Genomic DNA, 41,370 nt, shown 5'->3' with positions numbered 1-41,370 from the left:
TTTGGTTTGACGGCCATTTTCATTATATCGAGAGGAGTTTTTAATTCCATCTCCATTACCACTCTAAAAGTATATTTTCACACGTGCAGAGCACGTGGTTTTAAAAGAATTAATAAAAAGAACGATTTCCCATTAGGAATTCGTTCTTCTATCTTTATACTCACTCCTGCTACGTAACTACTTCATAGCATTCAGAGAGTACATCCCACACAGAGTGCTTATTTTGTTAACTAACCTATACTCTAAACTGCTTCACCAAATCATTTAACTCAATTGCTAGTTTGGCAAGCTCTTCGGAACTCGATGCAACTTCTTCCATTGAACTGCTTGTTTGCTGAGCCGAGGCAGAGGTTTGTTCGACACCTGCTGCAGACTCTTCCGAAATAGCCGCAATCTCTTCAATGGACGAATTCATTTCCTGACTTGTGGATTTCATTAGCGTTAGATGATCACTAACGACACTAATTGCCGAAGCCATTTCTTTAACAGAATCATTAATTTTTCTAAACTTCTCTCCTGTTGTTTTCAGCTGATTCGTTCCTTTTTCGACTTCTGAATATCCCGTTTGTAGTGAGTCTACCACGCCAGATGTATCCCCTTGGATTCTACTAACAATTTGTGTGATATCCGTTACAGATTTGGACACCTCTTCCGCAAGTTTTTTCACTTCTTCTGCAACAACTGCAAACCCACGTCCGTGTTCGCCAGCACGTGCTGCTTCAATTGCTGCATTAAGGGCCAATAAGTTCGTTTGTTCAGCTACATCTTTTATGACTGTAACTAATTTAGAAATTTCATTGGATTGAACATCCAACTGCTGTACCTTCACAACGGAATCTTTAACGATACGATCAATATTTGACATTTGCTCAACAGATTGTCGCATCAATTTGGCACCGTCTTCGGTCAATTGTAATACTTCATTTGAAGACTGATAAATTCGTTCGCCATTGTCATTTGCTTCTTCTACTTTTTCCACATACATCCCCATTGATGTCGAAAGATCACCAGACAGACTTGCTTGCGATTCGGTACCAGATGCAATTTCCTCCATTGTTTTAGAGATTTGCTCTGTTCCTACTTTTACTTCATTTGCGGATTGTGTCATTTCCTCACTGTGGGACGAAATCAACTGGGAGGCGTTTGAGATATTTTGAATCATATTTTTTAAATTAGTATGTAAGTCATTGAGCCCATTGGCTAATTGTCCCGTTTCATCTTTTGACTTAATGTCCAGTTCATCAACTGTTAAATTCCCATTAGCGATATGGGTCATTTGTTCCGTTACTTTTTTAATCGGATTCGTCACATTATTAGCAAATAGCCAAATCACTACAATACCAATCAGTAACGTTATCCCCATAACGATGAAATTTAATGACAGAATTTCACCAGCAGGTTTATTAAAATCTACCATATAGGTACCTGATACCACTACCCAACCCCATTCAGGGAATTCTTTAGAGTAGGAAATTTTTTCTCCGAATTTATTTGGGTTATCAATAAACGGAGCGATAAAATCGGTATATCCTCCCCCATTGATACCTCTTTCAATATATTCTTGGACGTAATATGTACCATTTTCATCCTTTTTATCCCAAAGGTTCTGCCCCTCTTTAGAAGGGTGAGCAACAAAAGTTCCTTCGCGATCAGTAATAAACATATAACCATTTTCACCTAAATCAATATTTTTGTTAATTGGTCTTTTTTTGTCTTCTCCCATTTCTCCTAATATCGCTATTTTTACTTTTTCCTGCGCATCCTCAAGGGAAAGTTTGCCTTCTTCTACTTGCTGATTGAGTACATCCATCATTTCAATGGTTTGTTCCACACTATTTTTTAAATTTGTTTGACCCAGTTCATCTAAACTACTACTACTCTTTTCATAACTAAACACACCTAAAACAATCAATGGAATCGTCAATAATAAAATGGAGACAGTCAGTAACTTCCGTTTAATCGTTCCAGTTAAAAATGCAAGCAAATTGAATTTCATTCTTATTATCCTCCCCGAAAATTAATAAAAAAGCATTCACTAATCTATAAGCACTAAATAATATAACAGATGTAGGTCTTTAGACTAGAAGTTATAGTATAAACTTATTAGTCTTACTTTTCTATACTATCTACGAACTTTAGTATATATTTCGTCAAAATTAGCAATAAGAGGAAAAACTTTTTTCATTAAATTCAAATCAAGCTCAACGGATAATAACTAGTTTTCTAAGTAATAAAAAAACGAATTCCCCATCAGGAATTCGTTCTTCTTACTTTATACTAATTCCAACCACGCCACCGCTTCACAGTGCGTCGTTTGCGGGAACATGTCTACGGGTTGGATTTCTTTTGTTTTGTAGCCGCCATCCTCGAGTACCCGTAAGTCCCGCGCTAAGGTCGCTGGATTACAGGAGACGTAAACTACTCGCTTTGGTTTTTGCTCAATAATGGTATTGAGCAATGCCTCATCGCAGCCTTTTCGTGGTGGATCGACGACTAGTACATCCGCTTTTTTACCTTCAGCATACCAACGTGGAATTACTTCCTCTGCTGGGCCGGCTTCAAAATACGTATTTGTAAAGCCGTTTAATTCGGCGTTACGTTTAGCATCTTCAATGGCTTGTTCTACGATTTCTACTCCTAGCACTTGTTTTGCTTTCTCCGCTAAAAATAACGAAATCGTCCCAATCCCACAATAAGCATCAATAACCGTTTCATCCCCGGATAATTGGGCATAATCTAACGCTTGCTTATATAGCACTTCTGTTTGTACAGGATTTACTTGGTAGAAGGAACGAGCTGAAATTTCAAAGCGGACATTACCAATTGTATCCTCAATAAAATCTTTTCCCCAAAGGGTAATCGTTTCATTTCCTAAAATCACATTCGTTTTTTCGATATTAACGTTTTGTACAATCGATGTCACATTTGGGACAAGCTTGCGGATCAATGCAATTGCTGCGTCTTTTTGTGGGAACTTATGTTTATTCGTCACTAACACGACCATTACTTCCCCTGTTGCTCGCCCTTTTCGAATAACGACGTGGCGAAGCATGCCTCGATGGGACTCTTCGTTGTATGGTTGTAAACCGATGTCCATTAGTTCCTTTTTCAAGTTCGCCATGATTTGATCTGCTTCTTCTACTTGAATAATACAACGTTCCATGTCGACAATATCGTGGGTTTTTGATTTATAAAATCCCGCAATCGGACCCGTTTCCGTTTGAGTAAATGGAATTTGGGATTTATTACGATAATTCCACGGATCTTGCATCCCTTTCACTGGCAATACTGGCGCATCGATTTTGCCAATCCGTTTCATAACGTTACGTACCATGTTTTCTTTCCATTTCAGCTGCCCTTCATAAGATAAATGTTGCAGCTGGCAACCACCACATTTTCCAAAATAAATACATGGGGCTTTCACTCGATCTGGAGATTCTTCTTTTATATCTACGATTTTTGCAAAGCCGTAATTTTTTAAAGTTTTTAATACATGTACTTCAACCGTTTCTTGTGGAAGGGCGCCTTGAATAAACAACGGATAACCGTCGATTTTCGCCACACCATTTCCATCATGGGTTAAATCTTCTACTAAAACGATTTTTCGATCATTTTTCTTTACTGGTGCTACCATGTTCCGTCCTCCATTCAATTCTTCTATTGTAAAACAAGTGGAGGGTAAAAATCTCTACTTTTGCACGAAATTTATCTCATTTTAAAAAAAGAGCTACTTTAACAGCAGCCCTTCCTCATTTTACTTCTTCATCCTTTACGATTTTATCCATCGGTGCTAATAGAAATGCCAGCACAATTGACACAATAGTTATTATAAAGGGGGCGACAAAAATCATGAACTCGTTCATTTTGTATCACTCCTATGCATGATCGTTACTCTTGCCAGTAACATAGTCTTTATTGAATAAAAATAAACGGAACAATAAATATAGGGATGGAAGCAATAAACATAAACCAAGTATAAAGGCAATGACTAAAGCAATCGCCATCTCTTTATTTGTAAATCCAGCGTGTATTGTTAAATATGGATATAACAAATACGGATAATGGGAACCACCATAGGCAAAAAAGGCAAAGGCAAATTGAAGTATTAATAAAATTACTGCCGTACCATATGACCTCTTTTTCCAAATAAACCAAACCGTAACTAAAAATAATAATCCCGAAAGTGCAAATAAAGGCCATATAGCGACGATGTTCTCATAATGTTCTACATTATGACCGCGTAACTCTACGATAATCCCGAAGGCTGTAATAATTAATGGGACAGACCAGATTAGGGCATATTTTCTCATTAAGTTACTTGCTTCTAAATCCTTAGCTTTCCATGCATACCAAGTTAAAAAGACCGCAGATATATAAAGAACTGCTGAAATACTTAATAACACAATGCTCCAAGAAAGGGGGCTTGTATATAGCGCCCAATAATCTAATACAGGCTGTCCGTTTACCATCTCAACGAAGCCACCTTCCGAAATGGTAAAAACGACTGAAAGGGATGCAGGAATTAACAACCCCGCTAGCCCATAGGCAAAGGCATACCCTTTATGGCCTGCTGAACCATAAGATTCAAAGGCATAATAGGAACCCCGGATGGCTAACAACAATAATGAAATGCTCACTGGCACAAGTAAAATCGTTCCATAATAAAAAGCTGTTTGGGGAAAAAATCCAACGATACCTACGAAAAAGAATACAAGAAATACGTTCGTCACTTCCCAAACCGGTGATAAATAGCGCTTAATAATCTCCGTTAGAATATGGGATCGATCGGTTAATAAACTATAGGCATTAAAAAATCCTGCTCCAAAATCAATGGATGCCACAATGACATAACCAAATAGAAATATCCATAATACAGAAATTCCTAACACTTCAAGATTCATCGCACTTCACCACCCTTTTCCGATTCCCTGTCTTCAATTTCCTTTTCAATAGGATTGGAACGAAACATTCTTGATAAGACGACGATACTACCTATCCCTAGCACAATATATAAAATACAAAATAGAAGGAGCATCAAATCTACATTTCCACTTGTCGTTGCCCCTTGCTCTGTCCGCATTATCCCTCGCAATATCCACGGTTGCCTTCCGACTTCTGCTAACCACCAACCCGCTTCAATGGCAATGACCGATAACGGGCCTCCCGCTACGACTACCCATCGATACCATTTGCTTGCGATAAACGACCAGCCACGCCATTTCCCGACTAAATAAATAAAGGAAACAAGAACCATGAACATCCCGATAAACACCATTAAATTAAATAAATAATGGATATAAAGGGGAGGTCTTTCATCTTCCGGAAATTCATTTAACCCAATTACTTCAGCCATCGGATTACTAAAGGCTAATATACTTAACCCATAAGGAATGGTAATTTCATACTTTACCTCTCCATCATTCATAATCCCGAATAGGATAAGATCGGCCCCTTCCTCCGTCTCAAAATGCCATTCGGCAGCTGCTAACTTTTCTGGCTGATACTCAGCCAAATATTTTCCTGAAAAGTCCCCAATAATGGCCGATGCAATCGAAAAAATAAGACCACATTTCATTACAAGATAAAGTGCTTTTTTATGATAAATATGATCTGAACCCTTTAATAAACGGAAGGCTGCGATGGATGCCAATATAAACGCTGCAGTCATAAAGGCTGTAACGAGGACGTGGGTTACTTTTGTTGGCATTGCAGGGTTAAACATGGCGATTAACGGTTGAATATTGACTAACTTTCCGTTTACTACATCGAACCCTTGAGGCGCGTTCATAAATGAATTGACGATTGTGATAAATACCGCTGACATCGATGCTCCGATGGCAACAGGTATGAGCAACAGCATATGCTTCTTTTGACTATCAAAACGATCCCAAGTATATAAATAAATACCTAAGAAAATTGCTTCAAAGAAAAAGGCAAAGGTTTCCATAAATAAAGGTAACGAAATGACTTGTCCTGCTAGCTCCATAAAGTTTGGCCATAATAGAGAAAGCTGTAAACCAATTGCCGTCCCTGTAACAACCCCAACGGCTACCGTAATGACAAATCCTCTAGCCCAGCGTCTTGCCAGTAAAATGTAATGTTCATCATTATTTCGATAACCGACCCATTGGGCAATCATAATCATCAACGGAACGCCGACGCCGATTGTTGCATAAATAATATGAAAAGATAAGGTTGTTTCAGTTAGTACTCGACTCCAAAACACCGCTGACTCGTTAATCAAAAATAAGTCCTCCCTAACTAAATAATCGACCTAAAATCGATAGCAACATAATTGCTGCTACTCCAAAACTTAAGTAAATTAGCCATTTTTCTTGTTTTTTATACATTTGTCTCTCCCCTTACAGCCATTATGCCCATTTTTGTAGAAGTTGAACGGTGTTAATTAGAACTGGTAGTATCCTTTCAAACATTTTTTCAAAATAAAAAACCTGTATAAACGTTAGTTTACCCTAACATTTATACAGGTCATTCCTGCTAATTACACTCGGTCCAATTCACGAATATCCTCGATTGGAACGAATACTTCAATATGGCGTTTTAAGTTAGTAAAAGTAACGGGTGCATCCCCACCATACTCACCATCTAAGTTAATATGAATCGTTTCATTTTCATCCACGTTGGAAACTTTCACTACACTTGCCTTTCGGTAAATCACATTCGGATCATTTAAGTGTTCCCCGCGGAGTGCTAAAGATGCCACTTTTATAAAATCCGCAATGCTACATTTCTTCAGGATCATCATAGTGAATAATCCATCGTTAATACTTGCATCTGGTGCTATTTTTTCAAACCCACCAACAGAGTTTGTTAATCCACATAAAAACATCATGGCATCTCCTTCGAAAACTTCCCCATCAAATTCGATGCGCATATTCGTCGCTTTTATGGAAGGAATCATTTCAATTCCTTTTAAATAATAAGCAAGTTGACCGAGAAGTGTTTTCATTTTACTCGGTACTTCGTATGTTAATTCCGTTATACGCCCACCTGCAGCAATATTAATGAAATAACGGTCATCATTTATTAACCCGACATCGACTGGTATTGTATCGCCTTTTATAATGATATCGATGGCCTCGTCGATTTTACGCGGAACTCGAATGGCCCTTGCAAAATCATTCGTCGTTCCCATTGGTACTACACCTAACTTCGGTCGATTTTCATAAGGACTCATCCCTGCTACTACTTCATTTAGTGTACCATCACCACCAGCAGCAATGATAATATCAAAACCTCTTTCTACAGCTTGTGCGGCTGCTTGTTTCGCATCTCCTTCACAAGTTGTTGCGTGGCATGATGTTTCGTACCCGGCAATTTCAAGCTTCTCTAAAACTTCAGGTAAGTTTCTTTTAAAAAGCTCTCTACCTGATGTGGGGTTGTAAATGATTCTTGCTCTTTTCATTTTATCTTCCATCCTATACTTCGTAATATGTATAAAACTTTTCAACAAAAGGGAAAGTCCTAAGTAAGAAGAACTTTCAAAGGACCTTTCCGTTAAAACTTTATTTTTGTATAGCTTTTGATAGTACTTTTTTCATATCTTCATAAACCCATTGTGCACATTGAGGATCATGAACAAATTTGTCCTGCATAGAAGTATACATTTCTTTTTGCTTTTGTTCAAATGTTGGGTCTCCTTTTTCTGGTAATTGTGCCCGCATTTCTGTCACTAATTGTTGTAATTCTGGTGCACGAGGCCCCCATTTCCCAATCACTTCACCTTGTTCATTTAACAATAAATAGATTGGAATAGCCCTTCCGCCATTTGTTAAATAGCGATCGATTAAATCGGTATCCGCATCTCGGAAAGCGCAGCGAATTTCTAAATCCGCTTCTTCAGCTATTTTACGAATAACCGCATTATTTAGCATCGCATCGCCACACCAATCTTCCGTAATGGCTAAAATATGAGGTTTTTCCTCTTTTAATAATGGGAAAAGTTCATCATTCGGATTTACATTGAAATTTTCGTATACTGCAAAACTTTTCTCTTTTAATATAGGCGTCGTCATTTGTTCCATATACTGGGCCATTGGGATGGATTCTTCAAAATATTGTTGTTCTGTTTTCATTATTTACTCCCCCTTTTTCTTTTATTTTGCATAAAATGTGGGCAAATTACAATTTTTAGGATTGGACGAAGAAACCCCTACAAACCAACTTTCATTGGAATGATAGGGGCAAATACTAATTAGCGTTTATTAATTTCTTCAAGAAGAATTTTGTTTACCATTGGTGGGTTCGCTTGTCCTTTAGAAGCTTTCATAATTTGACCTACTAAGAAGCCAATTGCACGGTCTTTACCGTTTTTAAAGTCTTCGATAGATTGCGGGTTCGCATCTAACACTTCTGTTACTAAGCCAAGTAATACAGCTGGGTCAGAAATTTGAACTAACCCTTTTTCTTTCACAATCTTCTCAGCATCTCCACCGTTTTTCACTAATTCACTGAAAACTTTTTTCGCAATTTTAGATGAAATTGTACCATTTGCAATTAATTTCACCATACTTGCTAAATTCTCTGGTGTTAATGCCGTTTGACTAATTTCAATTTGTTCTGCGTTTAAGTAAGCTGACACATCACCCATTAACCAGTTCGCAGAAAGCTTCGCATCCGCGCCGGCAACGACCATTTCATCAAAGAAATCTGAAATCTCTTTGTTCACAACTAGTACACTTGCATCGTAATCGTTTAACCCAAGCTCTTCAACATAACGTTTTTTACGAGCATCTGGAAGTTCAGGAATCGATTGACGAACGCGTTCTAACCATTCATCGTCAATTTTTAAATCAACTAAATCCGGCTCTGGGAAGTAACGGTAATCATCTGTACCTTCCTTCACACGCATTAAAATTGTTTTACCAGTTTTTTCATCGAAACGACGAGTCTCTTGCTTAATTTCGCCACCAGACATTAACACTTCTGCTTGGCGTTTTTCCTCATATTCAAGACCTTTTCGAACAAAGTTGAAAGAGTTTAAGTTTTTAAGCTCTGTTTTTGTACCGAATTCTTCTTGACCGTATGGACGAAGGGAAATATTCGCATCACAACGTAAAGAACCTTCTTCCATACGCACATCGGAAACACCAGTGTATTGAATAATTGATTTTAACTTTTCAAGATAAGCATAAGCTTCAGCTGGCGTACGAATATCTGGCTCTGATACGATTTCCACAAGTGGCGTACCTTGACGGTTAAAGTCAACTAATGAATAACCATCACCGTGGGTTAATTTACCCGCATCTTCTTCCATATGAAGACGGGTAATACCAATTTTTTTCGTATACCCTGGTTGACCGTCTGTACCTTCGATTTCAATTTCAATCCAACCATCATAGCCGATTGGTTTATCAAATTGAGAAATTTGGTAAGCCTTCGGATTGTCTGGGTAGAAATAGTTTTTACGGTCAAATTTTGTTTCTTGGTTAATTTTCATATTTAAAGCTAAGGCAGCCTTCATCGCAAAATCAACAACGTTTTTGTTTAACACAGGTAATACACCTGGATATCCAAGGTCGATTACTGTCGTGTTTGTATTTGGTTCAGCACCGAAATGGTTTGGTGCTGGAGAGAAAATTTTCGATTCTGTTTTTAATTCTACGTGTACTTCTAACCCGATAACTGTTTCAAAGTTCATATTTATTTACCCTCCCAAATTTGAGGAGTTTGTTTATGAAATTCTGTCGCTTGTTCGTAAGCGTAAGCCGTGCGATAGATTGTTTCCTCATCGAAATGTTTTCCGATAATTTGTAAACCTAATGGTAAGCCATTTTCAAATCCACATGGAATAGAAATAGCAGGAACACCAGCTAAATTAATCGGAATGGTTAAAATATCATTGGCATACATCGTTAATGGATCGTTGATGTTTTGACCGACTTTGAAAGCAGGTGTCGGTGCTGTTGGTCCAACAATCACATCATAGTTTTCAAATACTTTATCGTAATCTTCTTTAATAAGCGTACGAACTTGTTGAGCTTTTTTATAGTAAGCATCGTAAGTTCCAGCACTTAAAGAGTACGTTCCAAGCATAATACGGCGTTTTACTTCATCACCAAAACCTTGGCTTCGTGTTTCTTTATAAAGTTCCATTAAGTTTTTCACGCCTTCTGCACGGAAACCATAACGGATACCGTCAAAACGGGAAAGGTTAGATGAAGCTTCTGATGATGAAAGGATATAATAAGCTGCTAAAGCATATTTAGAATGAGGAAGGGATACTTCTTCTACAGTAGCACCTAACCCTTTTAAAACGTCAAGAGCTGCTAATACGGAATTTCTAACTTCTTCGTTTACCCCTTCACCTAAATATTCCTTTGGTACCGCAATACGTAAACCTTTAATGTCGCCATCTAATTTCGATACGTAGTTTGGTATAGGTACATCTGCTGAAGTTGAGTCGTTAGGGTCTACCCCTGCAATTGCTTCAAGAAGTAGAGCATTGTCATAAACGTTACGTGTAATTGGTCCGATTTGGTCTAATGATGACGCGAAGGCCACTAAACCAAAACGAGATACACGACCATAAGTAGGCTTCATACCTACTACGCCACAATATGCAGCTGGTTGGCGGATTGATCCACCAGTATCTGAACCTAGAGAAAATGGCACTTCACCTGCTGCAACGGAAGCTGCAGATGCGCCAGAAGATCCCCCTGGTACATGCTCAAGATTCCATGGGTTTTTCGTTGTTTTATAAGCGGAGTTTTCATTAGATGAACCCATCGCGAATTCATCCATATTCAATTTCCCCACGGTTACCATACCTGCTTCACGTAGTTTTTTAACTACTGTTGCATCATAAATTGGCATAAAACCTTCTAAAATTTTAGAAGCACAAGTTGTTTCTAAACCTTCTGTTACGATGTTATCTTTAACACCGATTGGTAAGCCGAATAATGGTCCCCGTTGTTCAAATGGAACTTTGTCCAACTCTAAGCTTTGCTCCATTGCTTTTTCCTTATTTAAAGCTAAGAAAGCTTGTACATCGTCATCTAGTTTTTCGATGCGAGCAAATGCTTCGTTCGTTAAATCAGCGATTTTCATCTCGCCGTTATGTAAACCTTCTTGTAATTCTTTCGATGAACGTTCAAATAACGTCATGAAGTTCCCTCCTTTTTATCGCGGTTTAGTCTTCTAAAATTGGTGGTACTTTTACTTGACCATCCACTTGCTCTTTTACGTTTAACATCATTACATCACGATCTAAACCTTTTTGGGCAACGTCTTCACGCATAACGTTAACGATCGGTAGAACGTGGGATGTTGGTTTGACATTCGTTGTATCTAATTCGCTCAATGTTTGGGCAAAATCAGTAATTTTTTCTAATTGGTTTGCAAATTTCTCTGCTTCTTCATCAGTAATCGCTAGTCGCGCTAAATGGGCAACGTGTTTTACTTCTTCTTTTGATAATTTCGCCATTTCATTACACCTCCGTTATTCTAAAGCGTGGCAATAATCAATAATAATACCATTTTTCTCATAAAAAATCACAAAATAGGACAAAAACCTGAAAGTTCTTGCACATCAATGGTCATCTACTACAAGGCCTTCATTACTTCCTATATAATCAACTATATTATCGCCTTAAACCGCGCCAATTCAAACCTATTAATAAAAATATCATAAATTAAAGGCAAATTTAATCATTTCCTAATAGATTGAGCTATTCCTTTCATACTTCAACATAAAAAAGTAGCATTAGAATGTTCTAATACTACTTTCCTAAGAAGTGATTAGTCCATATTAATAATCATAAATATGAACAAACGGCTCTTTATCACTACGTTCTTTTATTAAAAGGGCTTCCGGTCCGTTTATCGAAGTAATGCTAACTTCTATATCCACATCTTTAGGCAATTGTTGAACAATAATTCCCGATAAATATTGGGTAAATCCGATGATCTCCGTCGTACCATAAAATTGGATTGGAACCTCAATGGACAACTTTGTGAGCGTGTTATTTTGATAGAATCCTCTACCTATAACACTTGTATAATTGGAGAAATATTCATCTACTTCATGTTTAAAGTTTTGGAAGCTTTCATTAACTTCACGATATACCGCTTCTGGTGAAGACATTGGGAATGTTACGTATGCCTCATTCACATCTTGCCATTCTCCTAAATCCGATTGCCCCTTTTCTGAAACGTTATATGCAAAATAGGATCCAGGTATGATTGCATTATTTGCTTGCTGTTTAAACAAACCAATTACAATTGGAACATCCTTCAGTTCAGGACGTTGACGTAAACGGGAAATGACTTCTTTTGCGATTTCTTTCCCTTTTTGCTCGATTTCAGCATCTGGAATTTTTTCTTCAAAAGTGTCCCCGTACTGTTCTTTTTGGTAGTAGTAGATGGAATTTAAAGCAAGTCCAATCGAAATACCACCAAGTTTTACTTTATTATCATCTGTTTTAACTAGATAATTTTGTTCGACGATATGGGCAAGATAAATGGGTGCTTCTTTCGCCCTTGTTTCAGGGTCCATTTTTTCGCCGCTTTTATTAACATCAGCTGGATTTAACCCTCTTAGTTCTTCTGGTTCATCGGGATTTTGGTTACTACGAGCAAGCCAGTTACTAATTGTATCGCTATCTAAGTACTGACCTTCTTGGAAGAAGTAATTTTCTGTATCAAATACATTTTGTGAAAGGCGCATTAGTCCTTCTTCTACTTCTTTAATGTCGTACTTCGTATTAATATTAGACACGACTAATCCACGGCTAGCACTTTCCTTATACGGAACTAGCGTTTTATAATAATTATCATTTAATTGCATACTTGGGATGATTGTCGTTTCAACTTCTGCTTCAGTTTCATCTGTATCTTGTAACACTTCTGTATCTTCTTTGAATGAAGGTACACAACCTGTTAGCATTGCAACAACGACCATCGCCGGAATCCAGCGAAATCGGTTCATCGTTTGAAACTCCTTTACTGTTGTAATTGTTCAATTAGGCGGTTTTCGTCCCAAACTTCGATGCCTAGTTCATTTGCTTTAGTTAATTTTGAACCTGCATCTTCGCCGGCAATAACAAGGTCTGTCTTCTTACTTACACTACCTGTTACCGTTCCACCCAACTCTTCTATTTTCGCCTTTGCTTCATTGCGTGTCAATTGCGATAATTTTCCAGTTAAAACAATCGTTTTCCCTGCGAATGGATTGTTACCCATTTCCACTTGTACCTTTTTACCTTTATACAGCATGTTGACACCGGCTTCTTTCAGTCTCGTGATCAACGCTTTCACTTCATCACTGTCAAAATACGTAACGATGGAGTCAGCCATCTTACCACCGATTTCATAAATCGCCGTAATTTCTTCTTCCTTCGCTGCCATCAGGGCATCCATCGATTCGAACGTTTCTGCTAATAATTTGGCCGCTTTTTCACCAACATGGCGAATTCCTAGTCCAAACAGCAATCTTTCCATCGAATTTTCCTTTGAACGTTCAATTGCTTCTACTAAATTTTTCGCTGATTTTTCGCCCATTCGTTCCAGTTTTACAAGCTGCTCTGCTTCTAAGTGATAAAGGTCACTTACATCACGAATATAATTTTCACGAAGAAGTTGTTCTACTACCTTTTCTCCTAAACCGTCAATATTCATCGCGTTTCTTGAAACGAAATGTTTAATACCTTCAGCAATTTGAGCAGGACATGTTGGATTGACACAACGTAAAGCTACTTCACCTTCAATGCGGACAAGCTCGCTTCCACAAGCAATACAATTAGTTGGCATTTCAAAAGGAACAGAGTTTTCTGGACGCTGTTCTAAAATGACACCAACAACTTCCGGAATAATATCTCCTGCTTTATGAATGATCACGGTATCGCCAATACGAATATCCTTTTCGCGAATTAAATCTTCATTATGAAGGGATGCTCTTCCAACAGTTGTTCCTGCAACTTGAACCGGAGTTAAAATAGCGGTTGGTGTAATGACCCCTGTTCGACCTACCGTTAGTTCGATATCTAGTAAAGTTGTCATTACTTCTTCTGCAGGGAATTTATAAGCAATGGCCCAACGTGGACTTTTTGCTGTATAGCCTAATTCATCTTGATGAGCATAGCGATTTACTTTTACGACAATCCCATCAATTTCATACGGAAGATGAGGGCGATTTTCAGTCCACTTATTAATGAACGCAAGAACGTCGTCAATTGTTTCACAAAATTCCCGCTCTTTATTGGAAGGGAATCCTAATGTCTCTAAATAATCAAGCATTTCTGCATGGGAATCAATTCCATAAGCTTCCCCATCTCCACCAATGGCATAGATGAATGTGGAAAGGTTACGACTTGCCGCAATTTTCGGGTCAAGCTGACGAAGGGAACCAGCTGCCGCATTACGCGGGTTAGCAAAAAGTTCTTCCCCTTTATCGGCACGAGCTTTATTTAATGCTTCAAAGGATTTTTTCGGCATATATGCTTCTCCGCGCACTTCAATTGTTACAGGTTCGTTTAAACGAAGGGGGATGGCATGGATCGTTTTTAAATTGGCCGTTATATCCTCTCCAACAGTACCGTCCCCTCGGGTTGCCCCTTGAACAAATACGCCATTCTCATAGCGTAATGAAATAGCTAATCCATCAATTTTCAATTCACAAACATAGGAAAAATCGTTCCCAATCGATTGGCGAATTTTACGGTCAAAATCCCTTAAATCTTCTTCACCAAAAGCATTGGATAAGCTTAACATCGGATAATTATGAGTTACTTTCTTAAATCCTTGTAACGGAACACCGCCAACACGTTGAGTCGGCGAATCTGGATAAATTAAAGAAGGATTCTCTTTTTCCAATGCAATTAATTCATTTAAAAGCTGATCATACACCGCATCAGACACAAGGGGCTTGTCTAAAACATAGTAGGCATGACCGTACTTATGAAGAAGTTGATTTAACTCGGCAACTCGTTTTTCAATATCGTTCATTTTATTCCTCCATCTTTTCATCCATTACGAAGATAGTTCCCTTTTACCCTTTCGTAATCGGAGCAAATTTAGCAAGTAATCGTTTGATTCCTATACTTGGGAAGGCGATATCTAATTCCATGCCGTCCCCCTCACCTTTCACACTAACAACCGTTCCAGTCCCCCATTTACCGTGGACAGCTTTATCTCCAGCTTTCCATTGGAGTTGGTCACCGCCAGTCGATTGAAGGTTCGCAATTTGTGGCTTCGTTTGGACATTCCCTATCGTTCTTCGTCTTTGACTTTGAGCCCGTTGGCTACGTCCGGTACTAAATGGTAATTCATCCGCATCTATACGATGGCCGGATTTTGAAATTTGTTCGATAATGTCTTCCGAAATTTCTTGTAAGAAGCGGGAAGGCATATTGTAGCTTGAACGGCCAAATAGAGTACGAGAACCAGCACAAGTTAAATATAAACGTTGCTCCGCCCGCGTAATCCCAACATAAGCAAGTCTCCGTTCTTCTTCCATCTCCGCTGGATCGTCTAAAGAACGGGAATGGGGGAAGACATTTTCTTCCATACCGATAATAAATACAATCGGGAACTCTAATCCCTTTGCAGCATGCATCGTCATTAAGATAATACTTCCCTTTGATGTATCCTCTTTATCTAGAGCATCGATATCTGCTACTAGCGCTAAATCTGTTAAAAAGGCAATTAAAGATTTATCGTCACTACGCTCTTCGAAAGCCTTCGTAACAGATAAAAATTCTTCTATATTTTCTAAACGGCTTTCTGATTCAATCGTTTTTTCATTTTCAAGCATTGCCCGATAACCGGATTTTTCGATCACTTGTTCAACAAGCTCCGTAACGGATAAATACTCTTGCATTTTCGTAAATCCTTCGATTAACTCTCGGAATTTATCAACCGCACCTGCTGCCCTCGGAGTTAAGCCCATGAACAAAACTTCCTTCATCGCATCAAAAATGGAACGGTCTTGTTGAATAGCATATGTAGCCATTTTTTCGAACGATGTGGCCCCAATATTTCTTTTTGGCTCATTAATGATCCGAGCAAGGGATAAGTCATCATCATTGTTGGCAATTAATCTTAAATAGGCTAATAAATCTTTAATTTCTTTTCGATCATAGAATTTTGTTCCACCGACGATTTGGTAAGTCATATTCGATTTAACGAGCACTTCCTCCATCACACGGGACTGGGCATTCGTACGGTAAAGAATCGCAAAGTCATCTAATGAACGGTTTTCTTTTTCCATTAGCTTTTGGATTGTTTGCACAACAAATTGAGCTTCATCTTGTTCATTATAAGCTTTATAAAGAACTATTTTCTCTCCTTCTAAATTGTCCGTACGAAGTTTTTTCGGATATCGACTTTCATTATGTTCAATGACATCATTGGCTGCTTGTAAAATCCGTTTTGTTGAACGGTAATTTTGCTCTAATAAAATAACCTTTGCATTAGGGTAATCCTTTTCAAAGGATAAAATATTGCCGATATCAGCTCCACGCCATCTATAAATGGACTGATCTGAATCACCACCGACACAAATATTTTTAAATTTTTGTGCAAGTAATTGAACAAGTTTATATTGGGAATGGTTCGTATCTTGATACTCATCCACATGAATATATTGGAATTTATTTTGGTAGAAATCCAACACATCTGGAACACGTTCAAACAACGTAATCGTTGTCATAATTAAATCATCAAAATCTAAAGACTGATTACGTCGAAGTCTTTTTTCGTACCCCTCGTACACTTGTGCAACGACTTTCTCATAAGGATTGTTCGGGTTGCTATTTGCTTTATATTGATCTGCAGTAATACATTCGTTTTTAGCTGCACTGATAGCATTTAAAATAGCGCGAGGTTCAAAACGTTTGGAATCAATATTTAATTCCTTTAATACATTTTTTACAACAGACAATTGATCCGCAGAATCTAAAATGGAAAAGTTTTTTGAAATGCCTATTCGATCGATATTGCGTCTTAAAATGCGCACACACATGGAGTGGAAAGTAGAAACCCACATACTTTCCGTCGTACCGTTACCAAGTAAATTATCAATACGTTCGCGCATTTCCCGTGCTGCTTTATTTGTAAAGGTAATCGCTAAAATTTTCGAAGGATAAACTTCCTTTTCCACTACTAAGTAAGCAATTCGACGGGTTAAAACACGCGTTTTCCCAGAACCAGCTCCTGCCATAATTAGTAACGGTCCTTCTGTCGTTTTCACAGCTTCTGCTTGCTGTGGATTCATTCCGTTCAGTAAATTTTTCGTTATTTGTTCCATGATGCACCGCCCTTTATACAAACATTTGTTCTCAATTATACTATAACGAATTTATTCTCGCACTTGGTTTATTCATCTACAACGCCTTTTACAGCTTCTACTGTTTTTAACGCCTGTTTTAAATCGTCATATATAATATTGCCTACTACGACTGTGTCGGCAATTTGTGCCATTTCAGCTGCTTGTTCTACAGTTGTAATACCTCCACCGTAAAACAGTTTCGTGTCATTTAATACTTCCTTTACAGAAGATACGATTTCTTTATCTCCATAAGTTCCACTATATTCGATATAAAAAATCGGTAATTTAAAATAGTTTTCGGCAAGACGAGCATAGGCAATGACATCGTCCTTCGTTAAATCCGTATTGGCATTTGTTACTTGCGCTACTTTGCAATCAGGATTTAAAACGCAATATCCTTCCGCAACTAATTCGTCCCAAACCATGACGTCTCCATACTCTTTAATCGCTTCATGATGTAGGTCTTTCACCCATTTTGTCTCACGGCTATTTAAAACAGAAGGGATGAAGTAATAATCAAAACCAGCTAAAACGGATTCAACATTTGAAATTTCCAATGCAACAGGTACTGAAAAACGTCGTACTCGTAGTAAAATATCAATTACATTATCGATTGTGACACCATCTGTACCACCAACTAAAATGACATCCGTACCCGATTCACATATTTTTTCTAACGATTCATCTGAAATTTCCTTTGCTGGATCCACTTTAAACACATGTCGCCAATTTTTATAATCCATTCTTCCATTCCCACCTATCAAATTTGAAAAATCAATTGTTTTATATACGCTTACAAGTATAACGTAAACTTACATAAAGCGAAAATTACATTCTCTTTACTCAATAGAAAAAGCTGTCTAGGAAGTCTTCTTACTTTTGACTAACTAAACAGCCTAAATTTCACTTTTAAGCTTATCATTATTTAGATGCTTGGAACGGTTTCTCATCTGGATAAAGACGACCTAACATTTCATCATAAGTATCATTTCCATAATCAAAACAACGTCGAACACGAGAAATTGTTGCAGTAGATGCACCTGTTTCTTTTTTAATTGATTCATACGTTTTCTTTAAACGTAATAAATGGGCTACTTCAAACCGTTGGGCTAATGATTGAATTTCACTAATGGTACATAAATCATCGAAAAATTTATAGCATTCTTCAAGATCTTTTAATTCCAATACAGCTTTAAATAATTGGTCCGTTTGATGCCCACGAATTTTATCGATCTGCATATTCATTCATCCTTTCTATTGCTACGAGTATGTTACAGATGTTGCAATGCCTGGATCTGTTGGAACAAGATGAATCCACGTTTGTCCAGGAACTAATTTCACTTCACTACCATCTTCTTCTACTGCTTTCAGTACACCATCCTTGTTTTCCCAACGGACTTCCCTCATCATTCCATGTTGGAACACATAAGCCTTACCACCAGAATTGATATCAATTGCACGGCGTCCTTTATTATCAATAATGGAATGTTTCATTTCAAAAATTAAAACATTGGAAAGTTTCAACGGCTCATTTGTTAAATAATCTGTTGTCACAGCGTCTCCCGATTGCCGTGTATAACGATTACTTTTTTCATCATAAGTATAAAGGCTATTAAACGAATTGTCGCTACTATAAGTAACCGACACGGAATTTGCTTTCTCTCCTATTTTAACACTTTCATCTTCTTTATAAAAAGAATACGATACTTTTTTCTGATAAAGAAGTGAAGCGCTCACTTTATCTGCTGCAGCCTGTATATTTTCACCTGGCATATAGGAGTTATGGGGTGCAACTCGATCCTTCGACCGTTTAAACAACGTCCCATCATACGCCATTCCATTAACATTATCAACGACTCCATTTTCAAGTAATGTTCGCGCTTCTGGACTATAGCCGTGGGCAATATAAAATGCATCTAATCCGGCTGCAATTTCAACAAAATAATCCCTTGCACTGCGAATCGGTCCAATATTATTAGGTAGCTCAGATTGATACAAGGCTAGTAATCTTGTAATATCTCCTTCTGCTAACATTTCATAAATGACATCAGCAGAGGCAATACCCGATTGAGGCCTTGCTTTTGGATGATTGTTAATCGTCACAACGACCGGTCGCATTGACACTTCTTCTTGTACTTTTTCACCAGTAAACGGTGTAACAAAGGATTGTTCTACGTTTTCTGATACAGGTATCGTTTCTTTTTCTTCTTCGATAGATTCTACTGATTCATTCTTTTCATCTTTCTTACCGCATCCAACTAATAGAATTGAAATAATTAATAAAAAGCACAGTCTTCTCCATCGAAACAAAAATTTTTCTCCCCCTTTAACGCATCACAGCGGGCAACATCACTTTCTTTTTCATGACATCATATATACCTCGTGGAGTGATACGAATATATGGTAAATGTGTAGCTTGTAAAAATAGTAATGTATAGACTGCATCACTATGACGATAGCCTCTTTCTTGTAAAGCGGATTTTAAAGCTAACTCATATTGAATTAATTCTTCTACATCACCGTCAAAGAGAGTTCCATTTAAGGCAAGGGGAATCGAAACGATAACTTCTTTATTTTCAACTAGCACCATTCCACCTTTTAATCTCTTTAATTCATTAAATGCTACTTTCATATCTTCTATGCTTTTTCCTATTAAAATAATTTCACCTGTATTTGAGTAGGAGGATGCAAACCCTTTTATACCAGTATCAAATCCTTTAATCATTGTGTTAACACGCCATTTTCCTTGACGGTCTACTAACATTAAATAACTTTCATCTTTTCCAAGGGGGAGTTCCTTTTTAGTAAATTGTAAACTAATAGAATATGGTTTAGTAATGACATCGTTAACCATTTCAATTCCAATCGGCATTGAAAATTGGAAATCGTCATCGGTTAAATCAAAGGATAGATTTAATGGTCCTAATCCATCCCATTGAATTTCTGAAAGGGAATTTACTTTTTGATGATTTTTCTTTAACCAAACACCTTTTGATAATACAGACTCTGGGTTTGGACTAAATGGATCGGTTAAAATATTTAATGTAGCAAAACGTCCTGTTGCCACAAGACCATGAAGATGGGTCATATTATAATATCGTGCAATGTTATAAGAAGCCATATTATAAGCATCTATTGGGGATACCCCTTCTTCAAGGGCGATCCGTATACATTTATCCATTACGCCATCAATATGGAAACTCGGTGTAGAACCATCTGTTGTCATCATTAAATGGTCAAAAACATTCAATTTTTTCTCCATAATCCCTTTAAGTAATTGGGGTAAGTCTGGTCGAATCGAAGAATGTCTTAAAGTAACATCTAATCCATGAAGAATTCTTCGTTCTACTTCTTCAACTGTCATCGCTTCATGGTCACCATCTGCACCAAATAACTTCATGCGAGCGATTGTTTTCTCAGAGGCACCAGGAAAATGCCCCTCAACTTTTTTCCCTTTATTTTTTGCTACTTGAATCCAATGCAGCATTAAATCATCACCGCGCACTAATCGGGGCCATCCTGTTAATTCTCCACCGAGAATAACATCATCTCGTTCAAGCCATTCTAATACAGATTTATTCGTAAATAATTCATCTTCATTGTCGAGTTCCGTTTGGGAATCAAATCGAACCCACCAATAGAAAGAAAAAGGTAACTTTTTCAGCTGGTTCAACAATGAAAACGCTTTCTGATTTGGGAGTGAAAAAACAAAGTTCATATTATCTGCGATAAAAGTTGTTGTTCCACTTTGTGCAGAAAAATTTGCAAAGGAGTGTGGATTATATAATTGGAATGGATGTACATGGGGTTCAATATAACCCGGAACAACCACTTTCCCTTCTAAATCCATTACCTCTGTATTATCCAAATTAGAAGGCATTTCCTTACCTACATAAACAATACGATCAGCTAAAATCCAAATATTTCCTACTAACCATTGTTTGAATACACTATGTAAATAACGTGCATTTTTTAAAACGATTGTTGGCGCTTTGTTTCCGTCAATGACAGCTACTTGTTTTCTTATTTCATCTATTTTCCATGTAGACTTTGGCATTTGTAACACTCCCTTCTATTTCTTATAATATTTATTTTGTTTATTCGCTATTTATACGCACATACTAACTTTGCTCAAAAATTGTTCAAATATTTATTTGAGTTGCAAGGAATTTAATGGTTTTATCGTATCACAGCACTTTTTTATATTAAAGTGTTTTATTTGGAATTATATTCTAATAAAAGGAGTGGAACTTTACATGGAAGAAAACATTTCTGAAAGAAGTGGATTTGTCCGTTTAGCCCTTGGTACAGGTTTAACAGCTTGCGGTATCGCCCACCTGGCAAAAGAATCTGGAAATCGTGGTTTAGGGGCACTGTTCGTTGCTGCTGGTGCTATGAAAGTGGCAGAAGGGATTTTTCTATATTGTCCCACAAAGGCATTCATTAATTCAAACGTAAAAAATGCCGTTTCAACGACTTTTGATGAATATTTAGATGGCGATAGCATTATGCAGCAATTTAATCAATCCTATGAGAGCCGATGGGGTACAGGTAACTCCTCTAATAGTACATCCCAATCATCAAGTTCTGGTTCTTCCACAATGCAAAATTTTGCAAATGCTGCTTCACAAGTAGCTCAAACCGTCTCGAATGTTGCTCCAAGCGGAACAATGGCCAATACAGCATCTCAAGTAGCAAAAACAGTGGCGGATACGGTGTCGGGAAATCAATCTAATCAAAACAATAATCAAAGTAATAATCAAAACAGTAATCAATCTGGTTCAAACAATTCTACAAAAAGTAAAAAGTCAGCAATTAACCCTAGTTAAAATTCATTTTTCTTAAAAAAGAATGGCAAGAAGTCGAAGAGATTCGATTCTTGCCATTGTTCATTATTGGAATGTTCTCCAACCGATATCTTTACGGTAGAAAAATTTCCCCCACTGTTGTTCGTTAATACTTGCATACACTTTTTCTTGTGCTTCTTTTAAAGTATTTGCCTTTGCAGCAACGAGTAGGACACGGCCACCATTACCTACAAAGTGACTATCCACTAATTTCGTCCCTGCATGGTAAATATCAAACTTCTCAGTCAAATCAGCTAAATCCGGAAGAGGATTGCCCTTCTCCACATCTCCTGGATAGCCTTCTGCAGCAATTACAACACCTAACATCGCATCATCTGACCATTGTAAATCAAAATATTGTTCTTCCATTAATGCCTTCATAAATAATCCAAAATCTGAAGTCATTCGTGGAAGTACAACTTGTGTTTCGGGATCACCAAATCGAGCATTAAATTCAATCACTTTTGGTCCTTCGTTTGTTAATATTAATCCTGCATATAAAATACCCGTAAAGGAAACACCCTCTTCCTCCATCGCCTTTACAGTTGCTTCTACAATTTCAATATAGGCACGTCTCACATACTCTTGCGGAATTTGAGGGACTGGGGAATACGCACCCATTCCTCCTGTATTTGGTCCTTTATCACCGTCGTAAGCTCGTTTATGATCTTGGGCAATAACCATTGGATAAATTTGTCCTTTATGAACAAATGACATGAAGGAAAACTCTTCTCCGTCCAAAAATTCTTCAATCACAACCCGTGAAGAAGAATCGCCGAAACGTTGGTTCCCAATCATATCGTAAATGGCATCGCATGCTTCTTGTTCTGTCATTGCGACGATTACACCTTTACCAGCTGCTAATCCGTCCGCTTTGACAACTATTGGTGCACCTTGTTGTTTAACATATTCAACAGCCTTTTCTGCATCCGTAAACGTTTCATAAGCTGCCGTTGGAATGTTGTACTTTTTCATTAATGTCTTCGCATAAGACTTACTACCTTCTATTTGAGCAGCCGCCTTCGTAGGGCCAAAAATCGTTAACCCACGTAATTGGAAAAAGTCGACAATACCTGCTGCCAATGGCTGTTCGGGACCAACAAAGGTAAGGTCAACCGCATTGTCCTTTGCAAATTGGGCAAGACCAGCAAAATCCATTGCATCAATCGGTACTACTTCCGCATCTTGTCTCATTCCGTCATTCCCTGGCGCAACAAACACTCTATTGACTGAAGGGGAATGATTAAATTTTTTCACTATAGCATGTTCACGCCCGCCACTACCGACCACAAGAATATTCATGTGAGATAGCCTCCTTATTTACTCGATGTCCAATGTATCCTCCAAAGGAAACGCTCGCCTCATGACGAGCGTTTTGCCATTTCATACTGTATTCATAATTAATGTTTAAAATGACGAATACCTGTAAATACCATCGCGATACCATACTCATTCGCTTTATCGATTGAATCTTGGTCTTTGATGGAGCCGCCTGGTTGAATAATCGCTGTAATACCAGCTGCCGCTGCTGCCTCTACTGTATCACTCATTGGGAAGAAAGCATCTGAAGCTAATGCAGCTCCCTTCGCTTTATTACCAGCTTGTTCTAATGCAATTTTAGCAGAACCAACACGATTCATTTGCCCCGCTCCAACACCTAAAGTCATTTGTGCGTCCGTTACAACGATCGCATTCGATTTCACGTGTTTTACAACGGACCAACCAAGTTTTAATGCTTCCCATTCTTGTTCCGTCGGTTTGCGATCAGTTACAACTTGGATATTTGCATCATTTAATCCATAGGCATCATCTTCTTGAACTAATAAGCCACCTTCTACGGAAACTACTTTAAATGGATCTTGCTTCTCTTGAGCGAAGTTGATTGCCATTAAACGGATGTTTTTCTTTTTCGTTAAAATTTCTAATGCCTTTTCCGTAAATGAAGGAGCAATAATGATTTCTAAGAAAATACCGCTTAGTTTTTCAGCGGTTGCTTCATCTACTTCGCGATTTAAAGCAATAATTCCTCCAAAAATTGAAGTTGGATCTGCCTCGTACGCTTTATCAAAGGCTTCTTCAATTGTTGTACCTGTTCCTACACCACATGGATTCATATGCTTAACGGCTACCGCTGCTGGAATATCGAATTCCTTCACGATTTGAAGCGCTGCATTTCCATCTTGAATGTTGTTATAAGATAATTCTTTTCCATGTAATTGAGTAGCATATGCTAATGAGAAATCAGATCCTAGACGTTTTTGGTAAAATGCCGCTTTTTGATGTGGGTTTTCTCCATAACGTAACGTTTGTTTTAATTCATAAGTAATGGTTAAGTTTTCTGGGAATAATTCTTCCGTTAAGTAGTTCGATATGTAAGAATCGTAGGCCGCTGTATGACGGAATACTTTTGCAGCTAGTTCACGGCGTGTTTCAATCGTTGTCGACCCTTGATTTTTTAATTGTTCCAGAACTTTCGGATAATCATTGGAATCGACAATAACCGTTACATATTGATGGTTTTTTGCAGCAGAACGTAACATTGTTGGACCGCCGATATCGATATTTTCAATCGCATCATCCCATGTTACATCGGCCTTTGAAATTGTCTCAACGAAGGGATAAAGATTAACGCAAACAATTTCAATTGGTTCAATCCCATGTTCATTCATTTGGGCTTGGTGGGAAGGATCGTCAAACTTTCCTAAAAGTCCACCATGAATCATTGGGTTTAATGTTTTTACACGACCATCTAGAATTTCTGGGAACTTTGTAACTTCATCAACTGCTGTTACAGGAACACCATTTTCTTGTAACATTTTTTTCGTACCGCCTGTTGATAAAATTTCATAATCTAATGCTACTAATTCCTTTGCAAACTCTAAAATACCATCTTTATTAGAAACACTTATAAGTGCACGTTTCGTCACGAAAAAGACCTCCAATTTTTATAACAAATATGTAAAATAATCGGGAATCCAACAAGGTGGTACCCTCTTATTCAAAATTAATTTTCAAATAGCTTTTTTAAAGTGCTCGTATATAGCTCATGTTCCAGCTCATGGATTCGTTTTTCTGTTGCTTCTCGATCTCCTTCAACTACTTCTACGGCAGCTTGACTAAGAATCGGGCCTGTATCCATTCCTTCATCAACAAAGTGAACCGTTACACCGGTAATTTTGACGCCATGCTCCATTGCCTGTCCAATGGCATCTTTACCTGGAAAGGATGGTAATAAAGACGGGTGAATATTGACAATCCTTTTTGGAAAGGCAGCTAGTAATGTTTGGCCAATTATACGCATATAACCCGCAAGGACAATCCATTCTACCTCTTTATCTCGAAGTTGTTTTATAATCTCTCGTTCATAATGAGCCTTTGATTCATAGTTTTTTGCTTGAAATGCAAAGGTAGGGATTTGAAAGTTTTGTGCCCTTTCTAAGACAAATGCGTCAGGCTTATCCGTTACAACAAGCTTTATTTGAGCATTTAATTCCCCTCGGAGAATCGCCTCTTGAATCGCTTGGAAATTGCTCCCACTTCCTGAGGCAAACACCGCAATTTTCGTCGTCATTATATTAAACTCCCATCATGCTCGCCGTTAAAGTGGACGCCTTCACCTTTTACAACACGACCAATTTGATAAGCCTTTTCCCCATGTTCTTCAGCAATCGCTATTACCTTTTGAGCTTCTTCGGCAGGTACTGAAAGCACGTAACCTATCCCCATATTAAAGACGTTATATAAATCTTTATCAGCTAAAGCTCCTTTATCCTTTAAAAATTCAAAAATAGGAAGAATTGGCCAAGAGCCTAAATTAATCTCCGTTGCTAAACCTTCTGGCATCATACGAGGTAAGTTTTCATAAAAACCTCCACCAGTAACGTGGGCCATTCCATGAACATTTACTCGTTTTAACATGTCTAGCACAGGTTTTGCGTAAATTTTCGTTGGTACAAGAAGGGCCCCACCGATTGGTCCTAGCTCTTCGTATCCTTTTACGACTTCATGTACCTCGTATCCATTATCCTCAAATAGGATTTTGCGAACTAATGAGTATCCATTTGAATGAACACCACTTGAAGCAAGACCGATTAACACGTCACCTTCTACAATGTTTTCACCCGTTACAACCTTCGCCTTTTCTACTGCACCTACTGCAAAGCCTGCTAAATCATACTCATCTTCATCGTAAAGCCCCGGCATTTCGGCCGTTTCTCCACCTATTAAGGCGCTACCAGCTTGTACACACCCGTCAGCAACACCCTTTACGATTTGTTCAATTTTCTTCGGATCTGCCTTTCCAACCGCAACATAATCTAAGAAATAAAGGGGTTCTGCACCTTGTGCTACAATATCATTTACACACATCGCTACACAGTCTACACCAATCGTATCGTGTTTATCGACCATAAATGCAAGTTTTAATTTTGTCCCAACACCATCAGTTCCTGAAATTAAAACCGGTTCTTTTAAGTTTAGGGAGGACAAGTCAAACATGCCTCCGAAGCCTCCAAACGTACCCATTACACCTAAACGATTTGTGCGTTCAACGTGTGACTTCATACGTTTGACCGCTTCGTAACCAGCTTCTATATTAACGCCTGCTTGTTCATATGCTTTAGACATGAGTTAAATCCTCCTTAACTATGTTGTAGTTCCTTTTCATGGGGTAAAACTGTATCTGGGAAAATTTCGGTTGGATATTCACCGGTAAAGCAAGCCATGCAAAGTCCACGATTTGGATCATCAAAAGGTCTGGATGTAGCTTCCACAAGTCCTTCTACAGAAAGGAATGTTAAGGAATCTGCACCAATGGCATCCCGTATTTCTTCGACATTTTTACTTGAAGCAATTAACTCTTCACTTGTAGACGTATCTATACCATAGAAACAAGGGTTTTTCATCGGTGGTGATGAAATGACAACATGCACTTCAGTTGCACCTGCTTCTTTTAACATGTTGACAATACGACGGGAAGTTGTACCACGAACGATGGAATCATCCACCATAATGACCCGTTTTCCCTTTACTACTTGAACGACTGGAGAAAGCTTCATTTTCACTCCGCGCTCACGGAGCTCCTGAGTCGGTTGAATAAACGTACGGCCGGTATAGCGATTTTTAATTAACCCTAGTTCATAAGGAATACCGCTTTCTTCAGCAAAGCCGATTGCTGCTGAAATAGACGAATCTGGTACACCCGTTACGACGTCTGCTTCAATTCCAAAACATTCTTTCGCCAGTTGTTTTCCCATCCGTTTACGAGCCATATGGATATTAATTTGATCTATGTTAGAATCTGGACGTGCGAAGTATACATATTCCATCGCACACATTGCCCGTTTTTCAGCTTCAACAAAACGATCTTCTTCAATTCCTTTATCGGAAATGATTAAAAGTTCCCCTGGCTCCACTTCCCGAATATACTCCGCCCCAATTAAGTCAAAGGCGCAAGTTTCTGAAGCGACTACATACGCATCTCCTAATTTTCCAAGGGACAAAGGACGTAAGCCATTGCAATCACGGGCAACCATCATACTATCCTTCGTAATGATTAAGAACGAAAAGGCACCCTTTAATAAGGACAGGGCTTCTTTTACTTGCGCACGGAAACCAGGTTTTTTACTTTTCTTAATTAAATGGACAACTACTTCTGTATCAGAAGTGGAATGAAAAATGCTTCCGGATCGTTCTAAATGTTGTTTTAAATGATTGGCATTTACTAAATTCCCGTTATGAGCTATCGCTAATGTACCTGTAGAAGAGCGGAATAATAAAGGTTGAACGTTTTCAATTCCGCCACCACCAGCCGTCGTATAACGAACATGACTAATAGCCGCATTTCCTTTTGCACTTTTTAGTTTTTCTTCGTTAAATACATCGTTTACAAGTCCTTCACCTTTTACCGCCCGAAGTTGCTGACCGTCAGTTACAACGATACCAGCTCCTTCTTGACCACGGTGTTGAAGAGCATGAAGACCATAATAGCTTAATTGGGCTGATTCCGGATGTCCCCAAATACCAAATACGCCGCACTCTTCATTTAAGCCTCTGATTTCACCAAGCATGGGATTGCTCCTTTCCAAGCAGAACGGAATTCCTCCACTGCACCTTCTACAAGAATACCCGTATCACCATTAATCGTTATTTTTCCATCGTCCGTTACAATACCGATTTTCTTTGCATCAGGAATCATTGATTCAAAGGCTGCTGCCTTATCTTCTTTCACTGTTACAACAAAGCGAGATTGGGATTCGCTAAATAAAGCAGTTACTGCAGAACCTTCTAGCGTTACATAGACACCTAGTTTGTTAGAAGCAAATGTTTTTTCCACTAAAGCAACCGCTAAACCACCTTCAGAAACGTCATGGGCAGATTGTACAAGCCCTTCTCGAATAGCTGATAAAATTGCTTCTTGGCGATTTGCTTCCACATGTAAATCAATCTGTGGCGCTTTCCCGAAGATTTTTCCATAAACAAGCTTTTGCAATTCTGATCCGCCAAACTCTGTAGTTGTTTCGCCTACTACGTAAATGACATCTCCAGCTTCCTTCACTTGTTGTGTCGTAACGTGGGCCAAATCTTCTACTAAACCAACCATACCGATTGTTGGTGTCGGATAAACGGCTTCACCTGAACGTTCATTATATAAAGAAACGTTTCCGCCAATAACAGGTGAATTGAGCACTTCACATGCTGCTGCAATTCCATCTGCTGATTTTTCGATTTGCCAGAAAATCTCTGGTTTTTCTGGGTTACCGAAGTTTAAACAGTCTGTAATCGCAAGCGGTTTACCACCTGATGCAACGATGTTACGAGCCGCTTCTGCAACGGCAATTTTCCCACCCGTTTCCGGATCTAAATAAATGTAGCGGGAATTACAATCTGTCGTCATCGCAAGACCTTTATTTGTACCACGTACTCGCAATACTGCTGCATCTGAACCAGGTGCTACGACAGTGTTTGTACGTACTTGGTAATCGTATTGATCATAAACCCATTCTTTCGAAGCAATAGTTGGTGCTTTTAATAATGATTTTAATGTTTCTTTAAAATCTGCTACTTCTGGTTCACTATTTTCGATTGCTTGGAATTCAGCAAAGTATGCCGGTTCTTTAGACGGTTTATAATAAACCGGTGCATCCTCTGCCAATGCATCGGCAGGAACTTCTGCAACGACTTCCCCTTTATGAAGTAAACGAAGCATTTTATCGTCTGTAACACGACCGATGGCAACAGCATCTAAACCATATTTATCGAAAATTGCTTTAATTTCATCTTCTCGTCCCTTTTTCACGACAATTAACATACGTTCTTGAGATTCTGATAACATCATTTCATAAGCAGTCATCCCTGTTTCACGCTGAGGAACTAAATCTAAGTTCATTTCAACTCCTGAACCCGCCTTTGAAGCCATTTCCGCTGAAGATGAAGTTAGACCAGCTGCTCCCATATCTTGAATTCCGACTAGAGCATCGGACTTAACCACTTCTAAGCACGCTTCAAGAAGAAGTTTTTCCATGAATGGATCCCCTACTTGAACTGCAGGGCGTTTTTCTTCAGAAGCTTCTGACAGTTCTTCGGAAGCGAATGTTGCACCATGAATTCCGTCTCGACCTGTTTTTGCCCCTACATACATCACGGTATTTCCTACTCCAGCAGCAATACCTCGTTGAATATCTTTATGGTCAATTAAACCGACACACATGGCATTGACTAATGGGTTCCCTTCATAGCAAGGATCAAATTGAATTTCTCCCCCTACTGTCGGAATACCGATACAGTTACCGTACCCAGCTATTCCTGCAACGACTTCTTCAAATAAATATTTACCGCGCTCTGATTGTAATTCACCAAAGCGTAATGAATTCAACATCGCAATTGGACGGGCACCCATGGAGAATACGTCACGGATAATCCCCCCTACACCAGTAGCTGCTCCTTGGTATGGCTCAATAGCAGAAGGGTGGTTGTGGGATTCCATTTTGAAAACGACTGCTTGTTCATCGCCAATGTCAACAATCCCTGCCCCTTCACCAGGTCCTTGTAATACTTGAGGACCCTTTGTCGGGAACTTACGTAACACTGGTTTTGAGTTTTTATACGAACAGTGTTCAGACCACATAACTGAAAATAATCCTGTTTCAGTCCAGTTTGGAAGGCGACCTAGAATGTCACATACCATGTCATATTCTTCATCTGACATACCCATTCCGGCATATAGCTTTTGCTCTTTAATTTGCTCTTGATTAGGTTCGAAACTAGCTGACATGTGATTCCCTCCACTGTTTGACAATAGATTTAAATAGTTTTAGACCGTCGTTACTGCCAAGTAATGCATCGACCGCACGTTCTGGGTGAGGCATCATACCAAGTACGTTACCGCGCTCATTCACAATTCCTGCAATATCTTCCATACTTCCGTTTGGATTGTCCCCCGCATAAGTAAAGACGATTTGATTATTTGCCTTTAATTGGGCTAATGTTTCTTCGTCACAGAAATAGTTACCTTCTCCATGAGCTATCGGAATATGAATAACTTCTCCCGCTTCATATTGACTCGTAAATAATGTATTGTTGTTTTCTACTTTTAATTGAATTGTTCGGCACATAAATTTTAAGTTTTTATTTCGAAGTAAAGCACCTGGAAGTAAACCGGCTTCCGTTAAAATTTGAAATCCATTACATACACCTAAAACTGGTTTTCCTGCTTCTGCGCATCTTTTTACTTCTGCCATTACGTTCGATTGGTTCGCCATTGCGCCACAACGTAAATAATCCCCGTAAGAGAAACCACCCGGAACTAAAATGCCATCAAATTCGCTTAAATCTGTAGCATCATGCCAAACGTATTCCACTTCTTCACCAAGCTCATCCTTAATAGCATGGTACATATCGATGTCACAGTTCGACCCAGGAAAAACGAGTACTGCGAATTTCATGATTAGTTAGCCTCCTCGACTTCATAGCGGTAATCTTCAATCACTGTGTTTGCAAGCAGCTTTTCACACATTTCTTTGACAAGAGTATCAAGGTCACGTTCAGTATCATCAATTACAACTTCTAAGTATTTGCCAATACGAACGTCTTGCACTTCGTTATATCCCATTTTCGCTAATGAACCTTGGACTGCTGAACCTTGTGGATCTAGTACACTTTCGCGTAATGTAATGTAAATTTTAACTTTCTTCATTTCTATTTGCCTCCAAGTCTCGAAAGAATGATTTCATATACTTCTATTAAACTACCTAAGTCACGACGGAATACGTCTTTATCTAGCTTTTGTTTTGTTTCTGCATCCCATAACCGGCAAGTGTCTGGTGAAATTTCATCTGCCAATAAAACATTGCCTTCTTTATCACGGCCAAATTCAAGCTTAAAGTCTACTAAAATAACACCGACATCTTCAAAGATTGGTTGAAGAATACCATTAACCTTCAAACCTAGTTCGTATAAAGTTTCTACTTCCTCTTTCGTAGCAATCCCTAAAATATCAATATGGTCGTTATTGATAATCGGATCACCAAGGGCATCGTCTTTATAGTAAAATTCGACGATTGTCCGTTTTAAAGGAGTCCCTTCTTCAACACCAAGTCTTTTCGCTAAACTACCAGCAGCAATATTACGAACGACTACTTCGATTGGAATAATGTCCACTTTCCGTACTAATTGTTCATTGTCTGAAATACGTTCGATAAAGTGAGAGTCAATTCCGTATTCTTTTAATCTTTCGAAAATTAATGTGGTAATGCGGTTATTTAGAATCCCTTTCCCATCTATCTCTGCTTTTTTTTCACCGTTAAATGCAGTAGCACTGTTTTTATATTCAACGAACAAAATGTCTTCTTGTTCAGTTTGATATAAACGTTTTGCCTTTCCTTCATACAAAAGCTGACCTTTATTCATGACCCGTGCCTCCAATTATTTTGACATTTCCCTCTCATCAAACAAAGCGAGAGAGGGAATGTCATTTGATTCAATTTCTCAAGTAGAAAAATAAATTAATTTAATCCAAGACGTTCAAAAATCATATCAACATTTTTAATGTGGTAGTTATAGTCGAAGCAATCATCAATTTCTTCTTTTGTTAAAAGTGAAGAAATTTTCTCGTTTGCTTCTACTAACGGACGGAACTGAATTTGTTCGTCCCAAGCACGAGCAGTTAATGGTTGTACTGTGTCATATGCTTCTTCACGTACTAACCCTTTATCGATTAAAGCAAGTAAAATACGTTGTGAGTAAATTAAACCGAAAGTGCGGTCCATATTACGTTTCATATTTTCAGGGAATACCGTTAAGTTTTTCACGATATTTCCGAAACGGTTTAACATGTAGTTTAAACCGATTGTCGCATCTGGTAGGATGACGCGTTCTGCAGATGAATGGGAAATATCACGTTCATGCCATAAAGAAACATTTTCATAGGCAGTTAACATATATCCACGGATTAAACGAGCGATCCCTGTCATATTTTCAGAACCGATTGGGTTACGTTTATGTGGCATTGCTGATGAACCTTTTTGCCCTTTTGCAAAAGCTTCTTCCACTTCACGCGTTTCTGATTTTTGCAGACCACGGATTTCCGTAGCAAATTTCTCGATAGAAGTAGCAATTAAAGCTAACGTTGAGAAATATTGTGCATGGCGGTCACGTTGTAACGTTTGAGTTGAAATTGGTGCAGCAGCTAGACCTAATTTTTCACAAACATATTGTTCAACAAATGGATCGATGTTTGCATACGTTCCAACAGCACCTGAAATTTTACCTGTTTCAATAACTTTAGCAGCTGCATCAAAACGTTCTAAGTTACGGTTCATTTCTTCACGCCATAAAGCAAGTTTTAACCCAAATGTAGTTGGTTCTGCATGAACACCGTGAGTACGCCCCATCATAACTGTATATTTATGTTCTTTTGCTTTTTCAGTCAAAATATCAATGAAGTTGATGATATCTTTACGTAAAATTGTGTTCGCTTGTTTAATTAAATAAGAAAGTGCTGTATCTACTACGTCTGTTGATGTTAAACCGTAGTGAACCCATTTCCGTTCTTCACCTAACGTTTCCGAAACGGCACGAGTAAAGGCTACTACATCGTGGCGTGTTTCTTGTTCAATTTCATAAATACGGTTAATGTCAAAGGAAGCATTTTGGCGAAGTAATGCTACGTCTTCCTTTGGAATTTCACCAAGTTCAGCCCAAGCCTCACATGCTAAAATTTCAACTTCTAACCAAGCTTTGAATTTATTTTCTTCTGTCCAAATTGCGCCCATTTCGGGGCGAGTATAACGTTCAATCATTGTTTCTTCTCCTTTTATTCCGACCAAATGCCAGAATTCTCGATTTGATAAAGTGTTTCGTCAATTTTATCGGTCAGTATTGTCACATGTCCCATTTTACGATTCACTTTTGCTTCAGTTTTCCCATAAAGATGGATTGACCAATCAGAATGTTTTGAAATGGAATTACTTAACGGCACAACATGTTGACCTAATACATTCACCATAATTGCAGGCGACATAAGTTTCGGTTTGCGAAGAGGCCATCCGCAAACGGCACGAATATGTTGTCCAAATTGAGAAATGTTACAAGCTTCAATGGAATAGTGGCCCGAGTTATGTGGTCTAGGTGCTAATTCATTCATCATAATGTCACCATTTTCTAAGACGAACATTTCAACGGCTAATGTTCCAACAAGCTGTAAATAATTTGCAATTTTCTTCGCTGCCTCTATGGCTTTGTCATAAGTTTCATTAGAAATCCGTGCAGGTACAATCGTTTCATGTAAAATGTGATGCACGTGAATGTTTTCTCCTACAGGAAGACAATAGTTCTCCCCATAACCGTTACGTTGGACAATGACAGATATCTCTTTTTCAAAAGGGACAAAACTTTCCGCTACACATGGGGAATGTTCAAATAACTTTTCAGCTAATGGCAAGTCCTCTTTTGAATTTAATTGTTGTTGACCTTTACCATCATATCCACCACGTGCCGTTTTCACAATACATGGGTAGCCAATTTTGTCGATTTGCTCTAATAATTCTTCATACTGATTTGCTACAATATATGGAGCTACTGGACAACCCGCTTCTACTATCGCCGATTTTTCTGTAATGCGATTTTGAGTAATGCGGACTAATTCTGCTCCTTGAGGTACATAAGCGATTTCTGTTAATCTCTTTAAACCTTCATAGTCTATATTTTCAAATTCGTAAGTAATAACATCACTGACTTCAGCTAATTCTTCTAATGCCGCTTCGTCATCATAGGGTGCTACAATTCGCACATCGGCAATTTGCCCACAAGGAGAATCAATCGACGGTTCCAGTACAGCAATTTTATAGCCCGCTTCCTTAGCAGAAAGTGCCATCATGCGACCTAATTGACCTCCCCCAATAATTCCAATCGTTTGGCCAGGATAAATAATCTTTGTCATAGTAGATCACCTGTACTTTCCAACACTTGCTGTTTAATGGATTCTCGACGGTCATCTAGCTTATTGGCTAATTCACGATCGGTAATCGATAAAATTTGAGCTGCTAGTAAACCTGCGTTTATAGCTCCCGCTTTTCCAATTGCTACCGTTGCTACGGGAACTCCACCAGGCATTTGTACAATTGACAATAATGAATCCAATCCATTTAATGCTCTTGACTGAACTGGTACACCGATAACAGGTAAAGTCGATTTAGCAGCAACCATTCCTGGTAAGTGTGCTGCACCACCTGCCCCTGCGATAATGACTTGAATACCTCTTGCACGAGCATTCTCTGCATATTCAAACATAAGGTCTGGCGTACGATGTGCCGATACGACTTGTTTTTCGTAGGGCACTTGTAATTCATCAAGAATTTCACATGCATGTTTCATCGTTTCCCAGTCACTGGAACTTCCCATAATGACACCGATTTTTGGATTCATTTATTTCTCTCCTTCAATCTTTCGCTTTATGTAACTTCAATATGATGCTTTCATTCTCTCAATCTTTTCTATTAAACGATAAAAAAGTCCTCAAATAATCCACTTTCTCTAATGCAAAGAAAGCAGAATACTTGAGGACATTAATTTGAAAGAAAATGTAGCGGACATTATCTGTACCCACACCTTTCTAAACGCCAAAAGTTTGCTTTCCCGCATAGTCCGACATTTACGGTGCCGGGTAGAGACACTAGAGCCATATTCTCTAGCATATATGTGGGAGGTCTTATTTAATAATCCATTTCACTTTAGTGTAAAATAACCACTAAAGGTTAAACAACTCACATTTGGAAGGTAAGATGTTTATTTCCTAACATCATTTTAACAAGGTATAAACAGAAAATCAACGAAAAAATGCGAACGATAAATTTTCAGAAAACAATAATGTTCGTGTTTTGGTCAAATTATTTTTCAATCGCCCATTAAAATTCCTTTAAATTTAATTTTTTGCCGTAAATATGTTGGTTCTCCATCCACTATATGAAAAACCGGTTCTTCCTTACGCCCCATTGGCATATAGCCTTCTTTTTTCATTCGTTCAAGACATTGTTCGATTGTTTCATTTTCATTTACTTCAAACCATATTTGTTTTTTACTCATACATAATTCCTTTCAACTGTTCATTGTTCTATTTATTTTAACAAACATTTCATTTTTTAAAGGACAATCTAATAAGGTTACGTAAATTTATATATAATTTACCCATTTTTGTTCCATCCTTAAAAATTTTTAAAATCAAAAAGTTTTCTCATTAATTTCTAATTAAAGTTCTGTATTATCAATTATATAAGTAAGCGAAAAAGTGAGTTGATTAGATGAAGCATAAAATTTTAATCATTGAAGATGAAGAAAACATTGCTCGCGTCCTACAACTGGAACTAGAATTTGAAGGTTATGAAACGGACGTGGCACATACAGGTACATCTGGGCTTATTAAGTACCGGGAAGGACAGTTTGATTTAGTATTATTAGATTTAATGTTGCCAGAGATGCATGGTTTAGATGTGTTAAAAAGAATTCGTGCAACCGAACAAACAACCCCTGTCATTTTATTAACTGCTAAAAGCGAAGTGGAAGATAAGGTAAAAGGTTTAGACCTAGGAGCAAACGATTATGTAACAAAACCGTTTGAAATCGATGAATTGTTAGCACGTATTCGAAATACGATACGTTTCTCTAAACAAAGGGAGGAAATAGTAGCTGAGAAGAAAGACGAACACCTTTTAAACTATGGCCACTTATCGATCCACGAACAAACTCGGGAAGTTGTTTATTTTGAAAAAACGATTGATTTAACACCAAAGGAATACGACTTATTGTTATTTTTACTGAAACATCCAAAACAAGTTTTAACAAGGGAGCAAATTTTAGAGGCTGTATGGGGATTTGATTATTACGGTGATACAAATGTAGTAGATGTTTATATTCGATACGTACGACAAAAACTGGATTCTTCTAATCCAACTCCTATTATCCAGACGGTACGTGGTGTTGGATACGTTTTAAAGGAGTCTCCTCATGAAACTTAGAACGAAAATTCATCTATATACAACTTTACTCATGTTAGTTTTATTGATCGTCATGAACAGTGGTGTTTATTTACTTTATGAGCAACTAGCGATTAATACGGAATATAAACAACTAAAATCCGATAGTGAGGAGCTTCTGACTGCCTTTAATAATTTATCCGATGTGACAGATCCGAGTATTGTGTTACGGGCATATATGCCAACCAATGGAGCAGTTCATGTGTTAAATGAAACGGGGAATGAAATTTTCTCGGTTGAAGCCCTTTCCTTTGAACCTATTCAATTCGAAGTAGGTAAAAACGAGGATTATGCCATGAGTGAAATAGATGGACTTCCTATTATTATGCTGGAAACTCCAGCTATTTGGAATGATGGCAGCATTGTAACCCTTCAGCTCATACAACGGTTAGATGATGTTGCCAAAAACTTAAATCTTTTAAAGCTTATTTTAATTGCCGTAACAGCTCTTGTAGCCATCCCCCTTCTATTATCCAATATGGGGCTTAGTCGAATTATTTTAAAACCATTAGAACGTTTAAGTGAAACAATGAAGAAAAATGCCACTTCTAAAACTTATGAAAAAATCGACAAGGTGGATGTAGGAAAAGATGAACTTGCAGAAATTGGTCGAACGTTTAATGGCATGATGGAGGCACTTGAAACAAACTATCGTAAGCAAGAACAATTTGTATCTAACGCTTCCCATGAACTTAAAACTCCCCTTACTGTCATTGAAAGTTATGCGAAGCTTTTACTACGACGTGGATTTACAAACGAAAAGGTTGCAACAGAGGCATTGGAAGCTATCGTTAACGAATCATCGCGCATGAATGATTTGATTGTACAGATGCTTGAATTAGCTAAAAATAAAGAGCGTACTTCCCTTACTATCCATAAAGTAGATATTGCCCAATTGCTTGAAAATACTTTATCCCAAATGCAGCATGCCTATAATAGACCCTTTGAGTTGAAAAGAGAATCACGGCTTTATGCTTATACTGATGAACAGAAGCTAAAGCAGCTTTTATATATATTATTGGATAATGCAAGAAAATATAGTGATGATAAAATCATCGTAACATCAGCAAAACTTGGGCATTCTATTTCCATTACAATTCAAGATTTTGGAGAAGGTATTCCAAAGGATCAACTTCCCCATCTATTTGATCGATTTTATCGAGTAAATAAAGATCGAAATCGTAAAACTGGTGGTACAGGACTTGGTTTAGCCATTGCAAAGGAATTATCCGAACGTCTACAGATTGAAATAAAAGTCGAAAGCGAATTAGGAGTAGGTTCTTCCTTTACATTACTTATCCCTATACAAAACGATTTAAGCGAGGAGGATAACCGATGACAAATTATACGAAATGGATGATTTCTTTAGTTGTATTAATGTTAGCCGTTACCGTATTTGTCGTGTGGATTATTCAAGATCGCTTTTCCAGTCCAGATGAACTAACTGTCGATGAAGCTACTAAAAAAATTGAAACTTTATACGGTGGTTCTGTAGAGTCTTTTGATGAAAAAGACGATATTTTTTATATGGCCTTTGAAAAAAACAATGAAACATATGAGTTACAAATCGATGCGGAAACTGGAAATATTTTAAGTTTGAATAAAACAGAGTCTAATTTAAACAAGACGGTAAAAACAAAAGAAGAGATACGTACCCTTTTAAATTCCCAAAATAACGGAACGATTCAATCCATTACGTTCCAAAATAATGACGAAAATCCTCAATATATTGTTGAAGTAACAGAACAAGAGCGATTAAAAACTCTAGTTGTTAACGCTATAACTGGCGCTATTATTTCAGAAAATGTAAAAGAGCAAAATGCCCAATCCGATACTTCTGTAGTGATTACGAGTGATGAAGCAAAACAAATTGCCCTCTCCCAATTAAACGGTACGGTAGAATATATTGCCTATGAAGAATCAAACGATGGAGGTTATTATTTAGTAGAAATCGACGGGAATAATGAAGAAGAAACATTTCAAATACACGCTGTCTCCGGAAAAATACTTTCCGTAACTCAACGTGACGATGATTTAGATGATGACGACGATGACGACTCAGGCGATGAAAGTGATGACGAAGATTAGACATTCTTTCTTATTTTCTAATCAATTTCTAATCTTATTCTCCCTTTCTTATCATTTTCCTCCAGTAATATAAAGGTATCAAAATCAGTGAGGAGAGATATGACATGAAAAAAGTGATTTTAGTACCTGTATTACTAGGGGTTATGGGCATTGGTGGCATTATTGCTGTAACAGGAGGAAACATTACCGGTTCTGCCAACGCTGAAAAATTAACAACAAGTGAAGTTGAGAAAAAGGCTTTAGCCGAAGTGAAAGGAACAATCCGTGATATCGAATTCGAAACAGGTGTTACAAGAAGCTATTACGAAGTTGAAGTGATTACAGATGATGCAGAATATGATTTAAAACTTGATGCATTTTCCGGTGAATTATTAAAGAAAACAAAAGAAAGACTTGATTATGACGATACTATTCAAAACACTCAAACAAACACAAACACAAATACAAACACAACAAATTCTGCGAAAAACACAAATGTAAATGCATCGACAAAAGCTCCAAAACAAAATAACAATGTTTACGACGACAACCGATATGATGATGATTATGATGATTTAGATGACCGCTATGACGACGATTTAGATGATCGTTACGATGACGATGATGACGACGACCGATATGATGACTAAGCATATAAAGAAAAAGGAAGTAAAAACAGCAATGTTTTTACTTCCTTTTTTAATTTGAAATTAAATCTCGTTCGGAATCGTTTATTTTAATCGAATCTTGGTCAACTAGGATAATGGCGGCATCATCCATCACCTGTTTAATTACAAATAAAATATCCTGCTGTACTTCGTATCTTTCATGTATATCATTAGAAGGAATATAATAACTAACTAACATTCGATAATAATCTGCATGGAACTCATCAATATAAACAAGTATTAAATCATCCTTTGATGTTTGGGGATGTAAAATAATTTGCTTGTTCACCTCATTACAAATGTTCCTAATTTCCTCTTCTGTATGTTTCGTCGATAAATAATAATAGGTTTGAATTTTCCGTTTCTCACGCTTTGTTAAATTATAAATCGGTTTATTCATTAAATAAGCATTTGGGACGTAAACAATTCCTTTATCTGCTGTTGCAATTAATGTAGATCGAAGGTTGATATCTTGAATAACACCTTCAATTTTACTATCTTCTGTTGAAATATAATCTCCTACTTGAAAAGGCTTATCCAGCGTCATCGACAATCCTCCAAAAATATGGGAGGATGTATCACGCACACCAAAAGCTAAAGCAACACTGGTAAGCCCTATTCCTGTTAAAAATCCATTCAAATTAAAATTCCATAATGAAGCGATTAATACGATCGCTATAATTGCAATAAAAGCATTCACTATACGTAATGTAAAAGGTGTTAATTTTGTGGATTTACTTACATCAAGATGAAAGGACTCGGGATGATTTGCATAATACGCTAAAACATCATAAACTCCTTTAAAGAAATAAAACACCATTAATGAATACAATAAGTTGCGCATAGAAGGACTGGAAAATAAAGAACTTTCCATAATAATGGACAATGAAAAAAAGACGATTAACGTAAAAATCGCATGTCGAATCTCTCTACTAAAATGCTCGATAATTCTAGCAGTCATTAATTTCGACTTTTTCTCAAAAAATCGAACTATTTTTTGAATCATATATTTTAATAAATAATGTTGCAGCAACCATCCAATTACTATCAATACTAAAGCACTTACTATATCGGTCAACTTTGGATCAATCATATTCGTATATATCCAACGAATTGAATCAATCATATTCTTTTACCCCTATCTAAAAAATCTTCTATTCCCTTCAATAAGAATATGAAATTCCTTTTTTAAAACTTTTATAATCATATCAAATCCAGCGAATGTGTACAATTTTGCGCCTTATGTAAAGCTCATTTAATTGCTCATGTAACGAGTCACACCTGCGCTTCGGGCCTCCTTGATTCTTGTTTTCCTCGGTCCTCCCACTTCTCAAGTTTTTCATTTTGTATTTTTGTTTTATTCTTAAACGTGCCGACCAAGCCTTCGGCTTTTGTATGTTGGGGGCTTTTTGGATATAAAAAAGACCACTGAATTTCAGTGGTCTTTAATTGCCTAGCAACGTCCTACTCTCACAGGGGCACCCCTCAACTACCATCGACGCTTTCTGCGAAGCGCGATGACACATCGGAAAACTGCGTCATCTGCGTCAGTCCGATGCTCATGTACTAAGTACACTGCGCTTCGGGCTTCCTTGATTCCTTGTTTTCCTCGGTCCTCCCACTTCTCGAGTTTTTCCTTCTGCATTTTTGATCGTTGCCGATTAAAGCCTTCGGCTTTTGTATGTTGGGGGCTTTTTGGATATAAAAAAAGACCATTGAATTTCAGTGGTCTTTAATTGCCTAGCAACGTCCTACTCTCACAGGGGGAAGCCCCCAACTACCATCGGCGCTAAAGAGCTTAACTTCCGTGTTCGGTATGGGAACGGGTGTGACCTCTTTGCCATCATCACTAGACTATTTAGTTGAGAGCTTGTTCTCTCAAAACTGGATAAAGACATTGAATGCATTCAAGATTTGGTTAAGTCCTCGATCGATTAGTATTCGTCAGCTCCATGTGTCACCACACTTCCACCTCG

General features: G+C 37.9%; 36 protein-coding genes, 1 rRNA gene and 1 riboswitch. Of the genes, 5 read left to right on the top strand and 32 right to left on the bottom strand.

Annotated elements, in window-relative coordinates:
* Positions 1–235: 235 nt before the first annotated feature.
* The 17 genes from EC501_RS12285 to EC501_RS12210 all read right to left on the bottom strand — a co-directional run bounded on the left by EC501_RS12285 (position 236) and on the right by EC501_RS12210 (position 21,344).
* Entirely contained in the window at positions 236–1,996 is a 1,761-nt protein-coding gene (locus EC501_RS12285) for a methyl-accepting chemotaxis protein (RefSeq protein WP_122972597.1), read from the bottom strand.
* Between the two features lie 276 nt (positions 1,997–2,272).
* Complete coding sequence (rlmD, locus tag EC501_RS12280) at positions 2,273–3,634, bottom strand: 23S rRNA (uracil(1939)-C(5))-methyltransferase RlmD (protein ID WP_122972596.1); 1,362 nt, start codon at positions 3,632–3,634, stop codon at positions 2,273–2,275.
* Between the two features lie 115 nt (positions 3,635–3,749).
* Positions 3,750–3,863: a cytochrome bd oxidase small subunit CydS family protein gene (cydS, locus tag EC501_RS18815; RefSeq protein WP_406927866.1), complete on the bottom strand. Its 114-nt coding sequence runs from the start codon at positions 3,861–3,863 to the stop codon at positions 3,750–3,752.
* A gap of 12 nt (positions 3,864–3,875) precedes the next feature.
* Positions 3,876–4,901: a cytochrome d ubiquinol oxidase subunit II gene (locus EC501_RS12275; protein ID WP_122972595.1), complete on the bottom strand. Its 1,026-nt coding sequence runs from the start codon at positions 4,899–4,901 to the stop codon at positions 3,876–3,878.
* Positions 4,898–6,244 (bottom strand): cytochrome ubiquinol oxidase subunit I, encoded by a 1,347-nt coding sequence (locus tag EC501_RS12270; RefSeq protein ID WP_122972594.1) that lies wholly within the window; start codon positions 6,242–6,244, stop codon positions 4,898–4,900. Before EC501_RS12270 ends, EC501_RS12275 begins: the two co-directional genes overlap by 4 nt.
* A 258-nt stretch (positions 6,245–6,502) precedes the next feature.
* A complete protein-coding gene (locus EC501_RS12265) occupies positions 6,503–7,426 on the bottom strand; it encodes a diacylglycerol kinase (protein WP_122972593.1) in 924 nt (307 codons plus the stop codon).
* A gap of 100 nt (positions 7,427–7,526) precedes the next feature.
* Positions 7,527–8,096 carry a thioredoxin family protein gene (locus tag EC501_RS12260; RefSeq protein WP_122972592.1) on the bottom strand — a complete coding sequence of 190 codons (570 nt, stop codon included), beginning with the start codon at positions 8,094–8,096 and terminating at the stop codon, positions 7,527–7,529.
* Positions 8,097–8,215: 119 nt separating this feature from the next.
* A complete protein-coding gene (gene gatB, locus EC501_RS12255; protein ID WP_122972591.1) occupies positions 8,216–9,661 on the bottom strand; it encodes an Asp-tRNA(Asn)/Glu-tRNA(Gln) amidotransferase subunit GatB in 1,446 nt (481 codons plus the stop codon).
* 2 nt (positions 9,662–9,663) lie between these two features.
* The gene (gene gatA / locus EC501_RS12250) at positions 9,664–11,127 is read right to left on the bottom strand and encodes an Asp-tRNA(Asn)/Glu-tRNA(Gln) amidotransferase subunit GatA (RefSeq protein ID WP_122972590.1); all 1,464 of its coding nucleotides are present in this window, start codon (positions 11,125–11,127) and stop codon (positions 9,664–9,666) included.
* A 25-nt stretch (positions 11,128–11,152) separates the two neighbouring features.
* Positions 11,153–11,446 (bottom strand): Asp-tRNA(Asn)/Glu-tRNA(Gln) amidotransferase subunit GatC, encoded by a 294-nt coding sequence (gene gatC / locus EC501_RS12245; protein ID WP_122972589.1) that lies wholly within the window; start codon positions 11,444–11,446, stop codon positions 11,153–11,155.
* A 324-nt stretch (positions 11,447–11,770) separates the two neighbouring features.
* Positions 11,771–12,949: a CamS family sex pheromone protein gene (locus EC501_RS12240; RefSeq protein WP_122972588.1), complete on the bottom strand. Its 1,179-nt coding sequence runs from the start codon at positions 12,947–12,949 to the stop codon at positions 11,771–11,773.
* Positions 12,950–12,963: 14 nt separating this feature from the next.
* Positions 12,964–14,964 (bottom strand): NAD-dependent DNA ligase LigA, encoded by a 2,001-nt coding sequence (gene ligA, locus EC501_RS12235; RefSeq protein WP_122972587.1) that lies wholly within the window; start codon positions 14,962–14,964, stop codon positions 12,964–12,966.
* A 43-nt stretch (positions 14,965–15,007) separates the two neighbouring features.
* Positions 15,008–17,266, bottom strand: coding sequence for a DNA helicase PcrA (gene pcrA, locus EC501_RS12230; RefSeq protein ID WP_122972586.1), 2,259 nt, complete (start codon positions 17,264–17,266; stop codon positions 15,008–15,010).
* Between the two features lie 68 nt (positions 17,267–17,334).
* On the bottom strand, positions 17,335–18,030 hold the full coding sequence (gene pcrB / locus EC501_RS12225; protein ID WP_122972585.1) for a heptaprenylglyceryl phosphate synthase: 696 nt from the start codon (positions 18,028–18,030) through the stop codon (positions 17,335–17,337).
* A gap of 178 nt (positions 18,031–18,208) precedes the next feature.
* Positions 18,209–18,526: a YerC/YecD family TrpR-related protein gene (locus tag EC501_RS12220; protein WP_122972584.1), complete on the bottom strand. Its 318-nt coding sequence runs from the start codon at positions 18,524–18,526 to the stop codon at positions 18,209–18,211.
* A gap of 21 nt (positions 18,527–18,547) precedes the next feature.
* Positions 18,548–19,597 carry a DUF3048 domain-containing protein gene (locus EC501_RS12215; RefSeq protein ID WP_122972583.1) on the bottom strand — a complete coding sequence of 350 codons (1,050 nt, stop codon included), beginning with the start codon at positions 19,595–19,597 and terminating at the stop codon, positions 18,548–18,550.
* A 16-nt stretch (positions 19,598–19,613) separates the two neighbouring features.
* Positions 19,614–21,344, bottom strand: coding sequence for an adenine deaminase C-terminal domain-containing protein (locus EC501_RS12210; protein ID WP_122972582.1), 1,731 nt, complete (start codon positions 21,342–21,344; stop codon positions 19,614–19,616).
* Positions 21,345–21,543: 199 nt separating this feature from the next.
* Between EC501_RS12210 and EC501_RS12205 the strand changes: the two genes are divergently transcribed.
* Positions 21,544–22,116: a DUF2892 domain-containing protein gene (locus EC501_RS12205; protein ID WP_122972581.1), complete on the top strand. Its 573-nt coding sequence runs from the start codon at positions 21,544–21,546 to the stop codon at positions 22,114–22,116.
* A 63-nt stretch (positions 22,117–22,179) separates the two neighbouring features.
* Here EC501_RS12205 and purD read toward each other — a convergent pair whose 3' ends face one another.
* The 13 genes from purD to EC501_RS12140 all read right to left on the bottom strand — a co-directional run bounded on the left by purD (position 22,180) and on the right by EC501_RS12140 (position 35,712).
* Entirely contained in the window at positions 22,180–23,436 is a 1,257-nt protein-coding gene (purD, locus tag EC501_RS12200; RefSeq protein WP_122972580.1) for a phosphoribosylamine--glycine ligase, read from the bottom strand.
* A gap of 98 nt (positions 23,437–23,534) precedes the next feature.
* The gene (gene purH, locus EC501_RS12195) at positions 23,535–25,061 is read right to left on the bottom strand and encodes a bifunctional phosphoribosylaminoimidazolecarboxamide formyltransferase/IMP cyclohydrolase (protein WP_122972579.1); all 1,527 of its coding nucleotides are present in this window, start codon (positions 25,059–25,061) and stop codon (positions 23,535–23,537) included.
* A gap of 77 nt (positions 25,062–25,138) precedes the next feature.
* Positions 25,139–25,705, bottom strand: a complete 567-nt coding sequence (gene purN, locus EC501_RS12190) for a phosphoribosylglycinamide formyltransferase (protein ID WP_122972578.1) — start codon at positions 25,703–25,705, stop codon at positions 25,139–25,141.
* Entirely contained in the window at positions 25,705–26,760 is a 1,056-nt protein-coding gene (purM, locus tag EC501_RS12185; RefSeq protein ID WP_122972577.1) for a phosphoribosylformylglycinamidine cyclo-ligase, read from the bottom strand. Before purM ends, purN begins: the two co-directional genes overlap by 1 nt.
* Before the next feature lie 14 nt (positions 26,761–26,774).
* The gene (gene purF, locus EC501_RS12180; RefSeq protein ID WP_122972576.1) at positions 26,775–28,202 is read right to left on the bottom strand and encodes an amidophosphoribosyltransferase; all 1,428 of its coding nucleotides are present in this window, start codon (positions 28,200–28,202) and stop codon (positions 26,775–26,777) included.
* The gene (purL, locus tag EC501_RS12175; protein WP_122972575.1) at positions 28,178–30,406 is read right to left on the bottom strand and encodes a phosphoribosylformylglycinamidine synthase subunit PurL; all 2,229 of its coding nucleotides are present in this window, start codon (positions 30,404–30,406) and stop codon (positions 28,178–28,180) included. The genes purF and purL overlap by 25 nt, the downstream gene beginning before the upstream one ends.
* On the bottom strand, positions 30,396–31,076 hold the full coding sequence (purQ, locus tag EC501_RS12170) for a phosphoribosylformylglycinamidine synthase subunit PurQ (RefSeq protein ID WP_122972574.1): 681 nt from the start codon (positions 31,074–31,076) through the stop codon (positions 30,396–30,398). The genes purL and purQ overlap by 11 nt, the downstream gene beginning before the upstream one ends.
* Positions 31,077–31,078: 2 nt before the next feature.
* On the bottom strand, positions 31,079–31,327 hold the full coding sequence (purS, locus tag EC501_RS12165) for a phosphoribosylformylglycinamidine synthase subunit PurS (RefSeq protein ID WP_122972573.1): 249 nt from the start codon (positions 31,325–31,327) through the stop codon (positions 31,079–31,081).
* Positions 31,328–31,329: 2 nt separating this feature from the next.
* A complete protein-coding gene (gene purC / locus EC501_RS12160) occupies positions 31,330–32,040 on the bottom strand; it encodes a phosphoribosylaminoimidazolesuccinocarboxamide synthase (protein ID WP_122972572.1) in 711 nt (236 codons plus the stop codon).
* A 95-nt stretch (positions 32,041–32,135) separates the two neighbouring features.
* On the bottom strand, positions 32,136–33,431 hold the full coding sequence (purB, locus tag EC501_RS12155; RefSeq protein WP_122972571.1) for an adenylosuccinate lyase: 1,296 nt from the start codon (positions 33,429–33,431) through the stop codon (positions 32,136–32,138).
* A 14-nt stretch (positions 33,432–33,445) separates the two neighbouring features.
* Positions 33,446–34,570, bottom strand: coding sequence for a 5-(carboxyamino)imidazole ribonucleotide synthase (purK, locus tag EC501_RS12150; RefSeq protein WP_122972570.1), 1,125 nt, complete (start codon positions 34,568–34,570; stop codon positions 33,446–33,448).
* Positions 34,567–35,055 carry a 5-(carboxyamino)imidazole ribonucleotide mutase gene (gene purE / locus EC501_RS12145; RefSeq protein WP_122972569.1) on the bottom strand — a complete coding sequence of 163 codons (489 nt, stop codon included), beginning with the start codon at positions 35,053–35,055 and terminating at the stop codon, positions 34,567–34,569. The genes purK and purE overlap by 4 nt, the downstream gene beginning before the upstream one ends.
* A 195-nt stretch (positions 35,056–35,250) precedes the next feature.
* A riboswitch (purine riboswitch) is annotated at positions 35,251–35,350 on the bottom strand.
* A 173-nt stretch (positions 35,351–35,523) separates the two neighbouring features.
* Positions 35,524–35,712 (bottom strand): NETI motif-containing protein, encoded by a 189-nt coding sequence (locus EC501_RS12140; protein ID WP_122972568.1) that lies wholly within the window; start codon positions 35,710–35,712, stop codon positions 35,524–35,526.
* 215 nt (positions 35,713–35,927) lie between these two features.
* Between EC501_RS12140 and EC501_RS12135 the strand changes: the two genes are divergently transcribed.
* From EC501_RS12135 to EC501_RS18540, 4 genes are all read left to right on the top strand, one after another.
* Positions 35,928–36,641 (top strand): response regulator transcription factor, encoded by a 714-nt coding sequence (locus tag EC501_RS12135; RefSeq protein WP_122972567.1) that lies wholly within the window; start codon positions 35,928–35,930, stop codon positions 36,639–36,641.
* Positions 36,631–37,998 carry a sensor histidine kinase gene (locus EC501_RS12130; protein WP_122972566.1) on the top strand — a complete coding sequence of 456 codons (1,368 nt, stop codon included), beginning with the start codon at positions 36,631–36,633 and terminating at the stop codon, positions 37,996–37,998. The genes EC501_RS12135 and EC501_RS12130 overlap by 11 nt, the downstream gene beginning before the upstream one ends.
* On the top strand, positions 37,995–38,747 hold the full coding sequence (locus tag EC501_RS12125) for a PepSY domain-containing protein (protein WP_122972565.1): 753 nt from the start codon (positions 37,995–37,997) through the stop codon (positions 38,745–38,747). The genes EC501_RS12130 and EC501_RS12125 overlap by 4 nt, the downstream gene beginning before the upstream one ends.
* A gap of 104 nt (positions 38,748–38,851) precedes the next feature.
* The gene (locus EC501_RS18540) at positions 38,852–39,376 is read left to right on the top strand and encodes a PepSY domain-containing protein (protein ID WP_241559334.1); all 525 of its coding nucleotides are present in this window, start codon (positions 38,852–38,854) and stop codon (positions 39,374–39,376) included.
* 49 nt (positions 39,377–39,425) lie between these two features.
* Here EC501_RS18540 and EC501_RS12110 read toward each other — a convergent pair whose 3' ends face one another.
* Positions 39,426–40,520, bottom strand: a complete 1,095-nt coding sequence (locus EC501_RS12110) for a mechanosensitive ion channel family protein (RefSeq protein ID WP_122972564.1) — start codon at positions 40,518–40,520, stop codon at positions 39,426–39,428.
* A 612-nt stretch (positions 40,521–41,132) separates the two neighbouring features.
* Positions 41,133–41,248, bottom strand: a 5S ribosomal RNA gene (gene rrf / locus EC501_RS12105).
* Positions 41,249–41,370: the final 122 nt, after the last annotated feature.

Origin of the sequence: Lysinibacillus halotolerans (assembly GCF_003711845.1) — a bacterium.
In the GTDB taxonomy this organism is placed as follows: Bacteria; Bacillota; Bacilli; order Bacillales_A; family Planococcaceae; genus Ureibacillus; species Ureibacillus halotolerans.
The sequence above is the reverse complement of the archived record's forward strand: the minus strand, read 5'-3'. Positions and strand labels throughout refer to the sequence as shown.

What these genes read in the sequence shown, in the direction of transcription:
- EC501_RS12285 (WP_122972597.1), bottom strand. Translation starts at nt 1,996, where the DNA reads ATGAAATTCAATTTGCTTGCATTTTTAACTGGAACGATTAAACGGAAG.
- rlmD (WP_122972596.1), bottom strand. Translation starts at nt 3,634, where the DNA reads ATGGTAGCACCAGTAAAGAAAAATGATCGAAAAATCGTTTTAGTAGAA.
- cydS (WP_406927866.1), bottom strand. Translation starts at nt 3,863, where the DNA reads ATGAACGAGTTCATGATTTTTGTCGCCCCCTTTATAATAACTATTGTG.
- EC501_RS12275 (WP_122972595.1), bottom strand. Translation starts at nt 4,901, where the DNA reads ATGAATCTTGAAGTGTTAGGAATTTCTGTATTATGGATATTTCTATTT.
- EC501_RS12265 (WP_122972593.1), bottom strand. Translation starts at nt 7,426, where the DNA reads ATGAAAAGAGCAAGAATCATTTACAACCCCACATCAGGTAGAGAGCTT.
- EC501_RS12260 (WP_122972592.1), bottom strand. Translation starts at nt 8,096, where the DNA reads ATGAAAACAGAACAACAATATTTTGAAGAATCCATCCCAATGGCCCAG.
- gatB (WP_122972591.1), bottom strand. Translation starts at nt 9,661, where the DNA reads ATGAACTTTGAAACAGTTATCGGGTTAGAAGTACACGTAGAATTAAAA.
- gatA (WP_122972590.1), bottom strand. Translation starts at nt 11,127, where the DNA reads ATGACGTTATTTGAACGTTCATCGAAAGAATTACAAGAAGGTTTACAT.
- gatC (WP_122972589.1), bottom strand. Translation starts at nt 11,446, where the DNA reads ATGGCGAAATTATCAAAAGAAGAAGTAAAACACGTTGCCCATTTAGCG.
- EC501_RS12240 (WP_122972588.1), bottom strand. Translation starts at nt 12,949, where the DNA reads ATGAACCGATTTCGCTGGATTCCGGCGATGGTCGTTGTTGCAATGCTA.
- ligA (WP_122972587.1), bottom strand. Translation starts at nt 14,964, where the DNA reads ATGAACGATATTGAAAAACGAGTTGCCGAGTTAAATCAACTTCTTCAT.
- pcrA (WP_122972586.1), bottom strand. Translation starts at nt 17,266, where the DNA reads ATGGAACAAATAACGAAAAATTTACTGAACGGAATGAATCCACAGCAA.
- pcrB (WP_122972585.1), bottom strand. Translation starts at nt 18,030, where the DNA reads ATGGATTATAAAAATTGGCGACATGTGTTTAAAGTGGATCCAGCAAAG.
- EC501_RS12220 (WP_122972584.1), bottom strand. Translation starts at nt 18,526, where the DNA reads ATGCAGATCGATAAAATTCGTGGGCATCAAACGGACCAATTATTTAAA.
- EC501_RS12210 (WP_122972582.1), bottom strand. Translation starts at nt 21,344, where the DNA reads ATGCCAAAGTCTACATGGAAAATAGATGAAATAAGAAAACAAGTAGCT.
- EC501_RS12205 (WP_122972581.1), top strand. Translation starts at nt 21,544, where the DNA reads ATGGAAGAAAACATTTCTGAAAGAAGTGGATTTGTCCGTTTAGCCCTT.
- purD (WP_122972580.1), bottom strand. Translation starts at nt 23,436, where the DNA reads ATGAATATTCTTGTGGTCGGTAGTGGCGGGCGTGAACATGCTATAGTG.
- purN (WP_122972578.1), bottom strand. Translation starts at nt 25,705, where the DNA reads ATGACGACGAAAATTGCGGTGTTTGCCTCAGGAAGTGGGAGCAATTTC.
- purM (WP_122972577.1), bottom strand. Translation starts at nt 26,760, where the DNA reads ATGTCTAAAGCATATGAACAAGCAGGCGTTAATATAGAAGCTGGTTAC.
- purF (WP_122972576.1), bottom strand. Translation starts at nt 28,202, where the DNA reads ATGCTTGGTGAAATCAGAGGCTTAAATGAAGAGTGCGGCGTATTTGGT.
- purL (WP_122972575.1), bottom strand. Translation starts at nt 30,406, where the DNA reads ATGTCAGCTAGTTTCGAACCTAATCAAGAGCAAATTAAAGAGCAAAAG.
- purQ (WP_122972574.1), bottom strand. Translation starts at nt 31,076, where the DNA reads ATGAAATTCGCAGTACTCGTTTTTCCTGGGTCGAACTGTGACATCGAT.
- purS (WP_122972573.1), bottom strand. Translation starts at nt 31,327, where the DNA reads ATGAAGAAAGTTAAAATTTACATTACATTACGCGAAAGTGTACTAGAT.
- purC (WP_122972572.1), bottom strand. Translation starts at nt 32,040, where the DNA reads ATGAATAAAGGTCAGCTTTTGTATGAAGGAAAGGCAAAACGTTTATAT.
- purB (WP_122972571.1), bottom strand. Translation starts at nt 33,431, where the DNA reads ATGATTGAACGTTATACTCGCCCCGAAATGGGCGCAATTTGGACAGAA.
- purK (WP_122972570.1), bottom strand. Translation starts at nt 34,570, where the DNA reads ATGACAAAGATTATTTATCCTGGCCAAACGATTGGAATTATTGGGGGA.
- purE (WP_122972569.1), bottom strand. Translation starts at nt 35,055, where the DNA reads ATGAATCCAAAAATCGGTGTCATTATGGGAAGTTCCAGTGACTGGGAA.
- EC501_RS12140 (WP_122972568.1), bottom strand. Translation starts at nt 35,712, where the DNA reads ATGAGTAAAAAACAAATATGGTTTGAAGTAAATGAAAATGAAACAATC.
- EC501_RS12135 (WP_122972567.1), top strand. Translation starts at nt 35,928, where the DNA reads ATGAAGCATAAAATTTTAATCATTGAAGATGAAGAAAACATTGCTCGC.
- EC501_RS12130 (WP_122972566.1), top strand. Translation starts at nt 36,631, where the DNA reads ATGAAACTTAGAACGAAAATTCATCTATATACAACTTTACTCATGTTA.
- EC501_RS12125 (WP_122972565.1), top strand. Translation starts at nt 37,995, where the DNA reads ATGACAAATTATACGAAATGGATGATTTCTTTAGTTGTATTAATGTTA.
- EC501_RS18540 (WP_241559334.1), top strand. Translation starts at nt 38,852, where the DNA reads ATGAAAAAAGTGATTTTAGTACCTGTATTACTAGGGGTTATGGGCATT.
- EC501_RS12110 (WP_122972564.1), bottom strand. Translation starts at nt 40,520, where the DNA reads ATGATTGATTCAATTCGTTGGATATATACGAATATGATTGATCCAAAG.